The 56,773-nt window shown below is 69.4% G+C and carries 53 protein-coding genes, 3 tRNA genes and 1 other RNA gene (2 of these 57 running past the window's edge); 19 read left to right on the top strand and 38 right to left on the bottom strand.

Annotated features, from left to right (window positions below):
• The 6 genes from BLR68_RS12205 to BLR68_RS12180 all read right to left on the bottom strand — a co-directional run.
• Positions 1-195: the 5' portion of a hypothetical protein gene (locus BLR68_RS12205; RefSeq protein WP_256335387.1), read on the bottom strand. 33 nt of this gene lie to the left of the window's left edge; 195 of the gene's 228 nt are visible here — the first part of the coding sequence; the start codon lies at positions 193-195; the stop codon falls past the left edge of the window.
• A gap of 333 nt (positions 196-528) precedes the next feature.
• Entirely contained in the window at positions 529-795 is a 267-nt protein-coding gene (locus BLR68_RS12200; protein WP_018186664.1) for a hypothetical protein, read from the bottom strand.
• A gap of 49 nt (positions 796-844) precedes the next feature.
• Positions 845-1,753, bottom strand: a complete 909-nt coding sequence (locus BLR68_RS12195) for a DUF808 domain-containing protein (protein ID WP_018186663.1) — start codon at positions 1,751-1,753, stop codon at positions 845-847.
• A gap of 27 nt (positions 1,754-1,780) precedes the next feature.
• Complete coding sequence (locus BLR68_RS12190) at positions 1,781-4,759, bottom strand: bifunctional [glutamine synthetase] adenylyltransferase/[glutamine synthetase]-adenylyl-L-tyrosine phosphorylase (protein WP_018186662.1); 2,979 nt, start codon at positions 4,757-4,759, stop codon at positions 1,781-1,783.
• A gap of 4 nt (positions 4,760-4,763) precedes the next feature.
• Complete coding sequence (gene glnA / locus BLR68_RS12185) at positions 4,764-6,101, bottom strand: type I glutamate--ammonia ligase (protein ID WP_018186661.1); 1,338 nt, start codon at positions 6,099-6,101, stop codon at positions 4,764-4,766.
• A gap of 78 nt (positions 6,102-6,179) precedes the next feature.
• The gene (locus BLR68_RS12180; RefSeq protein ID WP_018186660.1) at positions 6,180-6,362 is read right to left on the bottom strand and encodes a hypothetical protein; all 183 of its coding nucleotides are present in this window, start codon (positions 6,360-6,362) and stop codon (positions 6,180-6,182) included.
• Positions 6,363-6,454: 92 nt separating this feature from the next.
• On the opposite strand from BLR68_RS12180, the gene ppgK reads away from it, so the two are divergent.
• Both ppgK and BLR68_RS12170 read left to right on the top strand, forming a co-directional pair.
• The gene (ppgK, locus tag BLR68_RS12175; RefSeq protein WP_018186659.1) at positions 6,455-7,276 is read left to right on the top strand and encodes a polyphosphate--glucose phosphotransferase; all 822 of its coding nucleotides are present in this window, start codon (positions 6,455-6,457) and stop codon (positions 7,274-7,276) included.
• 2 nt (positions 7,277-7,278) lie between these two features.
• A complete protein-coding gene (locus tag BLR68_RS12170; protein ID WP_018186658.1) occupies positions 7,279-7,539 on the top strand; it encodes a hypothetical protein in 261 nt (86 codons plus the stop codon).
• Between the two features lie 21 nt (positions 7,540-7,560).
• Here the strand turns inward: BLR68_RS12170 and rnpB are convergent.
• From rnpB to BLR68_RS12155, 3 genes are all read right to left on the bottom strand, one after another.
• Positions 7,561-7,921, bottom strand: an RNA gene (gene rnpB / locus BLR68_RS12165) — RNase P RNA component class A.
• Positions 7,922-7,952: 31 nt separating this feature from the next.
• Positions 7,953-9,716, bottom strand: a complete 1,764-nt coding sequence (locus BLR68_RS12160) for a bifunctional 3'-5' exonuclease/DNA polymerase (RefSeq protein ID WP_018186657.1) — start codon at positions 9,714-9,716, stop codon at positions 7,953-7,955.
• Positions 9,674-10,405 carry a zinc ribbon domain-containing protein gene (locus BLR68_RS12155; RefSeq protein ID WP_018186656.1) on the bottom strand — a complete coding sequence of 244 codons (732 nt, stop codon included), beginning with the start codon at positions 10,403-10,405 and terminating at the stop codon, positions 9,674-9,676. Before BLR68_RS12155 ends, BLR68_RS12160 begins: the two co-directional genes overlap by 43 nt.
• A gap of 107 nt (positions 10,406-10,512) precedes the next feature.
• Between BLR68_RS12155 and BLR68_RS12150 the strand changes: the two genes are divergently transcribed.
• On the top strand, positions 10,513-12,012 hold the full coding sequence (locus BLR68_RS12150; RefSeq protein WP_018186655.1) for an amino acid permease: 1,500 nt from the start codon (positions 10,513-10,515) through the stop codon (positions 12,010-12,012).
• Between the two features lie 20 nt (positions 12,013-12,032).
• On the opposite strand, the gene BLR68_RS12145 is transcribed toward BLR68_RS12150, so the two are convergent.
• Positions 12,033-12,108, bottom strand: a tRNA-Val gene (locus BLR68_RS12145).
• 149 nt (positions 12,109-12,257) lie between these two features.
• Here BLR68_RS12145 and aceE point away from each other — a divergent pair.
• The 6 genes from aceE (at position 12,258) to BLR68_RS12115 (ending at position 19,804) form a co-directional block, all read left to right on the top strand.
• On the top strand, positions 12,258-14,984 hold the full coding sequence (aceE, locus tag BLR68_RS12140) for a pyruvate dehydrogenase (acetyl-transferring), homodimeric type (RefSeq protein WP_018186654.1): 2,727 nt from the start codon (positions 12,258-12,260) through the stop codon (positions 14,982-14,984).
• Between the two features lie 8 nt (positions 14,985-14,992).
• Positions 14,993-16,195: a PucR family transcriptional regulator gene (locus tag BLR68_RS12135; RefSeq protein ID WP_018186653.1), complete on the top strand. Its 1,203-nt coding sequence runs from the start codon at positions 14,993-14,995 to the stop codon at positions 16,193-16,195.
• 86 nt (positions 16,196-16,281) lie between these two features.
• Positions 16,282-17,199 (top strand): ACP S-malonyltransferase, encoded by a 918-nt coding sequence (locus BLR68_RS12130; protein WP_026302848.1) that lies wholly within the window; start codon positions 16,282-16,284, stop codon positions 17,197-17,199.
• The gene (locus BLR68_RS12125; RefSeq protein ID WP_018186651.1) at positions 17,196-18,197 is read left to right on the top strand and encodes a beta-ketoacyl-ACP synthase III; all 1,002 of its coding nucleotides are present in this window, start codon (positions 17,196-17,198) and stop codon (positions 18,195-18,197) included. The genes BLR68_RS12130 and BLR68_RS12125 overlap by 4 nt, the downstream gene beginning before the upstream one ends.
• A gap of 69 nt (positions 18,198-18,266) precedes the next feature.
• A complete protein-coding gene (locus tag BLR68_RS12120) occupies positions 18,267-18,515 on the top strand; it encodes an acyl carrier protein (protein ID WP_018186650.1) in 249 nt (82 codons plus the stop codon).
• 50 nt (positions 18,516-18,565) lie between these two features.
• Complete coding sequence (locus BLR68_RS12115) at positions 18,566-19,804, top strand: beta-ketoacyl-[acyl-carrier-protein] synthase family protein (protein WP_018186649.1); 1,239 nt, start codon at positions 18,566-18,568, stop codon at positions 19,802-19,804.
• A 170-nt stretch (positions 19,805-19,974) separates the two neighbouring features.
• Here the strand turns inward: BLR68_RS12115 and BLR68_RS12110 are convergent, their stop codons facing one another.
• Positions 19,975-20,478, bottom strand: coding sequence for a DUF3145 domain-containing protein (locus tag BLR68_RS12110; RefSeq protein WP_026302847.1), 504 nt, complete (start codon positions 20,476-20,478; stop codon positions 19,975-19,977).
• Between the two features lie 200 nt (positions 20,479-20,678).
• Between BLR68_RS12110 and BLR68_RS18000 the strand changes: the two genes are divergently transcribed.
• Positions 20,679-20,825 carry a hypothetical protein gene (locus BLR68_RS18000; protein WP_018186647.1) on the top strand — a complete coding sequence of 49 codons (147 nt, stop codon included), beginning with the start codon at positions 20,679-20,681 and terminating at the stop codon, positions 20,823-20,825.
• A 327-nt stretch (positions 20,826-21,152) separates the two neighbouring features.
• Here BLR68_RS18000 and BLR68_RS12105 read toward each other — a convergent pair.
• Positions 21,153-21,226, bottom strand: a tRNA-Ile gene (locus BLR68_RS12105).
• 14 nt (positions 21,227-21,240) lie between these two features.
• Positions 21,241-22,320 (bottom strand): DMT family transporter, encoded by a 1,080-nt coding sequence (locus BLR68_RS12100; protein WP_018186645.1) that lies wholly within the window; start codon positions 22,318-22,320, stop codon positions 21,241-21,243.
• Between the two features lie 41 nt (positions 22,321-22,361).
• On the opposite strand from BLR68_RS12100, the gene def reads away from it, so the two are divergent.
• Complete coding sequence (gene def / locus BLR68_RS12095) at positions 22,362-22,928, top strand: peptide deformylase (RefSeq protein WP_018186644.1); 567 nt, start codon at positions 22,362-22,364, stop codon at positions 22,926-22,928.
• A gap of 10 nt (positions 22,929-22,938) precedes the next feature.
• Positions 22,939-23,328: an ester cyclase gene (locus tag BLR68_RS12090; protein WP_018186643.1), complete on the top strand. Its 390-nt coding sequence runs from the start codon at positions 22,939-22,941 to the stop codon at positions 23,326-23,328.
• A gap of 3 nt (positions 23,329-23,331) precedes the next feature.
• Here BLR68_RS12090 and BLR68_RS12085 read toward each other — a convergent pair whose 3' ends face one another.
• The 7 genes from BLR68_RS12085 to dusB form a co-directional block, all read right to left on the bottom strand.
• A complete protein-coding gene (locus BLR68_RS12085; protein WP_018186642.1) occupies positions 23,332-24,117 on the bottom strand; it encodes a DUF4328 domain-containing protein in 786 nt (261 codons plus the stop codon).
• Positions 24,118-24,200: 83 nt separating this feature from the next.
• A complete protein-coding gene (locus BLR68_RS12080; protein WP_018186641.1) occupies positions 24,201-24,455 on the bottom strand; it encodes a hypothetical protein in 255 nt (84 codons plus the stop codon).
• Between the two features lie 103 nt (positions 24,456-24,558).
• Positions 24,559-24,634, bottom strand: a tRNA-Asn gene (locus tag BLR68_RS12075).
• Between the two features lie 61 nt (positions 24,635-24,695).
• A complete protein-coding gene (locus tag BLR68_RS12070) occupies positions 24,696-25,463 on the bottom strand; it encodes an ATP-binding cassette domain-containing protein (protein ID WP_026302846.1) in 768 nt (255 codons plus the stop codon).
• Positions 25,464-25,534: 71 nt separating this feature from the next.
• Positions 25,535-27,385, bottom strand: coding sequence for a DNA primase (gene dnaG / locus BLR68_RS12065; RefSeq protein ID WP_018186639.1), 1,851 nt, complete (start codon positions 27,383-27,385; stop codon positions 25,535-25,537).
• The gene (locus BLR68_RS12060; RefSeq protein WP_231370896.1) at positions 27,385-28,782 is read right to left on the bottom strand and encodes a deoxyguanosinetriphosphate triphosphohydrolase; all 1,398 of its coding nucleotides are present in this window, start codon (positions 28,780-28,782) and stop codon (positions 27,385-27,387) included. Before BLR68_RS12060 ends, dnaG begins: the two co-directional genes overlap by 1 nt.
• Positions 28,754-29,914: a tRNA dihydrouridine synthase DusB gene (gene dusB / locus BLR68_RS12055; RefSeq protein WP_026302844.1), complete on the bottom strand. Its 1,161-nt coding sequence runs from the start codon at positions 29,912-29,914 to the stop codon at positions 28,754-28,756. The genes BLR68_RS12060 and dusB overlap by 29 nt, the downstream gene beginning before the upstream one ends.
• Positions 29,915-29,977: 63 nt before the next feature.
• Between dusB and BLR68_RS12050 the strand changes: the two genes are divergently transcribed.
• Complete coding sequence (locus BLR68_RS12050; protein ID WP_018186636.1) at positions 29,978-30,472, top strand: glutathione peroxidase; 495 nt, start codon at positions 29,978-29,980, stop codon at positions 30,470-30,472.
• 67 nt (positions 30,473-30,539) lie between these two features.
• Here the strand turns inward: BLR68_RS12050 and BLR68_RS12045 are convergent, their stop codons facing one another.
• On the bottom strand, positions 30,540-31,217 hold the full coding sequence (locus tag BLR68_RS12045; protein WP_018186635.1) for a DsbA family oxidoreductase: 678 nt from the start codon (positions 31,215-31,217) through the stop codon (positions 30,540-30,542).
• 60 nt (positions 31,218-31,277) lie between these two features.
• On the opposite strand from BLR68_RS12045, the gene BLR68_RS12040 reads away from it, so the two are divergent.
• The gene (locus tag BLR68_RS12040; protein ID WP_018186634.1) at positions 31,278-31,841 is read left to right on the top strand and encodes a P-loop NTPase family protein; all 564 of its coding nucleotides are present in this window, start codon (positions 31,278-31,280) and stop codon (positions 31,839-31,841) included.
• 3 nt (positions 31,842-31,844) lie between these two features.
• On the opposite strand, the gene BLR68_RS12035 is transcribed toward BLR68_RS12040, so the two are convergent.
• Entirely contained in the window at positions 31,845-32,651 is an 807-nt protein-coding gene (locus BLR68_RS12035; protein ID WP_018186633.1) for an isoprenyl transferase, read from the bottom strand.
• The gene (recO, locus tag BLR68_RS12030; RefSeq protein WP_018186632.1) at positions 32,648-33,376 is read right to left on the bottom strand and encodes a DNA repair protein RecO; all 729 of its coding nucleotides are present in this window, start codon (positions 33,374-33,376) and stop codon (positions 32,648-32,650) included. The genes BLR68_RS12035 and recO overlap by 4 nt, the downstream gene beginning before the upstream one ends.
• A 35-nt stretch (positions 33,377-33,411) precedes the next feature.
• Here recO and BLR68_RS12025 point away from each other — a divergent pair, with 35 nt between their 5' ends.
• The gene (locus BLR68_RS12025; protein ID WP_018186631.1) at positions 33,412-34,098 is read left to right on the top strand and encodes a trimeric intracellular cation channel family protein; all 687 of its coding nucleotides are present in this window, start codon (positions 33,412-33,414) and stop codon (positions 34,096-34,098) included.
• A gap of 34 nt (positions 34,099-34,132) precedes the next feature.
• Here BLR68_RS12025 and leuA read toward each other — a convergent pair whose 3' ends face one another.
• Complete coding sequence (gene leuA / locus BLR68_RS12020; protein ID WP_018186630.1) at positions 34,133-35,893, bottom strand: 2-isopropylmalate synthase; 1,761 nt, start codon at positions 35,891-35,893, stop codon at positions 34,133-34,135.
• Between the two features lie 185 nt (positions 35,894-36,078).
• Between leuA and BLR68_RS12015 the strand changes: the two genes are divergently transcribed.
• Positions 36,079-36,705, top strand: coding sequence for a hypothetical protein (locus tag BLR68_RS12015; RefSeq protein ID WP_018186629.1), 627 nt, complete (start codon positions 36,079-36,081; stop codon positions 36,703-36,705).
• Between the two features lie 12 nt (positions 36,706-36,717).
• Here BLR68_RS12015 and BLR68_RS12010 read toward each other — a convergent pair whose 3' ends face one another.
• The 12 genes from BLR68_RS12010 to lepA all read right to left on the bottom strand — a co-directional run bounded on the left by BLR68_RS12010 (position 36,718) and on the right by lepA (position 48,542).
• Positions 36,718-37,647, bottom strand: a complete 930-nt coding sequence (locus BLR68_RS12010) for a quinone oxidoreductase family protein (protein ID WP_018186628.1) — start codon at positions 37,645-37,647, stop codon at positions 36,718-36,720.
• A 35-nt stretch (positions 37,648-37,682) separates the two neighbouring features.
• Complete coding sequence (era, locus tag BLR68_RS12005; RefSeq protein WP_018186627.1) at positions 37,683-38,579, bottom strand: GTPase Era; 897 nt, start codon at positions 38,577-38,579, stop codon at positions 37,683-37,685.
• On the bottom strand, positions 38,576-39,892 hold the full coding sequence (locus tag BLR68_RS12000; protein WP_018186626.1) for a hemolysin family protein: 1,317 nt from the start codon (positions 39,890-39,892) through the stop codon (positions 38,576-38,578). Before BLR68_RS12000 ends, era begins: the two co-directional genes overlap by 4 nt.
• Positions 39,889-40,356 carry an rRNA maturation RNase YbeY gene (gene ybeY / locus BLR68_RS11995; protein WP_018186625.1) on the bottom strand — a complete coding sequence of 156 codons (468 nt, stop codon included), beginning with the start codon at positions 40,354-40,356 and terminating at the stop codon, positions 39,889-39,891. The genes BLR68_RS12000 and ybeY overlap by 4 nt, the downstream gene beginning before the upstream one ends.
• The gene (locus BLR68_RS11990) at positions 40,353-41,477 is read right to left on the bottom strand and encodes a PhoH family protein (RefSeq protein WP_371130041.1); all 1,125 of its coding nucleotides are present in this window, start codon (positions 41,475-41,477) and stop codon (positions 40,353-40,355) included. The genes ybeY and BLR68_RS11990 overlap by 4 nt, the downstream gene beginning before the upstream one ends.
• Positions 41,428-41,775, bottom strand: coding sequence for a histidine triad nucleotide-binding protein (locus BLR68_RS11985; protein ID WP_026302843.1), 348 nt, complete (start codon positions 41,773-41,775; stop codon positions 41,428-41,430). Before BLR68_RS11985 ends, BLR68_RS11990 begins: the two co-directional genes overlap by 50 nt.
• 44 nt (positions 41,776-41,819) lie before the next feature.
• The gene (locus BLR68_RS11980) at positions 41,820-42,557 is read right to left on the bottom strand and encodes a 16S rRNA (uracil(1498)-N(3))-methyltransferase (RefSeq protein ID WP_018186622.1); all 738 of its coding nucleotides are present in this window, start codon (positions 42,555-42,557) and stop codon (positions 41,820-41,822) included.
• Between the two features lie 2 nt (positions 42,558-42,559).
• The gene (dnaJ, locus tag BLR68_RS11975) at positions 42,560-43,678 is read right to left on the bottom strand and encodes a molecular chaperone DnaJ (protein WP_018186621.1); all 1,119 of its coding nucleotides are present in this window, start codon (positions 43,676-43,678) and stop codon (positions 42,560-42,562) included.
• Between the two features lie 31 nt (positions 43,679-43,709).
• A complete protein-coding gene (gene hrcA, locus BLR68_RS11970; protein ID WP_018186620.1) occupies positions 43,710-44,744 on the bottom strand; it encodes a heat-inducible transcriptional repressor HrcA in 1,035 nt (344 codons plus the stop codon).
• A gap of 70 nt (positions 44,745-44,814) precedes the next feature.
• Positions 44,815-46,032 (bottom strand): radical SAM family heme chaperone HemW, encoded by a 1,218-nt coding sequence (gene hemW / locus BLR68_RS11965; protein ID WP_018186619.1) that lies wholly within the window; start codon positions 46,030-46,032, stop codon positions 44,815-44,817.
• Positions 46,032-46,682 (bottom strand): DUF1990 family protein, encoded by a 651-nt coding sequence (locus BLR68_RS11960; protein ID WP_018186618.1) that lies wholly within the window; start codon positions 46,680-46,682, stop codon positions 46,032-46,034. Before BLR68_RS11960 ends, hemW begins: the two co-directional genes overlap by 1 nt.
• A 9-nt stretch (positions 46,683-46,691) precedes the next feature.
• On the bottom strand, positions 46,692-48,542 hold the full coding sequence (gene lepA, locus BLR68_RS11955; RefSeq protein WP_018186617.1) for a translation elongation factor 4: 1,851 nt from the start codon (positions 48,540-48,542) through the stop codon (positions 46,692-46,694).
• A 235-nt stretch (positions 48,543-48,777) separates the two neighbouring features.
• On the opposite strand from lepA, the gene BLR68_RS11950 reads away from it, so the two are divergent.
• From BLR68_RS11950 to rpsT, 3 genes are all read left to right on the top strand, one after another.
• Positions 48,778-53,481: an ExeM/NucH family extracellular endonuclease gene (locus tag BLR68_RS11950; RefSeq protein ID WP_018186616.1), complete on the top strand. Its 4,704-nt coding sequence runs from the start codon at positions 48,778-48,780 to the stop codon at positions 53,479-53,481.
• A gap of 84 nt (positions 53,482-53,565) precedes the next feature.
• Positions 53,566-54,300 carry an alpha/beta fold hydrolase gene (locus tag BLR68_RS11945; RefSeq protein ID WP_018186615.1) on the top strand — a complete coding sequence of 245 codons (735 nt, stop codon included), beginning with the start codon at positions 53,566-53,568 and terminating at the stop codon, positions 54,298-54,300.
• A gap of 126 nt (positions 54,301-54,426) precedes the next feature.
• A complete protein-coding gene (gene rpsT, locus BLR68_RS11940; RefSeq protein WP_018186614.1) occupies positions 54,427-54,687 on the top strand; it encodes a 30S ribosomal protein S20 in 261 nt (86 codons plus the stop codon).
• A gap of 73 nt (positions 54,688-54,760) precedes the next feature.
• Here rpsT and holA read toward each other — a convergent pair whose 3' ends face one another.
• Both holA and BLR68_RS11930 read right to left on the bottom strand, forming a co-directional pair.
• A complete protein-coding gene (gene holA, locus BLR68_RS11935; RefSeq protein WP_018186613.1) occupies positions 54,761-55,795 on the bottom strand; it encodes a DNA polymerase III subunit delta in 1,035 nt (344 codons plus the stop codon).
• A gap of 166 nt (positions 55,796-55,961) precedes the next feature.
• On the bottom strand, positions 55,962-56,773 hold the end of the coding sequence (locus tag BLR68_RS11930) for a ComEC/Rec2 family competence protein (RefSeq protein WP_018186612.1). It continues 1,492 nt past the right edge of the window; 812 of the gene's 2,304 nt are visible here — the last part of the coding sequence; its start codon lies off the right edge, out of view — the gene reads right to left on this strand; it ends in the stop codon at positions 55,962-55,964.

Genomic DNA, 56,773 nt, shown 5'->3' with positions numbered 1-56,773 from the left:
TCGCTGAAGCTCATCACCGGTGGGCCGCAGGGAGGTTCCCCATGACTGGACCACCGGGGCATCCGTCTCTCCCGACAATGTGCACAGGTACCCGTCCTCCGTCTCGGCGGGCACGTAGACGAACCATTCCGGCGTCACGGTGCGCCGCACGACGAGCGCGCTGTCCTCATCTACGGTGAGGGGCTGATCCGGCATGCTCGCGCTGACGCATTCCGAGACCAGCTCGCCCCATTCGGTCGAGTCGAGGACCACAGGCTCAGCGCCGGCGGATACGGACGGCGAGGGCGACGGAGCGGGTGCAGCCGATGACGCACCGGCTGAGGACGGCGGCACGGCCGAATCGCTGGGTGCGGGTGCCCCGCCGCTCGTCCCTGTAGGGGCGCATCCGCTGGCAGCCAGCGCCCCGAGGAGAGCGATCGATGCCGCCGCCGTACGTCTTCCGATCTGCGGTCGAACCGCTCTCTGAGGTGTCATTCCCCGAACGTATAGGTGAATGATGCACCGTCACCGAACGATCGGATAACGACGTCAGAAGCCCGGCAGGTTGATGTCTTTCGGATCCACCTCGATGTCGCCGACGTCGTCGGGGCCACCCGTGCCCGGTGCGACCTGGACCTGCGACGCGTCGATGTCGCCGTCGACGTCGTCGGAGACATGTTCGCCCTGCTTCTGCTGCGTCTCGGTCTCACTGCCGGGGCTGTAGGCGGTGTCCCGGTCGACCCCATCGACCTGGGACTGGGGTGAATCCGTCGCGGGTGTGGGTTCGCCGGAGGGGGAATCGTGGTGGTTCGTCATCCTCGGACGCTACGCTCCCCCACACCGGGACCACGCCCCCTTGACAGCCTCAGTGGGCTGCCGGCGTCTCGGTCTTCGTGTGTCCCCGGTCCTTGCCGCGCAGGCGTCCGATCAGCAGGATGACTCCGACGATGACGAGCCCGAGGAGCAGACCGGCGACGGCGGACACGAGTGTCTCGCCGATCCACACGATGACGGGCCCGGCGGCCTCGAGCAGATGCTCCACACCGTGCAGCAGGTCCGTCGTCCAGTGCCAACCGACCTTGCCCACGTTCTCGAGCACGAGGTGTCCACCGACCCACAGCATGGCGACGGTGCCGAGGATGCTGATGGCACGGAACACCGCAGGCATGGAGCGTACGATCCGGGCGCCGTTGTGGCGCACGCGCTTGATCGAGCTCTTCGCCATCTTCAATCCGATGTCGTCGATCTTCACCAGCAGTGCGACGGCGCCGTAGACGAGGAGGGTCATCATGAGGGCGATGACCGCCAGGATGGCGAGGGTCTGCCATACCCCGAGGTCCTCCTCGAGGCTGTCAAGCGCAATGAGCATGATCTCGCTCGACAGGATGAGGTCGGTGCGGACGGCGCCGAGGACCAGCTTCTTCTCGTCGCGCTCCTCCTCCTCTTCGGCGTGCATGTGGAACCCGAACCACTCGAGCACCTTCTCAGCGCCTTCGAAGCAGAGGAACGCTCCTCCCAGGATGAGCAGAAAAGGGAGCACCTGCGGGGCGAACGCCGTCAGGACGAGCGCGATCGGGATGATGATGAGGAACTTGTTGACGAGCGAGCCGAGCGCGATCTTCGCCACGATCGGGAGCTCCCGAGCCGGCGTGACCCCCTGGACGTACTGGGGCGTCACGGCAGCATCGTCGATGACGACACCGGCTGTCTTGGAAGAGGCCTTCAGGGCGGCGCTCAGGATGTCGTCGACGACGGCCAGCAGTCCAACGGACATGGGGGTGCCTTTCGGTGTGATCGGCACTCAGCCGTAGAAGAGATTCTCGAAGGCGCGACGTGCCCGACGCGCGGTACGCAGCCAATCCTCCTCCACCTGCGTGGCGGAGCGCGGCTCATACTCCAAGAGTCTGCCGATGCCGTCGAGTTTGCCACGATCGCTCGGCAGCACGTCGCTGGTCTGGCCGGAGAGGAGCGTGTTGGCCGACCGGAGCCGGCTGGCGAGCCACCATGCCTCGGCAAGACGTTCGGCCGCGTCATCCGGAACCAAACCGGCGCCGCGGGCGGCTTCGAGCGCGGCGGTGGTCGACGTGGTCCGGAGACCTTCGACGTCGGCGGCATGCTGCAGCTGGAGGAGCTGCACGAGCCATTCCACGTCGCTGAGTCCGCCCGGCCCGAGCTTGAGGTGCCGCGACCGATCGACCCCCTGCGGCAGTCGCTCGTTCTCGACCCGCGCCTTGATCCGTTTGATCTCGCGCAGACCCTGCGGATCGGGATGGAGCGGATACCGGAGGTCGTCCGCCAGCGCCATGAAGCGGCCGATCAGCGTGACGCTTCCGGCGACGCCTCGGGCACGCAACAGCGCCTGCGCTTCCCAGGACAGCGACCACCGGCGGTAGTACTCCGCGTAGGAGTCGAGCGATCGCACCATCGGGCCGTTCCGCCCCTCCGGGCGAAGACCCGCGTCGAGATCGAACGGCGCGCGCTGATCCTCCGAATGGGTGCGCAGCCCCTGGACGATCTTGAGCGCGAGCTCCTGCGCCCGCTGCGCCGGCACGCCGTTGGCGTCGTAGACGTAGATGACGTCGGCATCAGAGCCGAAGCCGAGCTCGGCTCCCCCGAAGCGCCCCATCGCGATCACCGCGAAGTCCAGCGCGTCGTCCTCGGGCGGGACGACCTCGCGCCACACCGCGCGGAGGGTCGCCTGGATCGTCACCTCGCTGATCGACGTCAGACCCTGCGAGAGCTCGGCGATCGTCAGCTCGCCCAGCAGTCCCCCGAGGGCGAGGCGAAGGAGCTCGCGGCGACGCAGCGCGCGCACCGAGCGCATCGCGTCGCCTATCGATTCGTGGCGCGCCTGGATCGCGCGCGCCTCCTGCTGCAGGGCGAACCCCGACCTTGGTCGCAGCTGCTCCGAGGAGTCGAGCCAGGCAGCCGCCTCAGGGATCCACTCCATGAGATCGGCGGCATACCGTGAGCCCGACAGCACGTGGGTCAGACGCTCCGCCGCACCAGAGGAGTCGCGGAGCATCCGCAGGAACCAGGGGGTGTCGCCCAGGCGTTCACTGATCCGCCGGAACGAGACCATGCCGTAGTCCGGATCGACCCCGTCGGCGAACCAGCGGATCATGACAGGCATGAGGTGGCGCTGGATGGTGGCCTTCCGGCTCAGTCCGCTCGTGAGCGCTCCGATGTGGCGAAGCGTCCCCGCCGGGTCTCGGAATCCGATCGCCGCGAGCCGGTCATGCGCTTGAGCTGACGACAGGGCGCCTTGTTCGTCCGCGGGCAGCGCCGCCACCGCCGACAGGAGCGGGCGGTAGAACAGCCGGATGTGGATCTCCCGCACCTGGAGCTTGATGCGCTCCCACACGGCTCCGATCCCAGCGGCATCCGTCGCCAGCCCGGTCGCTCGGGCCAGGACGCGCAGCTCGTCGTCGGTGGTCGGCATGAGGTGGGTACGCTGCAGTCGCCGCAGCTGCAGGCGGTGCTCCATGACGCGGAGGGTGCGGTAGTGCTGGCCGAAGGCCGCGGCATCCGTTCTCCCGATGTATCCCTCCCCGACGAGGGCGACCAGGGCACCCAGGGTGCTCTGCTGACGGATGCCCTCGTCCGACAGGCCGTGGACCAGCTGCAGCAGCTGGACGGTGAACTCGATGTCGCGGATGCCGCCGGGCCCGAGCTTCAGCTGCCGGGCGACCTCGTCTGAGGGGATGTGATCCGTCACGCGCTCGCGCATCCGCTGGACGCTGTCGACGAAGTTCTCCCGGGCGCTGCTCGTCCAGACGAGCGGTTGCACCGCGGCGCAGTACCGCTCCCCCAGTTCCAGATCCCCCGCGAGGGCACGCGCCTTCAGAAGCGCCTGGAACTCCCAACTCTTCGCCCACCGCGCGTAGTACGACAGGTGCGAGTCGAGGGTGCGGACGAGGGCTCCCTGCTTGCCTTCGGGCCGGAGGTTGGGGTCGACCTCCCACAGGGGCGGTTCGATCTCGACATCCGAGATGCCGCGCATCGTCAGCGCCGCGAGACGGGTCGCGATGTCGACCGCGCGGCCCTCGGCGAGTTCCGCTCCTTCGGCCACCCCGGCGACGAAGATGACGTCGACGTCGCTGACGTAGTTCAGTTCGCGCGCGCCGGTCTTCCCCATGCCGATGACCGCGAGGCGCGTCACTGCGACCTCGTCACGCGGGAACATCGTCGCCGCGCGAGCGCGAGCGGCGCACAGCGAGGCGTCGAGGGCCGCGCCCGCGGCATCCGCCAGCGCCGCCGCGACCTCCGGCAGCACATCGGCGGCATCGTCGGAGGCGAGGTCGTAGGCGGCGACGAGCGCCACGAGCCGGCGGTAACGGACACGCAGGGCGATCCACGCAGACTCATCGGATGCCGCGGCGAACCCGTCCGCGTCCGCCCCGACGGATTCGAGCAGGCTCTCCCGCATGGTGCGCCCCGAGGGCAGCATCCGTCCCGCACCGATCAGGTGCACGAGCTCCTCGGGATGACGCAGGAAGAAATCGGCGTAGCCCGAGGAAGCCCCGAGGAGGGACCACGCGACGTCGCCGGCCTCGGCGAGCACATGCGTCAGGGCGTCGGGGGCACGCCGACCGATCCGCACGCAGGCCTGCACCGCACCGTCGGGGTCCGCCGCCCGCTGCGCAGCCGCGACGAGATCGGTACGCGCGATGCCGCTCAGCTCGCTCAGCTCGTCCAACGCGTCGGAGGACGATGCGAGGTCCGAGAACCCCGCACGGGCAAGATCGGTGAGCGCAGCCCGTCGCTCGATCGAGGCCATGGCCTCAGAGCATCTCGAGGTTCTTCTGCAGTTCGAAGGGCGTGACCTGCGACCGGTACTCCTGCCACTCGCGACGCTTGTTCAGCAGCACGTAGTTGAAGACCTGCTCGCCGAGGGTCTCCGCCACGAGCTCGGACTCCTCCATGTACTCGAGGGCGTGGTCCAGGCTCGACGGCAGCGGACCGTAGCCGAGGGCTCGGCGCTCGGCATCCGTCAACGACCAGACGTTGTCCTCGGCCTCGGGGGGAAGCTCGTACTCCTCCTCGATGCCCTTGAGGCCGGCCGCGAGCATCAGCGCGTACGCGAGGTAGGGGTTCGCCGCCGAGTCCAGCGCGCGGTACTCGACCCGCGTGGACTGTCCCTTGTTCGGCTTGTACATCGGCACGCGCACGAGCGCGGAGCGATTGTTGTGGCCCCAGCAGACGAAGCTCGGGGCCTCGTCGCCGCCCCAGAGGCGCTTGTACGAGTTCACGAACTGGTTCGTGACGGCCGAGATCTCGTTCGCGTGACGAAGAAGGCCCGCGATGAACTGTCGACCGGTCTTGGAGAGCTGGTACTGCGCACCCTCTTCGTAGAAGGCGTTCATGTCACCTTCGAAGAGGGACATGTGCGTGTGCATCCCGCTGCCGGGCTTGCCGCTGAGGGGCTTCGGCATGAACGTGGCGTAGACGCCCTGCTCGATCGCGACCTCCTTCACGACGGTGCGGAAGGTCATGATGTTGTCCGCGGTCGCGAGAGCGTCCGCGTAGCGGAGGTCGATCTCGTTCTGACCGGGCCCACCCTCGTGGTGGCTGAACTCGACCGAGATGCCGAGGTCCTCGAGCATCCGCACCGAACGACGACGGAAGTCGTGCGCGGTGCCGCCGGGGACGTTGTCGAAGTAGCCTGCCGAGTCGACCGGCTCGGGGCCTTCCGGACCGAACGACGACGACTTGAGCAGGTAGAACTCGATCTCGGGGTGCGTGTAGAACGTGAAGCCCGCGTCGCCGGCCTTGGCCAGTGCGCGCTTGAGCACGTTGCGCGGGTCGGCAACGGCCGGCTGCCCGTCGGGCGTCGTGATGTCGCAGAACATGCGCGCCGTGGGATCGATCTCGCCGCGCCACGGCAGGGTCTGGAACGTGGCGGGGTCCGGATGAGCCAGCAGGTCGGACTCGTAGGAACGCGTCAGCCCCTCGATCGCGGAACCGTCGAACCCGAGGCCCTCGGCGAACGCGCCCTCCACCTCGGCGGGGGCGATGGCGACCGACTTGAGGGTCCCCGTCACATCGGTGAACCACAGCCGGATGAACTTGACCCCCCGCTCCTCGATCGTCCTCAGAACGAAGTCACGCTGCTTGTCCATCGCATCCTTCCCGGTGCCGAGCCGACTGCCAGACTAGCGGTCCGAAGCCGCGACGCCGTCACGCGACGCGGCGCCCGCTCACTCGTCTTCGGCGGCATCCTCTGCGGCCCACCTGCGCGAGCGCTCCCGCATGATCTCCGGGGCACGAGCCGCTTCCTCGGCGGTGTCGAACGGACCGGCGCGATCGACTGCCGGAGACTCGAAGCCCTGCTGGACCTCACCCGTCTTCAGGTTGTACCAGTACTTGTCGGCGTCGCTCATGGGGTCCTCCTCGGCCTCGTGCGGTTCATCCTACGGACGGGTCCGCCAGAGGCCTACGTCCGGGCTGCCGCGGTCGGACTAGGCTCGAGTGCATGACTGGGACCGCCACCACCGCCGTCGGCATCGACATCGGAGGGACGGGCATCAAGGGTGCCCTCGTCGACCTCTCGCAGGGAAAGCTCCTCACCGACCGCATCAAGGTCCCGACACCGAAGGGCGCCGAGCCCGATGATGTCCTGAAGGCCGTGACCGAGGTTCTGGAGAAGCTCGAGGTGACGGATGACGACATCCCCCTCGGTGTGGCGTTCCCCGCGATCGTGAAGAACGGCCGCACACTGTCTGCCGCGAACGTCGCACACACCTGGATCGACTTCGAGGCCGAGGCGTTCTTCGAGAAGGGTCTCGGCCGCCAGATCCACTTCGCCAACGACGCCGACGTCGCCGGCGTGGCCGAGATGCGGTACGGCGCTGCGAAGGACCGCGACGGGGTCGTGCTGCTCACGACCCTCGGGACCGGCATCGGCACCGCGATGATCTACAAGGGCGTCCTCGTCCCGAACACGGAACTCGGCCACCTGCACCGCCCGGGCCACAAGAAGGACTTCGAGCACTTCGCCGCGTACTCGGCAATGGAGCGCGAAGAGCTCGAATGGGATGCCTGGGCCGAGCGCCTGCAGCAGTACTACAGCCACCTCGAGTTCCTCTTCACCCCCGACCTGTTCGTCGTCGGTGGCGGCGTCTCCAAGCACGCCGACAAATTCCTGCCCCTGCTGGATCTGAAGACCGAGATCGTCCCTGCCGTGCACCGCAACAACGCGGGCATCATCGGAGCCGCCGCACTGGCGCTCGCCGGCGACGACTCCGGCGCGTCGGTCGACGAGGGCGAAGACCTGGCGGGCACGACCTCGCGCTGACCATGAAGGTGCAACAGGTCGATGAGCGCGATGCGCGCTCCGAGGACTACGCGGTCGGTTACCGCGTGATGCTTGTTGGCCCCGGGCTTCGCATCGCGGCCTTCGACGTCGACGACGCAACACCTCGAGACGTCATGGAGTGGGCGGAGTCGGCCGCCGCCACTCGTGAGGCGAACTTCTCGATCGCCGCGAGGACGCGTAGCGACGACGGCGGAGTGGACCTCATCTGGCTGACTCCACCCCCGGAAACCTTCATGGGCTAGGACGCCTCGACGTACGAGGGGCGAATGGGCCGGCCTGTACGCCGGGTTCTGTCCGGGGGTCGAAACCCCGTGGACGGTCATCTCTCTCGGCGACACGTTGCCGTGCCGCTCCAGCGGTCTACCCGGGGACTCGGCGGGCCGCGTCGGCATCCCCTGTCTGACCTTGCTCCGGGCGAGGTTTACCGTGCGGGCCGTGTCACCACGACCCCGGTGGTCTCTTACACCACCCTTTCACCCTTACCCCGGTCGGAACCGGGGCGGTCTGCTCTCTGTGGCACTGTCTCGCGGATCACTCCGGGTGGGTGTTACCCACCGCCCTGCCCTGTGGAGCCCGGACGTTCCTCGGTGCGCTCTCGCGCCACGCGACCGTCCAGCCGACCCATTCGCGGGGTCGAGTCTAGTCGTCGGGGCGGTCAGTCCTTCGCCGCGTCGACCCGCACCTGCAGGTCGAGGCGGAAGTCGAGGGGGATGTCGCCGAAGAGGAGCCGGGTCGCCGCGTCCGCGGCCTGGCGCACCGCCTCCGCCGCCTGCTCCGCATGCGCGGCGGGTGCGTGGACGATGACCTCGTCGTGGAGGAAGAACGCGAGATGCGCCTGCCGCGAGTGGAGCGCGCCCGACCGGGGTGCGGCATCCTCGTCACCGACGAACGGCAGCAGCGCGAGCCTCGCCCGCAGATCGCCGAGCCACGCGAGGGCCCATTCGGCCGCGGTTCCCTGCACGACGAAGTTCCGCGTGAACCGGCCCCGGTCGCGCGCGATGCGCCGGGCCTGGGTGCGGTCCGTCTCGGTCGCGTCGGGATCGCCCGCTCGACTCTGCACCGCGCGCCATCCGGGCGACGGAGGTGGACTGGACCGCCCGAGCCAGGTCGAGACGACGCCGCCCTCCTCGCCCACACGGGCTGCGTCGTCCACGAGTCCCATCGCCCGCGGATACGCCCGTCGGAGCGCCGGGACGAGGCGGCCGCTGTCCCCCGTCGTCGCGCCGTACATCGCGCCCAGCAGGGCGAATTTCGCCTCGGAGCGGGTACTGACAACGCCTCGCGAGACGATGCCCTCGTAAAGGTCGGTATCGCGCGCACTGTCTGCGAGGGCGGCATCCCGCGACATCGCCGCCAGCACCCGAGGCTCGAGCTGCGCGACGTCGGCGACCACCAGCGTCCATCCCGGGTCAGCGCGGACGGCGGGGCGAAGCTGCCGCGGCAGCTGCAGCGCCCCGCCGCCCGACGACGCCCACCGGCCGGTCACGACGCCGCCGGGGACGTACACGGGACGGAATCGGCCCTCCGGCGCCCACTCGTCCCGCCACGCCCACCCGTTCGCCGTGTACATCCGCATGAGCCGCTTGTACTCCAGGAGCGGTGCGACGACCGGGTGGTCGTACTCCTTCAGCTCCCACTTGCTCGTCGACGTCGCGGCGACGCCGACGCGATGGAGCGCCCGCAGGAGCTTCGGCTGCGAATCGAGACTCGCGCCGGGATCCCCGAGAAGACCGCGAATCTCGCCCGCCAGGGCGACGATGCGCGCAGGTGGCCGGCCGCCGGAGTCCCGCTCGCCGAGCATCGCGGTCAGGATCTCGTCGTGGACCCGCCCGTCCCACGGCACGCCCGCCGCGTGCATCTCGGCCGCGACGAGGGCACCGACGGACTCGGCCGCGACGAGCAGCCGCAAGCTGGGAGCACTGGCGCCGATCACCCGCCGTTGCCGCTCGAACTCGGCGACCGCGGCATCGATGTCGTGAGGCGCCTCGCGGGAGCCGGGGTCGAGATCGAAGAGGGCGCTCGGACCGTCGTCCGAGACGGATGCCGCGGCATCCCACTCCGTCGCCCGTCGGAGCGCGTCGGTGTCGACTGCGAGGGCGCTGTCACGCAGGATCGCGTGGACGAGGCGAAGGTCGTGGCAGCGGGTGACGCGGACTCCCGCTGCGATCAGCGACGGATACCAGTGCGAGGTGTCGCTCCACACCCACCGCGTCGTATCACCCGCCCGACGGACGTGCTCGCGGAGGGACGACGCATCGACGAGCACACGGTCGACCGCCCGCCCGTCGACATTGAGCGAGACGAGGGCGATCCGCCCCTCGGAGGCGCCCACGACGATCCACGGGACGGGACCGTCCGAGGGAGCGCCCGGATCGGTCAGAGCCCGGAGTCCTCGTCGCGAACGAGGATGCAGCCGCACTCCGGGCACGTGACGACGTCCTCCTCCGCCGCGGCACGCACGACGTTGAGGTCGGTGCCCGACAGGACCATGTGGCAGCCACCGCACGTGCGACGCTGCAGGTGACCTGCACCGTTCCCGCGAGCGGCGAGGCTGTCGTACATGCCGACGAGGTCGGCGGGAAGCGACGCGGCGATCGCGGCACGGTCGCGGGTCGCAGCCTCGAGACGCGTGGTCGCCTCGGCGACGGTCGCCTTGGCCTCGGCGCTTAGCCGCGCCCCCTCTTCATTGACCGACGCTATGAGGGCCTCCTGCTCCGCCACAGCGGCTTCGGCGGCCTCGAGACGCTCCATGACCTCGAGCTCGGCGTCCTCCAGGTCGCTCTTGCGCCGGGCGAGCGAAGCGATCTCGTGCTCCAGCCCCTGGGCGTCCTTGACGCTCGACGTCGCGGCGAGCAGGTCGTTGTCGCGCGCGGTCCGGGCGTCGACGACAGCGACGTCGGACTGGATGCGGGCGAGTTCGGCCTTCGCATCGTCGCGCTCACCGAGCCGACGCGTCAGCTCGGCCGAGTGGGTCGCGCGCTCCGCCAGCAGCTCCTTCACGCGTGCGGCCTGCGCGGGGTTCTGTCGCGCGTGATCCGCACGGCGCACGGCGATGTCGGCGTCGGCGAGATCGAGGAGGCGGCGCTGGTCGGTAAAGCTGGCTTTCACGTCCTCCAACCTACCCCGCGGGCGACCGGCCGTCGGGGCGACGGCTTCAGACAGGATGCCGCGACGCACTAACATTGCGTGCCGGAATCGCGCGGGAGGAGAACAGCATGAGCGTGCTGCGCACCAAGACGGTCGAACAGTCGATCGCCGACACCGAAGAGCCCGAGTTCAAACTCAAGAAATCGCTCTCGGCCCTCGACCTCACGGTCTTCGGCGTCGGCGTCGTCATCGGCGCCGGGATCTTCACCCTGACCGGACGCGCCGCCCATGAGGTCGCCGGCCCCGCGATCGTCATCAGCTTCGTCGTGGCCGCCATCGCGTGCGGGCTCGCAGCCATGTGTTACGCCGAGTTCGCGTCCACGGTTCCCGTGTCGGGTTCGGCCTACACCTTCTCCTACGCATCGCTCGGCGAGCTCTTCGCCTGGATCATCGGATGGGATCTGATCCTCGAGATGTTCCTGGGGGCGAGCGTCGTCGCGCAGGGGTGGAGCGCCTACCTCGGATCGCTCATGGAGCAGCTCGGCGCCCCGATCCCCGCCGCGATCGGATACGGCGGGTCTATCGACCTGATGGCCGTCCTCCTGGTGGTGGTCCTCGGCGTGCTGATCACCGTCGGCATCCGGGAGTCCCTTCGGGTGAACCTCGTGCTCGTCGCGGTGAAGCTGTTCATCGTCCTGTTCGTGATCGTCGCGGGACTGATGTTCGTCAACCCAGCGAACTACTCCCCCTTCGTGCCGGACGCAGCTCCCCGCGAGACCGCCTCGGGACTCACCCAGCCGCTCCTGCAGTTCTTCTCGGGCATCGAGCCGACCGCGTTCGGCGTCGGCGGCATCTTCGCGGGCGCCGCCCTCGTGTTCTTCGCGTACATCGGGTTCGACGTCGTCGCGACGACGGCGGAGGAGACCAAGCGCCCGCAGCGCGACCTGCCGATCGGCATCATCGCCTCGCTCATCATCTGCACGGTGCTCTACGGCGCCGTCGCTCTCGTCGTCACCGGCATGGTGCCCTACGACAAGCTCGACCCCGCCGCGGCGCTCGCCAACGCGTTCGCGTTCCACGGCCAGACCTGGATGGCGACCGTCATCTCGGCGGGCGCCGTGGCCGGCCTCACGACGGTCGTGCTGACCCTCATGATCGGTGCGACGCGCATCATCTTCGCGATGTCGCGCGACGCCCTCCTGCCGCGCGGGCTCGCGAAGGTACACCCCCGGTTCCGCACCCCGTGGGTCATCTCGGCGATCGTGACGGTCATCGTCGCCCTCGTCGCCGGCCTCACGCCGGTCGGCGTGCTCGAGGAGATGGTCAACATCGGCACGCTGTCGGCGTTCGTGCTCGTCTCGGTCGGCGTCATCGTCCTCCGCCGTCGGCGTCCGGATCTGGAGCGCGGCTTCCGCGTCCCGCTGAATCCGTGGCTGCCGGCACTGTCGGTGATCGTCTGCGTCTATCTGATGCTCAACCTGACCGTCGAGACGTGGCTGCGCTTCCTCATCTGGCTCGCCATCGGCTTCGTGATCTACTTCGCGTACTCACGTCGGCACTCGCGTCTCGGCAAGGGCGGCGACCTGTACATCGACCCCGCGACACCGAAGGTCGCCGGTCGGGACTGAGGGGAGCGGCGGGATGCCGGTGGTGGGCCCTGCCGGGATCGAACCGACGACATCCACGGTGTAAACGTGGCGCTCTACCAGCTGAGCTAAAGGCCCTGACGTACCGAGTCTAGGGCGCCCGCGCGGCGTCCAGCACCGGGCCGTATGGGTAGGCTGAGGACAAGCGAGTTGTGCGCGGCGAACAAGCGCGCCCTCGCTCGATCCCTCCTTCCTGGCACGATCTGCCAGGCGACGAAAGGCCTCTTGTGACTGTCAACGATCAGGATCCGTACTCGCAGGGCCCGCAGGACAGCGACCCGGAAGAGACGTCGGAGTGGCAGGATTCCCTGCGCCAACTCGTCGACGCCCGCGGAGCGAGCCGCGGCCGCGAGATCATGCTGAGCCTGCTGCAGAGCTCGCGTGAACTGCACCTCAACGTCCCGCAGGTCCCCACGACGGACTACATCAACACGATCCCCGTCGACAGCGAGCCGGAGTTCCCGGGCGACGAAGAGGTGGAGCGCCGCTACCGCAGCTGGATCCGCTGGAACGCCGCCCTCACGGTGCACCGTGCGCAGCGCCCCGGCATCGGTGTCGGCGGCCACATCTCCACGTACGCGTCGTCGGCGGCACTGTACGAGGTCGGCTTCAACCACTTCTTCCGCGGTCCGGACCACGAGAGCGGTGGCGACCAGGTCTTCTTCCAGGGGCACGCCTCCCCCGGCATGTACGCCCGCTCGTTCCTCGAGGGCGGCCTGACGACGCAGCAGCTCGACGGGTTCCGCCAGGAGGCATCCGCTGCCCCTCACGGCCTGCCGTCGTACCCGCACCCGCGCCTCATGCCGGACTACTGGCAGTTCCCGACCGTCTCGATGGGCCTCGGTCCCATCAACGCCATCTACCAGGCGATGACGAACAAGTACCTCACCAACCGCGGCGTCAAGGATCTCTCCGACGCCCACGTGTGGGCCTTCCTCGGCGACGGCGAGATGGACGAGGTCGAGAGCCGCGGCCAGCTGCAGGTCGCCGCCAACGAGGGCCTCGACAACCTGACCTTCGTCGTCAACTGCAACCTGCAGCGCCTCGACGGCCCCGTTCGCGGCAACGGCAAGATCGTCCAGGAGCTCGAGAGCTTCTTCCGCGGTGCCGGCTGGAACGTCATCAAGGTCGTCTGGGGTCGCGAGTGGGACGACCTGCTCTCCCGCGACCAGGACGGCGCGCTGCTCAACCTCATGAACAGCACCCCCGACGGCGACTTCCAGACGTATAAGGCCGAGAACGGCGCGTACGTCCGTGAGCACTTCTTCGGCCGCGACGAGCGCGCCGCAGCCCTTGTCAAGGACTACTCCGACGAGCAGATCTGGAACCTCAAGCGCGGTGGCCACGACTACCGCAAGGTCTTCGCGGCGTACAAGGCGGCCATGGAGCACAAGGGCCAGCCGACCGTCATCCTGGCGAAGACCGTCAAGGGCTACGGGCTCGGCCCGCACTTCGAGGGGCGCAACGCGACGCACCAGATGAAAAAGATGACCCTCGACGACCTCAAGCTGTTCCGCGACCAGATGCACATCCCGCTGACGGACGCCCAGCTCGAAGAGAACCCCTACGAGCCGCCGTACTACCACCCGGGCGCCGAGGACGAGACCATCAAGTACATGGTCGAGCGGCGTCGCGCACTGGGCGGCACGCTCCCGCAGCGTCGCAGCACGCACACCTCGCTGAGCCTCCCCGACGACAGCGTGTACGCGCTGCCGAAGAAGGGGTCGGGCACGCAGGAGGTCGCCACCACGATGGCGTTCGTGCGGCTGCTCAAGGATCTGCTGCGCTCGAAGGACTTCGGCCACCGCATCGTGCCGATCATCCCAGACGAGGCACGCACGTTCGGTATGGACGCGTACTTCCCGACGGCGAAGATCTACAACCCCAACGGGCAGAACTACACGTCCGTCGACCGCGAGCTGCTCCTGGCCTACAAGGAGAGCCCGCAGGGTCAGATCATGCACGTGGGCATCAACGAGGCCGGCGCCCTCGCCGCCTTCACCGGTGTCGGCACGTCCTACGCGACCCACGGCGAGCCGCTCATCCCGGTCTACGTCTTCTACTCGATGTTCGGCTTCCAGCGCACGGGCGACGCTCAGTGGGCCGCCGGCGACCAGATGGCGCGCGGGTTCATCATCGGCGCCACGGCGGGCCGCACCACCCTCACGGGTGAGGGCCTGCAGCACGCCGACGGCCACTCGCACCTGCTCGCCTCGACCAACCCGGCGACCGTCTCGTACGACCCGGCCTACGGCTACGAGATCGCGCACATCGTGCAGTCCGGTCTCGAGCGCATGTACGGCGGGGAGCACGAGGACCCGAACGTCATGTACTACATCACGGTCTACAACGAGCCGATCGTCCAGCCCAAGGAGCCGGAGGATGTCGACGTCGACGGCATCGTCCGCGGCATCCACCGCGTCTCGACCGGTGAGGGCGAGGGGCACCGCGCCCAGATCCTCGCGTCGGGCGTCGGGCTGGCGTGGGCCCACGAGGCGCAGAAGCTCCTCAAGGACGACTGGGGCGTCGTGGCCGACGTCTGGTCGGTGACCAGCTGGACCGAGCTCCGCCGCGACGGCCTCGCCGCAGACGAGCACAACTTCCTGCACCCGACCGACGAGCCCAAGACGGCCTACATCACCGAGAAGCTCCGCGACTCGGAGGGGCCCGTCGTCGCCGTCAGCGACTTCATGCACGCCGTCCAGGACCAGATCCGCCAGTGGGTCCCGCGCCGTTACGCGACGCTCGGTGCCGACGGCTTCGGCTTCTCGGACACGCGTGCCGCGGCTCGTCGTCAGTTCAAGATCGACGGCCCGTCGATCGTCGTGCGGACCCTGCAGGCCCTGGCCGAGGACGGCGTCGTCGACCGCGGCCTGTCGGCACAGGCGATCGAGAAGTACCGCCTGCACGACGTCAACGCCGGCACCTCCGGCAACGCGGGCGGCGAAGCCTGACCCGCGCGATGACCGAACGGCCGACCGCCCAGGAGAAGGCGGAGACACTCGCGTGGCTCCGCCGGATCTCGGGAGATCTCGCGACCACCACGCTCCGGAGGCTCGAGGAGTACCTGCCCTGGTACGCCGAGATGCCTCCGGGGCGCCGGTCGGCCGTCGGTCTCGTCGCCCAGTCGGGCATCTCGTCCTTCGTCGACTGGTACGACGACCCGAACTCGACGCCGTGGATCGCGGCCGACGTCTTCGCGTCGGCGCCGCGCGAGCTGCTGCGGAGCATCAGCCTCACCCAGACGCTCCAGCTCATCAAGGTGACGGTCGAGACCACCGAGGAACGCGTCGCCGGACGGGGCAACGGACTGCGCGAGAGCATCCTGCTCTACTCGCGCGAGGTCGCCTTCGCCGCGGCGGACGTCTACGCCCGGGCTGCGGAAGCACGCGGCTTGTGGGATGCCCGCCTCGAAGCGCTCGTCGTCGACTCGATCCTCACGGGTGAGGCCGATGAGGAGCTCCCGAGCCGCATCGCCGCCCTCGGCTGGCACGGCCACGGCGAGGTCGCGGTCCTCGTGGGCACGACTCCCCCGCAGCTCGACGTCGACCAGGTGCGCCGCACGGCGCGGAAGCTCGGCGTCGACGTGCTCATCGGAGTGCAGGGCTCCCGCCTGGTTCTCGTCATCGGTCGGGCCGACCAGAGCGGCCGCGAGGATGCCGAAGAGCTGCCCTTCGCCGAGATCGCGACGCGCCTCGAGCCGGGGTTCGGAAGCGGTCACCTCGTGCTGGGGCCCACGGCATCCGCCCTGCTCGACGCAGGACTGAGCGCCCGGGCGGCCCTGGCCGGATTCGCGGTCGCCAAGTCGTGGCGGAACGCCCCGCGCCCCGTGGACGCCGACGACCTGCTTCCCGAGCGCGCTCTCGCAGGCGATCCGCTCGCGAAGGCCACGCTCATCGAACGGATCTACCGCCCGCTGCAGGCGCACTCGACGGATCTCGTCACGACGCTCTGGAGCTACCTCGACAACGGTCGCTCGCTCGAGGCGACGGCCCGCGAACTGTTCGTACATCCCAACACGGTCCGCTACCGACTCAAGCGGGTCTCCGACGTCATCGGATGGGATGCCACAGGTCCCCGTGAGGCTCTGATCCTGCAGACGGCGCTCATCCTCGGCTCGATCGGCGGCGACGTGACCCGCCGTCGCCCCGTGCGCCGAACCTGATCTCTGTACGACTCGAACAAACGGATCGCACTTTCTTGTGCGCTCACCGACAGCAACGACGACTCGAACTTGCAAGGATGGAAACCGTGATCATCGCCGTCTTCCCGGGTCAGGGCTCTCAGACCCCCGGGTTCCTCACTCCGTGGCTGGAGACCGAGGGCACCCGTGAGCTCCTCGAGCAGTACTCCGCCTACGCCGAGGTCGACCTGGTCGCGGCGGGCACCGAGTGGGATGCCGACCGCATCCGCGACACCAAGGTCGCCCAGCCGCTCATCGTCGCCGCCAGCCTGCTGTCGTGGCGCGCGCTGGTCGACGCCGGTCATCGCCCCCACGGCGTCGCCGGACACTCCGTCGGCGAGATCGCCGCGCTGGTCGCCGCCGGCGTCCTCTCGGAAGAAAACGGCATGCGCCTGGTCGGCATCCGCGGCCGCGCCATGGCCGAGGCCGCCGCTCTCGAGCAGACCGGCATGAGCGCGGTCGTGGGCGGCGACGAGGCCACGGTCCTCGCCCGCCTGGAAGAGCTCGACCTGACGCCGGCCAACTACAACGGCGGCGGACAGATCGTCGCAGCCGGGGCGCTTCCGGCTCTCGCCGAGCTCGGCTCCGACGCGCCGCGCGGCAGCCGGGTCATCCCGCTGCAGGTCGCGGGCGCATTCCACACGCGGTACATGGCACCGGCCGTCGAGACCCTCCGCACGGCTGCGGCCGCGGTGGAGGCATCCGAACCCGCTCTGACGCTCTGGAGCAACCGCGACGGCGGGACCGTCTCGGACGGCCGCGCCGCACTCGACCTCCTCGTGGCGCAGGTTGCGAACCCCGTCCGATGGGACCTCTGCATGGCCTCGTTCGCCGACAACGAGGTCGCCGGCATCGTCGAGCTCGCTCCCGCGGGCACCCTCGTCGGACTCGCCAAGCGCGGGTTGCGCGGCGTACCGTCTGTTGCGGTGAAGACGCCCGAGGACCTCGCCGCCGCGAACGCCCTCCTGACCGGAGAGAACGCATGACCCCCCAGCTGATCCAGCCCACCGGCGCGGCGCACACCCGCATCTACGCGTACGGCGCCGCCCGCGGTGAGAACGCGGTCCCCAACGAGGACCTGATCGAGCCGATCAACTCGAGCGACGAATGGATCCGTCAGCGCACCGGCATCATCACGCGAGTACGAGCGGATGCCGGTACCACGGCGATCGACCTCGCGTCGGACGCCGCGGCCGAAGCGATCGAGCGCTCCGGCGTCCCGGCCGACAAGATCGACGCCGTCATCGTGGCGACGATCTCGAACCCCAAGCAGACCCCGTCCGTGTCGGCGATCGTGGCCGACCGCGTCGGCGCGAATCCGGCCGCCGCCTACGACCTGAACGCCGCGTGCGCCGGATTCGCCTACGGCGTCGCGCAGGCGGACGCCCTCATCCGTGCGGGTGCCGCGCACTACGCGGTCGTCATCGGCACCGAGAAGCTCAGCGACGTCGTCGACCCGACCGACCGCTCGATTTCGTTCCTGCTCGGGGACGGTGCCGGCGCGGTCGTCATCGGCCCCAGCGACACGCCCGGCATCGGCCCGACCATTTGGGGATCGGACGGCTCGAAAGCGGATGCCGTGGGCATGAACCACACGCTGACCGAGTTCCGCGACGGTGTCGCCCCCTGGCCGACGCTCCGTCAGGAAGGGCCCACCGTGTTCCGCTGGGCCGTCTGGGAGATGGTCAAGGTCGCCCGGCAGGCGATCGAGGCCGCGGGGATCACGCCCGACGACCTCGCGGCCTTCGTGCCCCACCAGGCCAACATGCGCATCATCGACGAGTTCGCCAAGCAGCTGAAGCTGCCCGACACCGTCGTGATCGGTCGCGATATCGAGACGACGGGCAACACCTCGGCGGCATCCATCCCGCTGGCCACCCACCGTCTTCTCGACGAGCACCCCGAGCTCAGCGGCGGCCTCGCCCTGCAGATCGGTTTCGGCGCCGGGCTCGTGTTCGGCGCACAGGTCGTCGTCCTCCCGTGACGACGGCCGTCCCCCACCTAAACTGACTACCGGCCCGGCTGGGCCGACCCCCACAGAAGGAGAAATCCCATGGCATTCACCAACGACGAGGTCCTCGCCGGCCTGGCTGAGCTCATCACCGACGAGACCGGTATCTCGTCCGACGAGGTCGCCCTCGAGAAGTCGTTCACGGACGACCTCGACATCGACTCGATCTCGATGATGACGATCGTCGTCAACGCCGAGGAGAAGTTCGGCGTCACCATCCCCGACGACGAGGTCAAGAACCTCAAGACCGTCGGCGACGCCGTCACCTACATCACGTCCAACCAGGCCTGATCCGCGCGTCCGGTGGGGGTCCGCCCCCACCGGAGCAGCACGAGGGAATCATGAGCAACACGCGAATCTTCGTCACCGGCATCGGTGCGACCTCCCCCATCGGCGGCACCGCCAGCGAGAGCTGGGAGGCGCTCCTCGCCGGAGCGTCCGGTACCCGCACGCTCGAGCACGACTGGGTGGAGCAGTACCAGCTGCCCGTCACGTTCGCCGCCGAGGCGAAGGTGCGACCCGAGACGGTCCTCGACCGTCCCGTCGCCAAGCGCCTCGACCCGTCCTCGCAGCTCGCGATGGTGGCGGCGAAGGAGGCCTGGAAGGATGCCGGCGCGCCCGAGGTCGACCCCGAGCGCCTCGGCGTCGAGTTCGCCACCGGCATCGGCGGGGTATGGACGCTCCTCGACGCATGGGACACCCTGCGCGAGAAGGGCCCGCGGCGCGTCATGCCCATGACCGTGCCGATGCTCATGCCCAACGCTGCAGCGGGCAACCTCTCGCTGCACTTCGGCGCTCGCGCCTACGCTCGCACGTTCGCGAGCGCGTGCGCATCGAGCACCGAGTCGATCGTCAACGCGATCGAGCACATGCGGGCCGGCCTCGCCGACATCGTCATCGCGGGCGGCACCGAGTCGGCGATCCACCCCATCACGATCGCGTCGTTCGCCTCGATGCAGGCGCTGTCGCGTCGCAACGACTCCCCCGAGACGGCATCCCGTCCGGGCAGCATCGACCGTGACGGATTCGTCATGGGAGAGGGCGCCGCGGTCCTCATCCTCGAGACCGAGGAGCACGCGAAGGCCCGCGGCGCGAAGATCTACGCCGAGCTCGTGGGCGGCGGCGTCACCGCCGACTCGTACCACATCACCGCCAACGACCCCGAGGGCACCGGTGCGGCGCGAGCCGTCCGCCTCGCGCTCGAGATGGCGGATGCCTCGCCCGACGACGTCACCCACGTCAACGCGCATGCGACGTCGACCCCCGTCGGCGACCCGAACGAGTACGTCGCCCTGAAGTCCGTCTTCGGCGACCGGGTCGACGAGATGCCGGTGTCGGCCACGAAGGCGTCCACCGGTCACCTCCTCGGCGGCACGGGAGCGCTGGAGGCGATGTTCACGGTGCTGGCGCTCCGCGACCGCATCGCTCCCCCGACCATCAACATCACCGAGCCCGACCCGGCCGTTCCCTTCCGTCTGTCCGGCGACACCGTCCCGCTCGGCGACGGCGACCAGTTGGCCATCAGCAACTCGTTCGGCTTCGGCGGTCACAACGCCGTCGTGGCGTTCCGCTCGGTTTGACCCCGAACACGACGAACGCCCCCGGGAAGCCACCGGGGGCGTTCGTCGTTCAGTTCAGGCGGGGCGGTAGCCGCCCCGGTCTCCGGGAAGCCGTCCGAAGCCGGTCGAGGCCTACTCACCCCGCCTGAAAACCTGTCCGTCCATGGAGTGTCCGCTCCAGCGGAGTCGTCTCAGCCGACCTTGTGCAGCCACACGACCGGAGCGTCGTCGCTTGCGTGGCGGAAGGGTTCGAGCTCCTCGTCCCACGAGGCGCCGAGCGCCACGTCGAGCTCCCGCTGCAGCTCGCTCATGTCGCCGGCGGCGATCTCCATGGCGTAGCGGATGCGGTCCTCTCCGACGACGACGTTGCCCGAGGCATCCGTCTGCGCGTAGTGGATGCCGAGGCTCGGCGTGTGGAGCCAGCGACCGCCGTCGGTGCGGGGCGTCGGATCCTCCGTCACCTCGTACCGCAGGTGCTCCCAGCCGCGCATGGCGGAGGCAAGAGCGGCCCCGCTTCCGGCGGGTCCCTCCCAGTAGAACTCCGCGCGGCGGCTGCCCGGTTGGACGGGCTGGTCCGCCCAGTCGAAGCTGACGGCATGCCCGAGGGCACGACCAGCAGCCCACTCGAGGTGGGGGCACAGCGCGCGTGGCGCGGAATGGATGAAGATCACTCCGCGCGCGTGAGGTGTGGCCATCGATCTCTCCGTTTCGTTCAGGTACGTCTTCCCCTACGACCTGATGGAGAGTGCTGGCCGGATATCCGGTTGTGCCGCCATTATCGCCCATATCCTCGGCGAATCACAACCGTGTAACACGAGGTTCGTCGGACGTTCGTCAACCCCATGGCCCGCGGGACACGATGGGCGCAAGCTGACCGCTCGACGAAAGGACCATCATGAGCGACAACACTCCCCACACGCGCGACGCCGATGACGCTCACGCCGATGACGCACTCCCGACCGACGCCGTCAGCGACGAGGTGAAGGAAGACGCAGCGCGCGCCGGCAGCGAGGTCACCGCCGAGGACCACGACGATCGCTGACGCATCCGCCTCATTCGGCCTACTCGGCCACGCGATCCAACGGAACCGATAGCGAGGATGCTCTGTCAAGCCCCTGCGGGTCGAACGCGGCGAGGGCGTTCGATGTGCGTGTCGAAAGGAGACATGATGAGCGATTCCATCCCCGACAAGCCGAGCCAGGCCGAAGGCGACATCGGCGACGATGACATCACGGCCGCCGAGCAAGACACCGACGAACGGGAGTCCGACACGCAGGACGACTGAACCTACGCGATACGACGAAGCCCTCGCATTCTGCAAAGGAGCGGGGGCTTCCTCGTGCGACGCCGTAGAAGTTCAGAGGTTGAGTAGGGCGGGTGGGACTTGAACCCACGATCGTCGGGTTATGAGCCCGCTGCCTTGACCAGCTTGGCCACCGCCCCCTGTGGAGTCGAGCTTATCGCCCGGGCCGGTCCTCGTCTTTCACGGGCGGCTCCGGCCACACCTTCGAAACGGCCTCGGTGAGACGGATCGACCCCGTCGAAGGACGCTTGCCTTCGGCGGCATCCGCACTCCCCCGCGTGATCGGGATCTCCTGGCTCTCGCTCACCACCTGCGGGTGGTAGCGGGCCAGCTGGAACACCCCGGTGACGGCCAGGACGCCCGCGATCGCGAAACCGATGTATGCGCCGAGCGGTGCGCCCTGCGCTTCGTTGAGGACCGCGAGACCGATCACGATGGCGACGATCGGGTCGATGACCGTGAGACCGGCGATGACGAGGTCCGGCGGACCCGACGAGTAGGCCGTCTGGACGAAGTAGGCGCCCATCGCCGTGCCCGCGAGCAGGGCGACGATGCACAGGACGGTGAGCCATTCGAAGTCGCCGTTGGCGATGCGGTTGATGACCACCTTGGCGAGGGTCGCGACGAAGCCGTAGACCACGCCGGCCGCCACGATGTAGAACAGGGCACGCATCCGCTTGCGCAGCGTCCCCCAGAGGACGCCGAGGACCACCACGACGCCCAGCAGGATGCCGAGGACGGTCAGGAGCTGCCCGTCGCTGATGGGGCGCTCGGTCGCGTACAGTGCGGCCACCGTGACGAAGATGAAGATGCCGCCGACGCACAGCGCGATGGAGGTGATCGAGCGCCTCGTCGGCTTGTGGCCGCTTATCCGGGCGTTCAGGAGCGTCGTGATGACCAGCGAGATCGCGCCGATCGGCTGGACGAGGATCAGCGGCGCGAACGACAGCGCCGCCAGCTGGCACACGATCGCGAGGCCGAGCATCACGGTCCCGAGAACCCAGGACGGACGCGTCAGCAGACGGAGCAGCTGACTGCCGGTCAGACCGGAGACACCCGCCTGAGCCGTCAGCCGCTCGACCTTCTGCACACCGCGGTGCTGATACTGCGCGCCGAAGGACATGAAGACCGCGCCGACGACGGCGAGCGGGATGCCGATCAGGATCGCCGGGTTCCCGAACACGCCCACCAGTTCATCGGTGAGGTCGTTGATCGGTGTTCCGGCATGAATCACGCCTCGACGATACCCGGCTCAGGCCTCGTTAGGCTTCTGACGTGGCCGTACTTCCGATTCGCATCATGGGCGATCCCGTCCTTCACTCCGTCGCCGCTCCCGTCGCCGAGGTGACGGATGAGATCCGCACCCTCGTCGCGGACATGTTCGAGACGATGGACACCGCTCCCGGCGTGGGACTCGCAGCCCCCCAGGTGGGCGTCGGCCTGCGCATCTACACCTACTCCTATCAGGACGACGACGGCGCCCCGTGGCGCGGCGTGATCATCAACCCCGAACTCTGGATGTCGCCGCCGGAGCCGGGCTCCCCCGACCCCGATGACGAGTCGGAGGGATGCCTGTCGTTCCCCGGTGAGCGCTTCCCGCTCCGCCGCGGCGACGAGGTGCTCGTCACCGGCACCGACCTCGACGGCGGCCACGTCCGCATCCGTGTCGACGGCTGGCGTGCCCGCATCATGCAGCACGAGTTCGACCACCTCAACGGCATCCTCTACATCGACCGGCTGTCCGACTCCGATTGGAAGACGACGCAGAAGATCGCGCGCAAGCGCGGCTGGGGAAAGCCGGGCCAGAGCTGGATGCCGGGCGTCGACGACCTCGACGCCTGAGGCACTTCGCGTGGAACCGTGGGAGCTGCACGGGTGGTTCGAGGAGTATCTCGACGCGTGCAACCGACATGATCTGACGGAGGTCCGCGGGTTCCTCGACCCCGCGGTCCGCCGCGCACACCTGCCGGCAGGAGCAGACGCCTGGATCGACGATCTCGCCGACCTGTTCCACGGCTTCCCGGACTGGCGGTGGAAGACGATCCAACTCGTCGCCGAGGACGACCGCATCGCTGCTCACCTCCGCGGCAGCGGGACGCATACCGGACCGTGGCGCGGCATCCCTGCCACCCGTCGCCACGTCAACGCGGCGGAGTTCCGGTTCCTCCGGCTCGACAAAGGCCGGATCGTCGCCTCGAGCGGCTCCGACGACACGGACGTGGAGGCTCAGCTCACCGCGTGAGCGTCAGCGCCCTGCCGGGTCCATGGCGTCGGTCGCGCGGGTGAGGATCACGATGGCAAGCGGAACGGCGGCAATGGAGAGGAGCTCCCCCAACAGCGACGTGGACATCACGGCAGGGTAGTCTGCGAGGGTCTCGGCGTTCCACGACAGCCTGCCGGAAAGTGACACGAACGCCGTCGAAGCGATCCAGAGGCCCCACCAGGTGCCCAGGATCGCTCGAGTCAGGCTCGCACGCGAAGCCACCACGAGGTCCTTCACGTTCTGGAACGGGAACCACCACGCGATCACGGGGATGAGCCAGGACACGACGTGCCACACCGGTGTGCGACGAGTGGCGGTCGGGGTGATCGCGCGGACGCGCACCGCGGCACGGTACTGCCAGACGACCCAGCAGATTCCCGTCGCCAGCATCAGCCCCGCCGACGCCAAGGAGATCGGCGCGGACAGCGTGTCGTAGAGCTCCAGGTCCGACAGCGGCGCGGCTCCTCGGGTGAAGCCGTCGACGGCGACGAGTCCCCAGGCCTCGACGAGGACGGTGAGGAACGAGACGACCGCCCCGACGATGAGGAGGATGCGGGTGGCTCCGGCGATGCCGCGGAGGGGGCGGATGACCTGCGGTGCGGACACCGGGTAGCCGGCCGGCTGCCCCGGGGCGGCCCCCCCGGGCGCCGGCCACGCCGCAACAGCCGGCGGCGGCGCCGTCCACTCCGTGCCGTCCCAGTAGCGCAGCTCGTTGCCCGCATGCGGCGCCGGGTACCATCCGGCAGGCGCGCTCGTACGATCCGTCATCGTGATCCCCCCACGTGTTCTGAAATCCGCTCTGCACACTATCGGGTCCGCGCTCGTGCCGTGCGTCCGAGCACCCCCGATGCTCACCGAGGCGGCGTGGCAGCCGATCCTTCGTCGCGAGCCTGGCGGCGGTAGCGCGCCTCGCGCGCCGCGACGTGGATGCCGAGGCCCGAAACTCCGAGCGCGAGGGCGAGTGCGAGCCCGAAGAAGGCGACGTCGTTGCCCGCGCCGTACTGGACCGCCGCCCAGAACAGCAGGATGACCGCGGCGAAGCCGACCAGCGCTCCCACACGTTCACCCCAGGTCCAGGCCGACCAGCCTGCGTTCCCCGTGTCCATGCGATCAGCATGGGGCCACAAGGGCGCCGCGGCAAGAGAAATCCGTTGCTCGCAAAGTTCGGGAATGACGAAACCCCCGGGTATCCGGGGGTTTCGGTCAGAGTGGCTCCCCGGCTTGGACTCGAACCAAGAACCTATCGGTTAACAGCCGATTGCTCTGCCAATTGAGCTACCGAGGATCAGTCACCCGGAACCGGGCAACCACACAATCGTAGCAAAGCCCGAGGGGTGTTCGTGACATCAGCCGCCGATGCGTGTCGCCTCGTCGGGGGTCCACAGCACGTCGTCGAGGTGCCGGCCGACACCGACCGGGTGACCTGCTCGCAGGACGAGCACCTGCGCTGCGAGGTCGGTCACGAGCTCGCGCTCGTTGGTGACCACGAGCAGCGCCATGCCGTCCTCGATCCTGCGCAGGAGTGCGTCGCGCACCGCGGGACGGACATCCACGTCGAGGTTGGCATAGGGCTCGTCGGCGATGAGGACCTGCGGATCGAGGACGAGGCTCCGCGCGATCGCCACCCGCTGACGCATACCCGAGCTGAGCTCGTACGGGTACTTCTCCGATGCGCCGATGGGCAGCTGCAACTCGTCGAGCAGCGCGGCGACGCGGAGCGCGAGCGCGCGCTCGTTGACCTTCCGATCGCGCCCCGTGATCGGCTCGGCGACGATCTCGGAGATGGTGAGGCGGGAGGGAAGCGACGAGTTGACGCCCTGCGCGAGATGGCCGGTGCGGTACCCGCGGATGCGGCGGGCACGACCCCGCGCACGCAGCGAGATCCCGGCGACCTCGCCGGTGCCCCCCACGATGCGAAGATCGCGCTGATCGGCCCCCGCCAGACAGGACGCCAGACTCGACTTCCCGGAGCCCGTTGCTCCCATGACAGCGAGGGTCTCACCTGGCATCAACCGGATCGACACGCCGTCGACGACGCGTGTGTCGGCTGACGCACGAGCGATCGACAGGTCCGAACAGAAGATCGCGGCATCCGGATCGTTCACTCGAGGCATGCGATCCATCCTCACCTCTCCGAGCCGGGGATGCCAGTCGTCGAGGTCGATGCGCTGATCATCGGCGCCGATCAGATCGAGTCGGCCAGGGTCCGTCGTCGCTGATCGAGGTCCCGCAGCGCGACGCGGACCGCGCGACCTTCCTCGGACTCGGCCGACACCCGCTGAACCGCCCCGAGGAGTTCGGCCTTCTCGCGATCCATCGCGCGCAGCCGCAACCGCTGGCACATGGCTCGTGCGGACGCCTTCGCCTCGATCTCCGTGAGCGCGGGAAACGACGACGTCAGGAGCTCAGCAGCGAGCCCGCGGTACGGCTCCCGTGTCGCGTCGACCGCCGCCGTCGACCAGCCGACGCGCGACCGATCCGGCTGAGCGGTGACCGCCTGGCGCACCGCTTCGAGAGCGGGGTGCTCCATCGGGATCTGAAGCGCGGCATCCACCTCGGCGGCATCCAGGACGTGCCCGTACTGCAGCACCCCCATGAGCGCGTCTCGCTCGAGAGTCACGCTCGCGGTCCGCGGCAACGTCGCCATCGTCACCCGCACCGGCGCGGAACCCTCCTCCGGTGACTGGGCAGCCGCTGGGCCGCGCTCGCGCGGTGCGTGATTGCCCCGCGCGGCCCGCTCGACCGCCGGCGTCACCTCGCCCAGATCCATCCCCAGCTTGCGGGCGAGGACCCGGGTGTACCCCGGCCTCAGCGACGAGTCGCGGATCTCGGCAACGATCGGTGCCGCCGCACGCAGAGCACCCACACGACCCTCGACACTCCGCAGGTCGAAGCCCGCCAACTTCTGATCGATGACGAACTCGAACATGGGGGCCTTGGCGTCCATGAGCGCACGCACGGCGCCATCGCCGCGATTCAGCCGCAGGTCGCAGGGATCGAGACCATCGGGCGCGACGGCCACGTACGTCTGGGCGGAGAACCTCTTCTCATCGGCGAAGGCGCGCAGTGCCGCCTTCTGACCTGCCGCATCGGGGTCGAAGGTGAAGATCACCTCGCCCGCCGCGCTGTCGTCGCCCATCACGCGACGGAGGACGGTGATGTGGTCGGATCCGAACGCCGTTCCGCAGGTGGCGATCGCCGTCGTGATGCCGGCGAGATGGCATGCCATGACGTCCGTGTATCCCTCGACGACGACGACGCGGTGAGACCGCGACACGTCCTTCTTCGCGAGGTCGAGGCCGTACAGGACCTGCGCCTTCTTGTAGATCGGCGTCTCGGGGGTGTTCAGGTACTTCGGTCCCTGGTCGTCGTCGTAGAGCTTGCGCGCACCGAAGCCGATCGTCTGGCCGGTGAGGTCACGGATGGGCCAGACCACGCGTCCGCGGAAGCGGTCGTAGACACCGCGCTGCCCCTGCGAGACGAGGCCCGCCGTGGTGAGCTCTTCATCCGTGAACCCCTGTGCGCGCAGTGCGTCGCGCATGTTGTTCCAGCCCTTCGGCGCGTACCCGACCCCGAAGTGCGCCGCAGCACCGGCGTCGAAGCCGCGCTCGCCGAGGAATCGACGCCCGGCATCCGCTTCGGCCGTCGCCAACTGTCCACGGAAGTACTCCGCGGCGGCGGTGTTCGCTTGGTAGAGCCGCGTGCGACCGCTCGTCTCGGGGGCGGCGCCGCCGTCCTCGTAGTGCAGCTGGTAGCCGATCCGCCCCGCGAGGCGTTCGACCGCCTCGGTGAACGACAGGTGGTCCATCGCCCGCAGGAACGAGTACACATCGCCCGACTCGCCGCATCCGAAGCAGTGGTAGTACCCCGCCTGCGGACGGACGTTGAAGCTCGGGCTCCGCTCGTCATGGAACGGGCAGAGCCCCTTCATCGACCCGACACCGGCGGACTTCAGGGCGACCCGCTCGCCGACGATGTCGACGATGTTGGTGCGGGCCTTCACCTCGTCGACGTCGGCTTGACGGATGCGGGCCATCAGAGGCCCTCGATCGGTTCGGGGAGCGCGAAGCCGGGGTTCGCGACCGCCCGCGATCCCGCCGGCCACAGTCCGAGCTCCCGCAGGTCGACGGGCCCCACGAGGGCGGAATGCCATTCGATCGCGAAGCGGTCCGTCAAGGTCGCGACCTGGTCGACCACGACGCGCTTGCGCTCGGCATCCGTCTGCGCCGCGGCGAAGTCGACGGCGTGCACGCGGTCGAGGTGCTCGGGGCGCTCGAGGAGCGCCGACGCGAGCCGCTTCAGCACGCGACGCTGCTCCTTGTAGAGACCCTTCCGACCGTCGATCGACACGACGAAGGCGCCGATCGTCCCCTTGAGGACCGCCATCTCGGCCTCGATGACGCGCGGCACGATCATGCGCCCCCGGTACCGCGTCAACGCCGGGGTGTCGTAGTGCTCACGCGTCGCGGCGGTCGCCGCGCGCGCGAAGCGTCCGATGAAGTCCGACGTCAGGTTCTTCAGCCGCGCGACCGAGGCGCGCGTCCCGTCGAACTCCGTCATCCACTCGGGCAGCCGCACCAGCCGGTACATCGCGTCCGCCAACTCGTCCCGGCTGAAGCCGAGGCCCACCCACGACTGGATCGCCGTGAGGAGCGATTCGCGCTCGCGACTGTCCGCGAGGCGCCGGGGGTCGAGGTAACCGTTGAGCACCGCGTCCTCGAAATCGTGGACCGAGTAGGCGATGTCGTCGGAGAGGTCCATGACCTCGGCCTCGATGCACCGCACCCGGCCGGGGGCACCCTGCCGCATCCAGTGGAAGATGGCCTCGTCCTCGGCGTACACGCCGAACTTCTGCCGCCCACCCGGGTCGGGGATCGCGTGATCGGCCGTCCACGGGTACTTGCACGTCGCGTCGAGACTCGCCCGCGTCAAGTTGAGCCCGAAGCTCTCACCGTCGTCGTCGACGACCTTCGGCTCGAGCCGGGCGAGGATGCGCAGCGACTGCGCGTTGCCCTCGAAACCGCCGATGTCCTCGGCCCACTCGTTGAGCGCACGCTCACCGTTGTGGCCGAAGGGCGGATGCCCGAGGTCGTGGCTCAGGCAGGCCGTGTCGACCACGTCGGGCGAGAGCTCGAGCGCGATCGCGAGCTCTCGACCGACCTGCGCCACCTCCAGCGAGTGCGTCAGCCTGTTGCGGGCGAAGTCGTCGGGACTCGCGGGGCTCAGCACCTGGGTCTTGGCTGCCAGGCGACGGAACCCCGCGGAGTGCAGCACCCGCGCCCGGTCACGCGCGAACCCGTCGCGGAGGGAACGGTGCTTCTCGGGATGGAACCGCTCGGCGTCGTGGTCGTCGTAGCCCGTGGGACGTCCGGCGGCGATGCCCACGCTCGCGCCGGTCACCGCCTCAGCCGCCACTGGTGTCGAGCTCCGCATCGGCGAGGGCGGTGGATGCCGCGTGGCCGATCTCGCGCGAGTCCAGCCAGCCGTCGGGCAGAGCGGGCCGCTTGGGCGTTCCCGCACGCCCGCGCTGCCCCTCGGCGGCCGCGCCGGGGTACGGCGCCTCGAGGTCGAGGGTCGCGAGCAGTTCGTCGATCTCCTCGAGGCTCGAGACCGTCGCGAGCTTGGCGCGGAGGTCACCGCCCACCGGGTACCCCTTGAAGTACCAAGCGACGTGCTTGCGGATGTCGCGGCAGCCGCGGTCCTCGCTCTCGAAGAACTCCACCAGGAGTTCCGCGTGGCGTCGGAACGCGGCCGCGACGAACCCGAGCGTCGCGTCGACCGGATCGGCGGCGTGGCCGGTGCCGAGTTCGCGCGCGAGGTCACCGAAGAGCCAGGGGCGGCCGAGGCATCCGCGTCCGACGACGACGCCGTCGCAGCCGGTCTCGGCCATCATGCGGCGGGCGTCCTCCGCCGACCAGATGTCGCCGTTGCCGAGGACGGGGACACTCGTCACCGTCTCCTTCAGCTTCGTGATCGCGGACCAGTCGGCGTGCCCCGAGTAGAACTCGGACGCCGTCCGTGCGTGCAACGCGACGGCGGCGACACCGGCGCCCTCGGCGATCCGGCCGGCCTCGAGGTAGGTGAGGTGGTCGGAGTCGATGCCCTTGCGCATCTTCACCGTCAGCGGGACCGAACCCGCGGCCTTGGCGGCGCGCTCGACGATCTCGCGGAACAGCTCCGTCTTCCAGGGCAGGGCCGCGCCTCCGCCCTTGCGAGTGACCTTCGGGACCGGGCACCCGAAGTTCAGGTCGACGTGATCGGCGTGATCCTCTTCGACGATGATCCGGACGGCCGCCTCGACGGTGGCCGGGTCGACGCCGTAGAGCTGGATCGACCGCGGGGTCTCGGACTCGTGGTGGCGGATCAGGCGCATGGTCGTGGCGTTCCGCTCGACGAGCGCGCGAGTGGTGATCATCTCGCTCACGTAGAGGCCGGCACCGTACTCGCGGCACAGACGTCGGAAGGCGGTGTTGGTGATGCCCGCCATGGGCGCCAGCACGACGGGCGCGTCGAGGGTGATGGGCCCGATGCGCAGTGGCGCGGGCGGAGCGAGGGTCGTGGACATATCCTTCACATTCTCCCAGACGGCGAGCGCATCGGGCATCTGCGCGAGTCCTATCGTGGAGACATGACCGAAACCTCCTCGCTGCGAGAGATCCCGTTCACCACCGCAGACGGGAAGGAGGCGACACTCGGCGACTTCGGCGACAAGGCGTTCCTCATCGTGAACGTCGCATCCAAGTGCGGACTGGCTCCCCAGTACGAGCAGCTCGAGGAGCTGCAGAAGCAGTACGGCGACCAGGGCCTGCAGGTCATCGGCTTCCCCTGCAACCAGTTCATGGGCCAGGAGCCCGGGTCGATGGACGAGATCCTCGACTACTGCGCCGTCAACTGGGGCATCACGTTCCCCATCATGGACAAGGTGCGCGTCAACGGATCGCACGCCGCCCCGCTCTATAAGGCGCTGAAGAAGTCCCCGAACGCCGAGCGCGCCAAGGGACCAGTCATGTGGAACTTCGAGAAGTTCCTCGTGACACGCGACGGTGAGCTGCACCGCTTCCGCCCGCAAACCAAGCCCAACGAGCCCGAGGTGATCTCGGCGATCGAGAAGGCCCTCGCCTGAGACCTCGCACGAACGATGAAGGCCGCAGCCCCGATCCGGGATGCGGCCTTCATCGTGGGAGAAGAGCTCAGCTCGCGGCGGGCTCCTCGGCGCGCTCAGCCCACACCTGGCGGGCGATCTGCGCGAACGCTGCGGCGGGCTGGGCGCCGCTCACGCCGTACTTGCCGTCGATGACGAAGAACGGAACGCCCTGGATGCCGTAGGCCTGGGCCTGAGCCTGGTCGGCGCGCACCGCCTCGAGATACCGCCCCGACTCGAGCGCGTCGCGCGTCTGGTCGGTGTCGAGGCCCACGTCACCGGCGAGCGCGACGAGGTCGTCGATGTTGCCGACGTGACGGCCCTCGGTGAAGTAGGCCGACATGAGACGCTCGGTCGCCTCCTTCTGGAGGCCCTGCTCTTTCGCGAAGTGCAGCAGCTCGTGGGCCTTCACGGTGTTGGTGTGCTTGAGGATGTCGAACCGATAGCCGAGTCCGGCGTCGGCGGCGACACCGGTCACGCGGTCGAGCATCTGCTGCACCTGATCAGCCGGCATCCCCTTGTACTCCGAGAGGAAGTCGATCTCGGTTCCGTCGAAATCGACGGGGGTGTCCGGGGACAGCTCGTACGAGTGGAAGGTCACCTCTACGCGGGGGGCGTCGGCGTCCGTCGCCGTCTCCGCCAGCCCGGTCTCGAGGTTCCGCTTACCGATGTAGCACCACGGGCAGGCGATATCGCTCCACACGTCGATCTTGATGGGTTCCGTCACATCCCGTGCAACGCCACCTGGCCCTCGCGGTATTCCCTCCGCCGCTCCTAGGCTGGCGGGATGCTGTCGGCCGACACCCCGCTCCCGTTCCGCCCGCAGCGCGTCGTGATCGCCGGCACCACCGGCGTCGGGAAGTCGACTCTGGCACGGCAGCTGGCCGAGCTGTGGGGCCTCGAGTACACCGAGCTGGACGCGCTCTTCCACGGACCGGGGTGGACGACGCGACCCGAGTTCCTGAGCGACGTCCGCCGCGTCGCCGACGGCGACCGGTGGGTGTCGGAGTGGAACTACTTCGGGTCCGGCGGCGGACAGATCCTCGGCGAGCGCGCCGACCTCGCCGTGTGGCTCGACCTGCCGCGTCGGGTCGCCCGCGCGCGGCTGCTCCGCCGCACGTTGCGCCGCCGCATCCGTCGCGAGCGACTCTGGAACGGCAACGTCGAGCCGCCGCTGTGGACGGTCTTCCGCGACCCCGGTCACATCCTCCGGTGGGAGATGCGCACGCACCGCACATGGAAGACGCGGATGCCGGTGGTCGCCGCCGAGTACGACCTGCCCGTCGTGCGTCTCACGCACCCCCGCGACGTGGATCGTTGGCTCGCGGGGCCCGCTGCCGACGTCCGCTGACCGTCAGGACGCGGTCGGCGCGTCCTTCGCCCCGCCGAACCGGCGGTCGCGGGAGAGGTACAGCTCGATCGCTCCCCACAGGTCCGTGCGGGAGAAGTCCGGCCACAGCGTGTCGAGGAACACCATCTCGGCGTAGGCCGCCTCCCACAGCAGGAAGTTCGACGTCCGCTGCTCCCCGCTGGAACGTACGAACAGGTCGACGTCAGGCATGTCGGGGACGTACAGGTGCCGGCGGAGCGTCTTCTCGGTGATCGCCGACGGCTTCAGCTTCCCCCGGGCGATCTCCTCCCCCATGGCGCGCATCGCATCGACGATCTCGTGACGTCCGCCGTAGTTCACGCACATCGTGAGGGTCAGTCCCGTGTTGCCGGACGTGAGCTGTTCGGCGTACTGGAGCTCCTTGATGACCGACCCCCACAGCCGGGGCTTCCGGCCCGCCCAGCGGATGCGGACGTTCCACTCGTTGAGCTGGTCGCGACGACGGTGCAGCACATCGCGGTTGTACCCCATGAGGAAACGCACCTCCTCGGGTGAGCGCGCCCAGTTCTCGGTCGAGAAGGCGTACACACTCAGGTGCTTCACCCCGGCCTGGACCGCACCGGCCACGACGTCGAGGAGGACCTCCTCCCCCGCGCGGTGCCCCTCGATCCGCGTGAGACCGCGGCGGTTGGCCCAGCGGCCGTTGCCGTCCATGACGATCGCGACGTGAGCCGGGACCGAGCCCTTCGGGAACTCCGGCGGGTACACGCCGGTCCAGTCGAGCGGGCGGTAGGGCACCGCGTCGCGATGCGTGTACGGCTTGGGACTCACCGAGGCGCCTCCAGGTGGGACAGGGAACGGATGCCTCGTTCAGTGTGCCACTGCGCATACGCCGCGATGAGACCGGAGGATGCCGCGGTGGCGCCGCCCGATGCGGCATCCACCACATCCCACTCCCCCGCCAGGAGCGCACGCAGGAGGTCGGAGGTCTCCGCGCTCACCCGAGGCGACCCCGCCGGCGCGCACGCGGAGCAGACGATGCCGCCCAGCTGCGCGACGAACCAGTCGTGCGGTCCGGGCGCACCGCACCGCGCGCATTCCTGCAGCGACGGCGCCCAGCCGGAGAGGGACATGACGCGGAGGAGGTAGGAATCGAGGACCGATCTCGGTGCGTGATCGCCTCGCGCCAGAGCGCGGAGCCCCCCGACGAGCAGCAGGTACTGCTGCGGCGTCGTCTCGGCCTCGTTGAGCCGGTCGGCCGTCTCGGACATCGCCGACGCCGCCGTGTACCGGTCGTAGTCGGTCGCGATGTCGGCACCGTAGGCGCCCAGGGACTCCGCCTGCTGCACGATGTCGAGCGAGCGGCCCTTGTACATCTGGACGTCGGCCACCATGAACGGCTCGAGCCGCGCGCCGAACTTCGAAGACGTGCGGCGGACGCCCTTCGCCACCGCGCGGACCTTGCCATGACGACGGCTGAGCATCGTCAGGATGCGGTCGGCCTCACCCAGCTTGTGGGTGCGCAGGATCACGACCTCGTCACGGTAGGTGGGCACCCATCGATTATCCCGTGACCAGGCACAATGAAGGCGTGACCGAGCCGCAGTTCCTCATCCCCCTCTGGGCAGACCTCACCGCCGTCGGCCTCGGCGGCGTGCAGGGAGCCCTGTTCGCCTCGGGGTTCCAGGGGCAGCGTCGTCTCGATCTGCTCGGGGTCGCCATCATCGGCGTCGTCATGGGTCTGGGCGGCGGCATGATCCGCGACCTGCTGCTCAGCACCACACCCGTCGCCCTCCAGAGCGACGGCTACCTGATCACCGTCACCGCGGCGGCGCTGATCGGGATGCTGCTCGCCAACGTGTTCCAGCGCCTCAACGCGGTCATCGTGGGCCTCGACGCCGTCGCGATCGGGATGTTCGGCGCCCTGGGGACGACGAAGGCGCTCGCCCTCGGCCTCCCTCCGATCCCGTCGATCTTCGTGGGCGCCTGTGCCGCCGTCGGCGGAGGACTCCTCCGCGACGTGTTCATGGGACTCCCCGTCGCCATGATGCACGTCGGGTCGCTCTACGCCGTCGCCGCCGCGGTCGGATGCGCCGTCCTCGCCGTCCTCGACACCCTCGGGGTCTCGGCGGTGCCCGCCGCGATCACGTGCATCGCCGTGACCGCCGTCATCCGCGTGCTCGCCGTGGTCTTCGACATCTCGCTGCCCGAGCAACGGGCCCTCTACCGCAGGAAGGTCGCCGTCGAGACCTCGACGATCCCGATCATCAAGCCGTGACCGGGCGCCCCTCGGCGGCGACCTCCTGCAAGAGTCAGACGCCCGCCAGTTCGCCCTCGTGGGTGCGGCTGCGGATCGCCCGGTTCACGGCCGACACGATCGCCTTCAGGCTCGCGGTCGAGATGTCGCCGTCGATGCCGACGCCCCACAGGCGCTGATCCTCCACCTGCAGCTCGACGTACGCGGCCGCGTGAGCGTCGCCGCCGGCACCGAGCGTGTGCTCGACGTAGTCGTAGAGCGAGATCTCGAAACCGCGCTCGCCGAGGACCTTCAGGAACGCCGCGATCGGACCGTTCCCCGCCCCGGCCGCCGCGACATGCTCGTCGCCGTCGCGGAGGGTGACGTCGAGCGTGACATCACCGGACATGTCGCTCTGGGTGCGCGTGGACAGGAGCTCGAAGCGGCCCCACTTGTCGTCGGCCGCGCGGGCGGGCAGGTACTCGTCCGAGAAGATCGACCAGATCTGACCGCTGGAGACCTCGCCGCCCTCGGCATCCGTCTTCGCCTGGACGACGCCGGAGAACTCGATCTGGAGCTTGCGCGGCAGGTCGAGGGAGTGGTCCGTCTTCAGCAGGTAGGCGACGCCGCCCTTGCCGGACTGCGAGTTGACGCGGATGACGGCCTCGTAGGACCGTCCCAGGTCCTTCGGGTCGATGGGCAGGTACGGGACCGCCCACTCGATCTCGTCGACCGAAACGCCCGCGGCCTTCGCACGGGCCTCCATCGCCTCGAAGCCCTTCTTGATGGCGTCCTGGTGCGACCCGCTGAAGGCGGTGAAGACCAGATCGCCGGCCCAGGGGCTGCGCTCGGGGACGGGCAGCTGGTTGCAGTACTCCGCGGTCCGCTTGACGTGGTCGATGTCGCTGAAGTCGATCTGAGGGTCGATCCCCTGCGTCAGCAGGTTGATCCCCAGGGCGACCAGGTCGACGTTGCCGGTGCGCTCGCCGTTGCCGAACAGGCAGCCCTCGATGCGGTCCGCGCCGGCCATGTAGCCGAGCTCCGCCGCGGCGATCGCGGTGCCGCGGTCGTTGTGCGGGTGCAGCGACAGGATGACGTTCTCGCGGTGCGCCAGGTGACGGCTCATCCACTCGATCGAGTCGGCGTACACGTTCGGCGTCGCCATCTCGACCGTCGCCGGCAGGTTGATGATGACCTTGCGGTCGGGGGTGGGCTCGAACACCTCGATCACCTGGTTGCAGACGTCGACGGCGAACTCGAGCTCGGTGCCCGTGTAGCTCTCGGGCGAGTACTCGTAGTAGACGGCCGTCTCGGGGATCGTCTTCTCGTACTGGCGGCACAGGCGCGCACCCTCGAGAGCGATGTCGATGATGCCCTGCTGGTCGGTGCGGAACACGACCTCGCGCTGCAGAACGCTCGTGGAGTTATAGAGGTGCACGATGGCCTGCTTGGCGCCGGCGATCGACTCGTACGTGCGCTTGATGAGGTGCTCGCGGGCCTGCGTCAGCACCTGGATCGTGACGTCCTCGGGGATGACGTCGTCCTCGATGAGCTGGCGGACGAAGTCGAAGTCCGTCTGGCTCGCGGAGGGGAAGCCGACCTCGATCTCCTTGTAGCCCATCTTCACGAGCAGTTCGAACATGACGCGCTTGCGCTCGGGGCTCATCGGGTCGATGAGGGCCTGGTTGCCGTCGCGCAGGTCGACCGCGCACCAGCGGGGCGCGACCTCGATGCGGTTGCCGGGCCACGTGCGGTCGGGCAGGTCTACACGGATCTGCTCGTGGTACGGGCGGTACTTGTGGATCGGGGCGCCCGAGGGCTTCTGGTGGTTTCGCATGATGGGGCTTCTTCTCTCGTCACTGGTGCGGACCCACGACAACCTCCGCGACGAGTTGGTCCTAGATCGAGGACTCGTCGCGGCGACGAAGAAGGAGGCCGCAGAAGCGCATACCGACACGTTACACCCCGCTCGCGCCGCTCGACATTCTGAGACGGATGCCGCGGACCCGACACTCTCCGGGCATGATGCACCGTCGCTCCTTCGCCGCCCTCGTCGCCGGCGCCGCCCTCCTGCTCACCTCCTGCGCCGCCGCGGCCGATGCGGGTGGCTCGGCAGCACCCCCGGGATCGGCGCTCGCCGCGCTCACACCGGAAAACCCCACCGGCGAGGTGTGGGGTCAAGGAACGATCCTCGACGACGGCTCGGCGGTCGAGCTGTGTCTCGGGGCGGTTGCGGAATCCGCACCGCCGCAGTGCAGCGGCATCCCCGTCGCCGGATGGTCCTGGGACGGCAAGCTGGATGCGACATCGACGGGCGGGTCGACGTGGGGGGCTTACGCAGTCTGGGGCTCGTACGACGGCACGACGTTCACCCTGACACGAACGCCGGTGCCGCTCGCCCTGTTCGATGCGATGCCGGCGCCCGATCCCACCGAGGGGAAGACCGGATCAGCCACCGCGGAGGACATCGCAACGATCGAAGAGATCGTCCCCGATGCGATCGGCAACGACATGCTGGGGATGCACGACCAGGACGGCTGGGTGTACGTCGACGTGATCTGGGACGACGGCACGTGGCAGAAGGCGGCCGACCAGGACTTCGGGACCGGCAAGGTGATCATCCGCTCCGCGCTCAGATCCGTCGGCTGAGCGACGCTCCCGCTACGGCAGCAGTGCGAGCTTGCCGCCGGGGTGCCCCTCCATGAGGAAGCGCGCCGCCTGGACCGCGTCGGCGAACGGGAAGGTGCGGGCGACGGGCACCTCGAGCAGTCCGCGCCGCGCGAGATCGACGAGCTCGCCGCGGACGGCGTCGCGGAACGCAGCGCTCGCGGGCAGCATCCCGCCGATCGCCACGATGCCCTCCGACTCGAGGTCACGACGGACGATCGTGATGATGCGCGTCCTGTCCTCGACGAGCGCGAGCGAGGCCTCGATCGCCTCGTCGGTCCCCACGCCGTCGAGCGATGCGACGAAGGACGCGCCCGCCGCGGCATCCTTCGCCCTGTCGACGAGGCCAGGTCCGTAGGTGATCGGGATGCCGCCGTAGCGCCGGACGACATCGGCGTTCCGCTCTCCGGCGGTCCCGACGACGCGGACGCCCCGGACGGCTGCCTGCTGCAGGAAGCTCACTCCGACCGCGCCGGAGGCGGCGTGGAACAGAACCGTGTCGCCGCTCCGCGCACCGCTTAGCTCGAGCAGCTCGGCGGCGGTCGCACCGGCCAGGAACAGGTTCGCTGCTTCGGGATGGGCGAGGGTCGACGGCTTGGCGAAGACCTTCTCGGCGGGAACGGTCAGCTCGGTGGCATACCCGCCGCTCAGGCGGAACGCGAGCACCTCGTCGCCGACCGTCGCCGCGCCCGAGCCGATCTGCGTTCCGGCACCGAGCGCGGTGATCTCACCGGACACCTCGTACCCGATCGGGAAGGGGAACGTCGCATCGGGACGCGTGGGGTACTTCACATCAGCCGGGTTCATCCCGATCGCACGCACCCGGATCGTCACCTCTCCGGGGCCGGGCGCCGGGACGTCGACCTCTCGCAGCTCCCAGTCCGAGAGTCCTTCCGGACCGGTCGCGAACCATGCCTGTGCCATGCGTGTGCCCTTCCGTGATGACCCGGCGTCGCGGGTCAGAATCCGAGGCGCCCGAGCTGCTTCGGGTCGCGCTGCCATTCCTTCGCCACGCGTACCCGGAGCGACAGGAACACGCGTCCGCCGACCAGCGGCTCGATGCCGGCGCGTGAGCGCGCACCGACGTCCTTCAGCCGCGAGCCGCCGCGACCGATGATGATCGCCTTCTGGCTGTCGCGCTCGACCACGATGTTCGCGTAGACGTCGGTGAGGTCGCTGTCCTCGCGGGCAGCGATGTCCTCGACGGTCACGGCGATCGAGTGCGGCAGTTCGTCGCGCACACCGTCGAGCGCCGCCTCGCGGATGATCTCGGCGATCCGGTCCTCGAGGCTCTCGTCGGTGACCATCCCCTCCGGATAGAGCGGCGGTCCCTTCGGCATGAGCTTCAGGAGTTCGTCGGCGAGGACGTCGAGCTGGTCGTCCGTCACCGCGGACAGCGGGATGACGGCGTCCCAGTCCTCGCGGAGCGCGTCGACCTCCATGAGCCGCTCGGTGATCTCCTCGCGCGACGCGATGTCGACCTTCGTGACGATCGCGACCTTCTTCGCCCGGCCGTAGCCGTCGAGGGATGCCGCGATACGCCGGTCGCCCGGGCCGACCTTCTCGGTGGCCGGCACGAGGAACCCGATCGCGTCGACGTCGCCGAGCACCTGCTCGACGAGGTCGTTGAGTCGCTGCCCGAGAAGAGTCCGCGGCTTGTGGATGCCGGGGGTGTCGACGATCACGAGCTGACCGCCCGGGCGGTTGAGGATGCCGCGGATCGCCTTGCGCGTGGTCTGCGGCTTGTCGCTGGTGATCGCGACCTTCTCGCCGACGAGGGCGTTGGTCAGGGTCGACTTGCCGACATTGGGACGTCCGACGAACGTCACGAAACCGGAACGGCTGCTCACGGTCACTCCGATCCCCGCGCGACGCGGATCTCTGCGGTGGAAGGGGATACGGGTTCGGCGGCCGGTGGGTCGGCGCGCTCGACGAAGACGGTCGCGAGGCCGCGGCCCCGGCCGAGGGATGTGCCGCCGGTGAGGACGAGCCCGCTGTGCTCGACGCGGACGCCGGGGACGGGGACGCTGCCGAGCGCCTTGCCGAAAAGGCCGCCGATCGAGTCGACGTCGTCGTCCTCGAGTTCGATCCCGAACAGGTCGCCGACCTCGTCGAGGGCCAGGCGGGTGCTCACGCGGAATCGACCGCCGCCGAGGTCCGAGACCTCGCTCGTGCGCAGGTCGTACTCGTCGGCGATCTCGCCCACCAGCTCCTCGATGAGGTCCTCGAGCGTCACGAGTCCCGACACTCCGCCGTACTCGTCGACGACGAGGCAGACGTGCACGGCTTCGCGCTTCATCTGCTGCAGCAGACTCTCGGCACGCATCGACTCCGGCACGAAGACGGCGGGCCGGGCGATCTGCGCGACCGGGACGCCCCGCCACGCGGTCTCGTCGCGGTAGGCGAACTGGACGAGGTCCTTGAGGTACACGACGCCCGTGATGTCGTCGGCCTCGCCGTCGGCGATCGGGATGCGGGAGACGCCCTTGTCGAGGAAGAGCGTCATCGCCTCCTGTGTCGTGGCCGCGGCATCCATGGTCACCATGTCGGTGCGGGGCACCATGACGGCGCGCACGAAACGGTCGGTGAAGTCGAAGACGGAGTGGATGAGGTCGCGGTCGTCGGCCTCGATGAGGTCCTGCGACGCGGCCTCATCGACCATGCTCAGCAGCTGCTCCTCCGACGCGAAGGACGCCCCACGGTGGATGCCGGGGGTCAGGCGGTCGCCGAGGAGGACCAGCAGGTGCGCCAACGGGCCGAGGACGATGCGCGCCCCGCGGATGAGCCCGGCGCACGCCTTCAAGAACCCCTTCGAATGCTGACGCCCCACGGCCCGCGGCGATGCGCCCACGAGGACGAACGAGGCGATGGTCATCACGACGACTGCGGCGAGCATCGCCCACCAGATGTTGTCGAAGACGAGGGTGAACGCCACTGTGACGATGACGGCGGCAGCGGTCTCGATGAGGATGCGGATGAAGACGACGGCCGTCCGGTGCGCGTCCGGGTCTGCGGCGATCCGGCGAAGACCTGCGCCGGATCGTGCCTCATCGGCGAGGTCGGCGAGGTCCGCGCGGGACGTCACATCGAGCGCCGCTTCGAGGGAGGCCATCAGCCCGCCGAGCGCGACGAGCAGCACAGCTCCGAGGAGCAGGAGGATCTCGGTCATGCGCGCCGGTGGCGCTCGCTCGAGTGGAACGCGCCGATGAGCTCCTTCTGAAGTCCGAACATCTCGCGCTCCTCCTCGGGCTCGGCGTGGTCGAACCCCAGCAGGTGGAGCAGGCCGTGCGTCGTGAGGAGGATGAGCTCGTCCATCGTGGTGTGCTTGGCCGCCTGGGCCTGGGTCTCGGCGACCTGGGGGCACAGCACGATGTCGCCGAGGAGTCCGGGAGGCGTCGGGGACTCCTCGGTTCCCGGGCGCAGCTCGTCCATCGGGAAGCTCAGGACATCGGTGGGGCCGGGCTCGTCCATCCACTGGACGTGCAGCGCCTCCATCGCCCCCTCGTCGACGAGGAGGATCGCCAGGTCGGCGTCGGGGCTGACGTGCAGCTCGGCGAAGTTGTTCTCGGTGAGGCGCAGCAGCACGGTCTCATCGACCTCGACGCCGGACTCGTTGGTGATCTCGATGGTCATGAACGTCCTCGCTTGGGCTGTCGGTCTCGGGGGCCGGCAGGGCGGAGCCCCGTCCGGCGCTCGGCGCGGTTCGCGAGTTCGCTCGCCTCGTCGCGCTCGCGTCGCGCCACGAGCTTCTCCTCGTCGTACGCGGTGTAGGCGTCGACGATCCGACCGACGAGCGTGTGGCGCACGACGTCGTCGCTCGTCAGACGCGAGAAGTGGATGTCATCGATGTCCTTGAGGACGCGGGTGACGAGTCGCAGCCCCGAGGCGCCCTGCGGCAGGTCGACCTGGGTGATGTCGCCGGTGACGACCATGCGCGTGCCGAACCCGAGGCGCGTGAGGAACATCTTCATCTGCTCGGGCGTCGTGTTCTGGGCCTCGTCGAGGACGACGAACGAGTCGTTGAGCGTGCGCCCGCGCATGTACGCGAGAGGCGCGACCTCGATCGTGCCCGACGCCATGAGCTTGGGAACGAGCTCGGGGTCCATCATCTCGTTCAGGGCGTCGTACAACGGGCGGAGGTAGGGGTCGATCTTGTCGGTCAGCGTGCCGGGGAGGAACCCGAGCCGCTCCCCCGCCTCGACGGCGGGACGGGTCAGGATGATGCGGCTGACCTCCTTGCGCTGCAGCGCCTGGACGGCCTTCGCCATCGCGAGGTAGGTCTTTCCGGTGCCGGCGGGACCGATGCCGAAGACGATCGTGTTCTCCTCGATCGCGTCGACGTACTCCTTCTGGCCGCGCGTCTTGGGTCGGATGACCTTGCCGCGAGACGAGAGGATCGCTTCGCCGAGCACCTCGGACGGACGCATCCCGCTGTTCTCGCGGAGGATGCGGTTCGACTGCGTCACGTCGCTCGGGTCGAGGCCCTGGCCCGATCTCGCCATGCCGATCAGCTCGTCCACGAGCTCGTGGGCGCGCGCGACGGCGCCCTCGTCACCGGTCAGGGTGATCTCGTTGCCGCGGACATGTACCTGCACGTCCGGGTGTTCGCGTTCCACGGTGCGCAGCAGACGGTCCTGCGGACCGAGCAGCTGCACCATGGCGACACCGTCCGCGTAGATGTGCGCGACGGTGGGTTCGGCGCTGTCAGCCACCGAGGCTCCCTTCCGTGAGCCCGCCGCCCAGCACGTGTGCATGGACGTGGAACACGGTCTGTCCGGCGTCGGGGCCGGTGTTGAACACGAGTCTGAAGTCGCCGCCGGCGTGTTCGGCGGCGACACTGTTCGCGAGGCCGACCAGCTCGGCCAGGAGGGCGGGGTCGCCCGCCGCGAGCTCGACCACGTCGCGGTAATCCTCGGTCTTGGGGATCACGAGGAGATGGACGGGCGCCTGCGGGGCGATGTCGCGGATCGCGAACGCGTTGTCGGTCTCAGCGACGATCTCGGAGGGGATCTCACCCCGGAGGATGCGGGTGAACACCGATGGCTCGCTCATCCTCCCAGTCTACTCAGCGCCTTCCCGCGTCGGTCGGGTCCGGTTCACCAGCGGCCGAGGGCCGCATTGACGACGGCGAGGGCCGCCGGCCCCGCCGTCGAGGTGCGCAGCACAGTGTCGCCGAGCCGCACGAGCGTCGCACCCGCCGACTGCAGCAGGTCGAGTTCCTCGGGGGAGATGCCCCCTTCGGGTCCCACGACGAGGATCACGTCGCTCGCGTCGGCCGCGTCGATCTCGATGCGCGACAGCGCGACGGATGCCGTCGGCTCGAGCACCAGCATCCGTGCGTTCTGGGCGAGTGCCGCCAGTTGCCGCGTGGAGACCGGCTGGTGGAGTTCTGCCAGCCACGGCCGATGCGCCTGCTTCGCCGCCTCACGGGCGATCGTCTCCCAGCGTGCGACGCCCTTGGCGACCTTCGGACCCTCCCACCGCGAGACAGAGCGGGCCGCCTGCCACGGCATGATCGCGTCGACCCCGAGCTCCGTCGCCGCCTGGACGGCGAGCTCGTCGCGATCGCCCTTCGCGAGGGCCTGGACGAGGACGGTGCGCGGCGACGCCGCGGGGACCTCGGCGCGGGTGGAGACCTCGACCGAGACCTCTTTGGGCGCGGCGGCCGAGACCGTGCCGGTCAGCCACACGCCGCGGCCGTCACCCACCGTGACGTCCTCCCCCACCCGGATGCGACGGACGGCCGCGGCGTGGTGCGCCTCGGCCCCCGTCAGCCGGACGACATCGCCCGGGCCGGCGGCCCCGGCATCCTCGATCAGGAAGTGGAGGGCCACGATCAGCGCTTGAACTTGCCGCGGAGCTTGGAGAACAGACCCGGGTGGAACTCCGCCAGGTGAGGCGGGGCCGGACGCATCCGCTTCGCGAGCTCCTGCACGAGCGCCCGCGACTTCGGGTCGAGGTGCGAAGGCGTGACGACCTGCACGCCGACCCGGAGGTCGCCGCGCTGGTCGCCTCGGAGAGGCGTGATCCCCCGACCGCGGATGGTGAGCTCGTCGCCCGCCTGGACCCCGGAGCGGATGTCGAGGTCGACGGATCCGTCGAGGGACTCGATGGTCACACTCGTTCCCAGGATGGCATCGACCATCGAGACCTCGAGGGTCGCGAGCAGGTCGTCGCCGTCGCGGCTGAAGACGTCGTGCGGGGCGACGGTGACCTCGAGGTACAGGTCGCCGTTCGGGCCGCCGGCGGGACCGACCTCGCCGGACCCGGGGAGCTGGAGTCGAAGACCGGTCTCGACGCCGGCCGGGATGTCGATCGACACGGTGCGACGTGCACGCACACGGCCCTGGCCCTGACAGGTGGAGCAGGGGTACGGGATGGTCGTGCCGTAGCCCTGGCACGTGGTGCAGGGCTGCGAGGTGACGACGTTGCCGAGGAGGCTCCGGACCGTCCGCTGGATCTGGCCCGATCCGTGGCAGATGTCGCAGGTGACCGGCTGCGTGCCCGGCTGGCAGCACGAGCCCTGGCAGGTCTCGCAGAGGACCGCGGTGTCGACCTCGATGTCGCGGTGGACGCCGAAGACGACGTCGCCGAGGTCGAGGTCGACGCGTACGAGCGCATCCTGGCCCCGCTCGCGGCGTGACCGCGGACGGCCGGCGCGGGTTCCGCCACCACCGCCGAAGAAGCTCTCGAAGATGTCGCTGAAACCGCCGAAGCCGGCACCTGCACCGGCTCCGCCGAAGCCGCCTCCGTCGCCGCCCATGTCGTAACGCTGGCGCTGGTCGGGGTCGCTCAACACGTCGTAGGCGTGCGTCACGAGCTTGAACTGCTCGGAGGCATCCTCCCCCGGGTTCACGTCCGGGTGCAGCTGGCGCGCCAGACGCCGGTAAGCCTTCTTGATCTCCTCAGGGCTCGCGTCGCGCGCGACACCCAGGACCTCGTAGTGGTCAGCCACAATCACCTCTCCGGCCCGCGGGCCGATTCGTTCAGCGCGACGTCTCGTCTTCTTCGAGCAACCGCGTCAGATAGTGCGCGACGGCGCGGACCGCCGCGAGATTCGTGGGGTAGTCCATGCGTGTGGGACCCAGCACGCCGACGCGGGCGTGGGACCCGCCGGCGTCGTAGTCGCCCGCGACGATGGATGCCTCGGACAGCCCGAACGGCTCGTTCTCGCGCCCGATGCTGGTCGCCAGCCCGCGGTCGTCGGCGACCATCTCCCCCATGAGCCGCAGCAGCGTCACCTGCTCCTCGATCGCCTCGAGGAGCGGGTAGATGCTGCCGCGGAAGTCGGATTCCCGGCGGGCGAGGGTCGCGGACCCCGCCATGACCATGCGGTCCTGGCGGAACTCGTCGAGCTCCTCGCCGATCGCGCGCAGCACGACGCGGCGGTTCTCCTCGCGCGGGACCGGGGTCTCGTCCTCGAGGATGCGCGCGATCGCCGCCGCGCCGTCTCGGACACTCTTGCCCGTGAGCAGCGACGCCATCGCGAGCTTGAGCTGCGCGGCCTCGTCGGCTGACGGCTCGGACGACAGGAGCACGACGCGCTGCGACACTCGGCCGGTGTCGGTCACGACGATGATGACGATCCGCGGCCCGCCGAGGTGCACGACCTCGACGTGCGAGACGTTCGCCCGCGCGAAGGACGGATACTGCACGATCGCGACCTGACCGGTCAGACGCGTCAGGGAGCGGACCGTCCGGACGAGCAGGTCGTCGAGGTCACCGGTGTCCTCGAGGAAGGCGCCGATCGCGGAGCGCTGCGCAGAGGTGAGGGGGCGGACGTCGGCGAGGTGGTCGACGAAGACGCGGTACCCCTTGTCGGTGGGTACACGGCCCGACGACGTGTGGGGCGCGGTGATCAGCTCTTCGTCTTCGAGGAGCGCCATGTCGTTGCGGATGGTCGCCGCCGAGACGCCGAACTGGTGACGGTCGACGATCGCTTTACTGCCGACCGGCTCGCGCGTGTCGACGTAGTCCTGGACGATCGCACGCAACACCTGAAGACCGCGTTCCGAGACCATCACCCCTCCTCCGCTGGCACTCTCGTTCTGGGAGTGCCAATTCTACCGCGCGAGAAGCGATCTGCTCGGATCACTCGGTGAGTGCGCGGACGACGGCGTCGGCCAGCAGCCGTCCGCGACGCGTCAGCACGATGCGTCCCCGCACGGCCGAGGCGCCGTCGACGAGTCCGTCGGCGATGAGGGATGCCACGTTCCGCCGCCCCGCGACGGTCGCCTCGTCGACCGCGACGCCGTCCACGATGCGCGAGCGCAGCAGGATGACCTCGAGGCGGCGGGCCTCGGCATCCGGTCGCTCCCGTCCCGCCGCCGGGGACTCCCCCAGCGCCAGGCGCTGCGCGTACGCGGCGGGGTGCTTGACGTTCCACCAGCGCAGCCCGCCGACGTGGCTGTGGGCACCGGGGCCGTAGCCCCACCAGTCCTGACCCCGCCAGTACGACAGGTTGTGGCGGGAGCGCTGGGCGGGAGTCGTCGACCAGTTCGAGACCTCGTACCAGCCGTAGCCGGCTGCCGCGAGCAGCTCGTCGGCGAGCTCGTACATGTCGGCCTGCAGATCGTCGTCGGGGGCGGGTACCTCGCCGCGGCGGATCTGACGCTCGAGCTTCGTTCCGTCCTCCACGATGAGCGCGTACGCCGAGATGTGATCAGGTGCGAGCGCGATCGCCGTCTCGAGCGAGGTGCGCCAGTCCTCGAGCGACTCCCCCGGCGCGCCGTAGATGAGATCGAGGCTGACCGCGAGCCCGGCCTTCCGCGCCGCCGCGACGGCTGTCGCGATGTTCGCGGGGTCGTGCGTGCGGTCGAGTGCCGCGAGGACGTGCGGCACGGACGACTGCATCCCGATCGAGAACCGTGTGACGCCGGCAGCGGCAAGGGTCTGCGCGACCTCATCGGTCAGCGTGTCGGGGTTCGCCTCGACCGTGACCTCGGCGCCGTCCGCGAGACCGAAGGTTCCCCGGATGCCGTCGAGCATGCGCGCGAGGTCGCCCGGCGGAAGGAGCGTGGGGGTGCCACCCCCGAAGAACACGGTGCGAGCCGGACGCAGGGGTCCCTGTGCCGCGAGGACCTCGCGGGACAGCGCGATCTCGTGGAGCACCTCGTCGGCGTACGCGTCCTGGCGTGCACCGCGCAGCTCGGTCGCGGTGTACGTGTTGAAGTCGCAGTATCCGCAGCGGACCCGGCAGAACGGCACGTGCAGGTACACGCCGAAGTCGACGTCGGGATCTACCGGCACGTCGTGCGGCAACGCGCCGTCGGCGGGTGCGGGATCGCCGAGGGGAAGCGCAGAGCCCATCAGGAACCGGTGGCGTACATGGGCGACATCGCCTGCAGGTACCCCTGGAACAGCGCACGACGACGACGCTTCACGAGGGGACGCCACAGGCGGTAGAGCACGCCGGTCGGCTTGTCGAAGGCGCGGACCGTGAACCACACCTCGTCGTCGTCCCGCCACTCGAGCAGGAACGACTCCTCGCCGCTGACGACCGAGCCGCCGACGGTGCCGAGCGAGAACCCGACCCGCCGCGGCTCGTCGATCAGCGAGATGACACGAAGCTCGGCATCCGCCCTCATCCCACCGACCCGGCCGTGGACGTGCGCGGTCGTGCCGGCGCCGACGAACGGCGTGCCGTCCGCATCGAAGCGCTGCTCATCGTCCAGCCTGCTCGGCTGGACGGCGTTGCCGTCGGCGTCGAACCCGACACCCGAGTACATGGGTCCGGATGCCGGGCGCACATCTTCGACGCGCAATCCCGCACCTCGCTGGGCACCCCACCCGAGGAGCTGCTCGGTCGAGGTGACGAAGCGGCTCTCGCCGCTGCCGAGACGCCACGACGCCTCCGCCGGGGTCGTACCCTTCGGCGGATAGCCCATGAGGTCGGGGGCCTGCGTGGCCCCGACGGCGGCGTAGTCGACGGTTCCTGCCTGGAAACTCCCGCGGCGCATCGTGTCAGCCTACTTCTTGTCCTTGCCCTCGACATCGCCCGAGAGGGCGGCGATGAACGCCTCCTGGGGGACCTCGACGCGGCCGACCATCTTCATGCGCTTCTTGCCCTCTTTCTGCTTCTCGAGCAGCTTGCGCTTACGACTGATGTCACCGCCGTAGCACTTGGCGAGGACGTCCTTGCGGATCGCGCTGATGTTCTCGCGGGCGATGATCCGGGCACCGATGGCGGCCTGGATCGGCACCTCGAACTGCTGGCGCGGGATGAGCTTGCGCAGACGCTCGGTCATCAGCGTGCCGTAGGCGTAGGCCTTCTCGCGGTGCACGATCGAGCTGAACGCGTCGACCTTCTCACCCTGCAGGAGGATGTCGACCTTCACGAGGTCGGCGGTCTGCGAGCCCGCCGGCTCGTAGTCGAGGCTCGCATATCCCTGCGTCTTCGACTTCAGGTGGTCGAAGAAGTCGAACACGATCTCGCCGAGCGGCATGTTGTAGCGGAGCTCGACGCGGTCCTCGCTGAGGTAGTCCATGCCGAGGAGCGTGCCGCGACGCGACTGGCAGAGCTCCATGACCGTGCCGACGTAGTCCTTCGGCAACAGGATGCCGACCTTGACCACCGGCTCGGAGACCTCGGCGACGCGGCCGTCCGGGTACTCGGACGGGTTCGTCACCGTGACCGTCTCGTTGGTGTCGGTCGTGACCGTGTAGGTCACCGAGGGCGCCGTGGTGATGAGATCGAGGTCGAACTCCCGCGAGAGGCGCTCGGTGATGATCTCGAGGTGCAGCAGTCCGAGGAACCCGCAGCGGAAGCCGAAGCCGAGGGCCACGGAGGTCTCGGGCTCGTACTGCAGCGAGGCGTCCGAGAGCTTCAGCTTGTCGAGTGCCTCGCGGAGCACGGCGTAATCGCTGCCGTCGATCGGGTAGATCCCCGAGAACACCATCGGCTTCGGGTCGGTGTAGCCGGCAAGCGCGTCGGTCGCGGGCTTGCGGTGGTTCGTGATCGTGTCGCCGACCTTGGACTGGCGGACATCCTTCACGCCCGTGATCAGGTAACCGACCTCGCCGACGCCCAATCCCTTGGTGGGGACCGGCTCCGGGCTCGACACACCGATCTCGAGGAGGTCGTGAGCGGCGCGCGTCGACATCATCTGGATCCGCTCCCGCGGCTCGAGCTTGCCGTCGATCATCCGGACGTAGGTGACGACGCCGCGGTAGGCGTCGTAGACCGAGTCGAAGATCATGGCCCGGGCCGGCGCGTCGGCGTCGCCTTTCGGTGCCGGGATGCGCTCGACGATGCGGTCGAGCAGCTCCTCGACACCGATGCCCGTTTTTCCGCTGACCTTGAGCACGTCCGCGGGGTCGCCGCCGATGAGGTTCGCGAGCTCAGCCGCGTACTTCTCCGGGTCGGCAGCGGGCAGGTCGATCTTGTTGAGGACCGGGATGATCTCGAGGTCGTTCTCCAGCGCCAGGTACAGGTTCGCGAGCGTCTGCGCTTCGATGCCCTGCGCCGCGTCGACGAGGAGGATCGCTCCCTCGCACGCGGCGAGCGACCGGCTGACCTCGTACGTGAAGTCGACGTGACCGGGGGTGTCGATCATGTTGAGCGCGAACGTGCCCGCATCGGTGGCCCACGGCATCCGGACCGCCTGGCTCTTGATCGTGATGCCGCGCTCGCGCTCGATGTCCATGCGATCGAGGTATTGGGCGCGCATGTCGCGGTCCGAGACCACGCCGGTGATCTGCAGCATGCGGTCGGCCAGCGTGGACTTGCCGTGGTCGATGTGGGCGATGATGCAGAAGTTGCGAAGCTGCGCGGGCGGCGTGGCCGCGGGCTGCAGGGGCGTGAGTGCGCGGGGTGACATGACCAGGCGAGTCTACCGGCGACCGGCTGCGCAGCGTCCCGGCCGACCGGGCACAATAACCGCTCGTCTCGTCGACACGCCAGCGCACCGACGCATGAGAAAGAGTTAACCGATCTGACCCTTGCGAGGGGCGCACCACCGCCCGAATGCTCAGTGTGGCGGTCGGTTCCTGCGCGATAAGCCCCGCGCCCGCGCCGCCTCGGGAGAACCCACCGTGTCGCACCCACCTGCCCCCGTGCCCGCCGCGCATCCGGTTCTCCGCCGGACCTGCGCCCTGCTGACGGCCGCGACCGTGACGGTCGGAGGGCTCGCCCTCGCTCCGTCGGTCGCCACCGCCGCCGTGTCGGCCGATTCGCCCATCGTGATCTCCGAGGTCTACGGCGGCGGCGGCAACAGCGGCGCCGCGTTCAACCGCGACTTCATCGAACTCGCCAACACCGGTGACGAGACCGTCGATCTGAGCGGCTACAGCGTCCAGTACGCCTCCGCCACCGGCGGCTCGTGGCAGGTGACGAAGCTCGGCGACGTCGACCTGCCCGCCGGCGAGAACCTGCTGATCGGCGAGGCGCCGGGCAGCAACACCTCCCTCCCCGGCTTCGACGCCGATGTCGAGGGCACCATCGCGATGAGCGGCAGCGGAGCCAAGGTCGCCCTCGTCGCGAACGACACCGCGCTCACGGGCAGCACCGGCATCGCCACCCTCGACCAGGTCGTCGACCTCGTCGGGTGGGGAACGACGGCCACGGCCTTCGCCGGTTCGGCGCCCGCACCCGGGACCGCCAACGCCACGAGCGTCTCGCGCGACGACGAGAACTCGAACACCGCCGACAACGCCGCGGACTTCACGGCCGGCGCCCCCACCCCCACCGGTCTCGGCGCCGATGTCGACCCCGAGCCCGAGCCCGAGCCGCAGGCGGCGACGATCGCACAGATCCAGGGCACGACGGATGCCTCGCCCCTGGCCGGCCGCACCGTCACCACGACCGGGGTCGTCACGGCCCACTACCCCACCGGCGGATACAACGGCTACGTCATCCAGACGGCCGGCACCGGCGGCGCGCTGGACCTCGCCGCGCACACGGCCTCCGACGCCGTCTTCGTCTACGCGCCCGGAGCGACCGGCGAGGTCGCCCTCGGCGACACCGTGACGGTCACCGGCGTCGTCTCGGAGTTCAACGGCCTCACCGAACTCACCGTCAAGGCGGGAGCCGCGAAGGTCGTCGCCGATGCCGAGGCGCCGACGCCCGCCACCGTCGAATGGCCGAAGACGGTCGCACAGCGCGAGTCGCTCGAGTCGATGCTGGTCGCGCCCCAGGGCGACTTCACCGTCAGCGACACCTACAGCACCAACCGTTTCGGCGAGGTGGGCCTCGCAGCCGGGTCGGAGCCGCTGCGCCAGCCGACGGACGCGGCGCGTCCCGGTTCGGACGCGGCCGCCGCGGTCGCCGCGGACAACGCGGCTCGCGGCGTGCGTCTCGACGATGGAGCTGGGCTCGACTACACGTCGGCCGCGAACCAGGCGCTGACGCCCGCGTACGTCTCGCTCACCGAGCCGATCACGGTCGGCGCGGGGGTCACCTTCACGGAACCGCTCATCGTCGACTACCGCAATGACTCGTGGAAGCTGAACCCGACTCAGCCGCTCGTCGGCGACGGCACGGGCACGGATGAGGTCGTCTTCGAGAACGTCCGAACCGACGCACCCGCCGAGGTGAGCGGAGACCTCTCGATCGCCTCGTTCAACGTCCTCAACTACTTCACGACGCTCGGGACCGACACCGCGAGCTGCGAGGCCTACACCGACCGTTTCGGCGACGGTGTGACCGTCCGAGACGGCTGCGCCCAGCGCGGAGCGTGGGATGCCGCCGACCTCGCACGCCAGCAGGCGAAGCTCGTCGAGGCCATCACCTCGGTGGACGCCGGCGTCGTCGGCCTCATGGAGATCGAGAACTCGGCCGCGCTCGGCGAGAAGACCGATGAGGCCACGGCGACCCTCGTCGCCGCGCTCAACGCGAAGGCAGGCGCCGGCACGTGGGCGTTCGTGCCCTCCTCGACGGACCTGCCCCCGGCATCCGAGCAGGACGTCATCACGAACGCGATCATCTACCAGCCCGCGCGCGTCTCCCCCGTCGGCGCGTCCCGCGCCCTCGGCGACCAGAGCGCGGACGGCGAGGCCTTCGGCAACGCGCGCGAGCCCATCGCCCAGGTGTTCGAGCCCGCCGCTGGCGGCGACCCGTTCCTGTTCGTCGTGAACCACTTCAAGTCGAAGGGCTCCGCTGGCCCGTGGCCGGGCGACGCCGACACCGGCGACGGGCAGGGTTCGTCGAACGAGTCGCGGGTCCGTCAGGCGACCGCCCTCCGCGACTGGGTCGCGAAGATCCAGGGCGATGTCGACGCCGTCGCCCTCGCAGGCGACTTCAACTCCTACAGCCAGGAGGACCCGCTCGAGGTTCTGTACGACGCCGGCTACGCGGATGCCGAGCAGGCGTTCGACGTCGACTCGTCGTCCTACAGCTTCTCGGGGCTGTCCGGTTCGCTCGACCACATCCTCCTGAACAAGCCGGCTCTCGCCCGCTCCACGGATGCGGACATCTGGAACATCAACTCGGGCGAGTCCATCGCGCTGGAGTACAGCCGGTTCCGCACGCACGGCACGGAGTTCTACTCCGCGGACCCGTACCGCTCGAGCGACCACGACCCCGTGATCGTCGGGATGAAGGCGAAGGCCGCTCCCGTCCAGCTGACCCTCCTCGGCATCAACGACTTCCACGGGCGCATCGACGGCAACACCGTCGCATTCGCGGGAACCGTCGAGGAGCTGCGCAAGGCGGCATCCGGTCCGACCCTGTTCCTGTCCGCAGGTGACAACATCGGTGCGTCGCTGTTCGCCTCATCGGTGGCGAAGGACGAGCCGACCATCGACGTCCTGAACGCCATGGGTCTGCAGGCGAGCGCCGTCGGCAACCACGAGTTCGACCGCGGGTTCGACGACCTGTCGGGCCGCGTGTCCGACGCGTTCGACGCACCGCAGCTCGGGGCCAACGTCTACAAGAAGGGCACGACGACCCCCGCGCTCGACGAGTACACGCTGCTCGAGGCGGACGGCCTCACGGTCGGTGTCGTCGGCGCCGTCACCGAGGAGACCCCGACGCTCGTGACGCCGACCGGCATCGAGTCCGTCGACTTCGGCGATCCGGTCGAGGCGGTCAACCGCGTCGCCGCTCAGCTGAGCGACGGCGACGAGTCCAACGGTGAGGCCGACGTCATCGTCGCGATGTACCACGAGGGGGCCGGCGCGGGCACGCCCGACGGCGCGACCCTCGACGAGGAGGTAGCCGCCGGCGGCGCCTTCGGTGCGATCATCAACGACACGTCCGCCGACGTCGATGCGATCTTCACCGGCCACACGCACAAGGAATACGCCTGGTCGGCGCCGATCCCCGGCACGGACCGCACCCGTCCGGTCGTCCAGACCGGCTCGTACGGCGCCAAGATCGGCGAGATCACGCTGACACTGGATGCCGCCACGGGTGAGGTCTCGACGCACACCGAGCGCAACGTCGCCCGCACGACGACGCCCGCTGCGGACCTCGTCGCCGCGTACCCCCGAGTGGCGGAGGTCGCCCGCATCACGAAGGCGGCCACGGACAACGCCGCTGCCGTCGGCAACACCGAGGTCGGCCAGGTCGCCGGCGACATCACGACGGCCTTCAGCGGCGGATCGTACGTCGACGGCGTCTACACCGGGGGTTCGCGCGACAACCGCGCCGCCGAGTCGACGCTCGGCAACACCGTCGCGAACATGCTGCGCGACAGCCTGGCCGACCTGCCGAACGGCGCTGTGATCGGCGTGACGAACCCGGGCGGCCTCCGCGCGGACCTGTTCGACACGCAGGCCGAGTTCGGTGCCGGCGCCGTGGCGGGTCTCGCGGACGGGTCGATCTCGTTCAGCCAGGCCAACGCGGTGCTGCCGTTCAACAACACGCTGGCCCTCGTCACCCTCACGGGTGAGGAGTTCACCCAGATGCTCGAGCAGCAGTGGCAGCGGGATGCGGCGGGCAACGTCCCGCAGCGGCCGTACCTGCAGCTGGGCCTCTCGGACAACGTGTCGTACACCTACGACCCGGCGCTCCCCGAGGGGCAGCGCATCACCTCGGTGACGGTCGACGGCAAGGCGATCGACCCGGCCGGGACGTACCGCATCGGCACGTTCTCGTTCCTGGCGGCCGGCGGCGACAACTTCCGCGCCTTCACGGAGGGTGACGACTACGTCGACACGGGCCTCCTCGACTACGAGGCATGGGTGGACTACATCGCCGACGGCTCCCCCGTCGCCCCGTCGTTCGCCAAGCACGGCGTGCAGGTGTCGGGCGTTCCCGAGACCGTCGCCGCGGGTGACACGGTGACCTTCCAGGTGGCGGGCATGGACCTGACCAGCAAGGGCGCTCCGGCCAACACCGAGGTGACGGTGCGCCTGGGCGAGCAGGTGCTCGGCACTGCGCCGGTGACCGGTGGCGCGGCATCCGTCAGTGTCACGCTGCCGGCGGGAACCCCCGCGGGCACGGCGCAGCTCACCGTCACGGCGGCGCCCAGCGGCACGGTCGCCCAGGTGCCCGTCACGGTCGAGGAGGCGGCCGAGCCCGCGGCGACGACGCGTACGTCGCTCCTCGCGCTCCCGCCGGTGCACATCAACCGGATCCTGCCGTCGACCCTCGTCGCCATCGTCCTGCAGGACGGTGGGCGCGCGGAGGGCGTCGTGGAGTTCCGGGAAGGCGACCGCGTCATCGCGACCTCGGAGGTCCGCCGAGGTGTCGCGACGACCACCCTCGGACGGCTCTCCAAGGGCGCGCACACGTACACCGCGACGTTCGTGCCCGACGACCCGAAGGTCGCTGCGGGATCGGTGAGCAACCGGGCGACGGTCCGCGTTCTGTTCTGACGCCGCCATCGGCGGAACGGGGGCGGGTCTTCGGATCCGCCCCCGTTCCCCGTTTGCGCGGTCGCTGCTTCGTAGGCTGGAGGCATGACGCCTCAGGTGGTGTTCGTCCACGGCATCCGGACCTCGGCGACGATGTGGCGCGCGCAGGTCGAGCACTTGACCGCGGCGGGCATCGGCGCGCACGCCCTTGACCTGCCCGGGCACGGCACCCGCATGAGCGAGACCTTCACGCTGGACGGGGCATTCGAGACGATCGACGCCGCGGTGACGGATGCCGCGGCTCGCGGCCCCGTGCTCCTGGTCGCCCACTCGATGGGTGGACTCGTCTCCATCGAGTACATGGGCCGCGAGGATCCTCCCCCGGTCGAGGCGTTCATTCCGGCGGGGTGCACGTCGATCCCGCGCGGCGCGGGCCTCACGATGTACCGGACGCTGGCGCGGGGATTCGATCGTCTCCCCCGGCGTGGTCAGCCGCTCACCGACATGGTGTTGGATCGCACGCTCCCGCCCGAGACACGCGCCGACTTCGCGGCGGGCGGGTACGCGTACGACGCGCAGGACACCGCGCTCCGGAGCCTGTCGGTCCTCGATCTCGTGTCCGCGCTGAAACGCATCTCGGTGCCGATGTGGTTCGTCAACGGGCAGTGGGACCAACTTCGTCTGAACGAGCGGCTCTTCACCGCTCTGAAGCCCGAGGCCGAGCTCATCGTCGTGCCCCGGACATCCCATCTGGTCACCGCCATGCGGCCTCGGGTGTTCAATGCGGTCATCGACCTCGCCCTCGCGACGATGGCGCAGGAGCGGCCGACTTCGGGATGAGCCTCCCACCTGATAAGATCTGTTTTTGGCTTGCGTGTGGGTTCCTCCCTCACACGACCGCTGAGTGACAGCCCTCTTCTGTCGCCGGCACATCCACCTGTACCTCGAACGAAAGATACGTCGAACGTGGCGAACATCAAGTCGCAGATCAAGCGCAACAAGACCAACGAGAAGGCCCGCGAGCGGAACAAGGCCGTCAAGAGCGAGCTGCGGACCGTCGTCCGTCAGACCCGCGCGGCCATCACCGCCGGCGACAAGGCCGCTGCCGAGAAGGCTCTGGTGAAGGCGACCAAGAAGCTCGACAAGGCCGTCAGCAAGGGCGTCATCCACGAGAACCAGGCGGCGAACCGCAAGTCCTCGATCGCGAAGCAGGTCGCTGCTCTCTGAGCCGCGAACGCCGAGCTACGACGAAGGCCCGTCCCGAAAGGGATGGGCCTTCGTCGTTTGCGGCTGACGTGCCTCAGGCGCCGTACGGGGCTCGGGTCGCCACGACCGTGACGAGGCGCTCGACCGCGAACACAGCATCGCGGGACGCGCCTTTGACCTCGGCATCCGCTCGGGCGGCAGCCTGGATCGCGATGCCGAGCGAAGACTCGGTCCAGCCGGCGAGGTCGCGGCGGGCACGGTCGACCTGCCAGTCCTTCATGCCGATGCGCGCGGCGAGGGCGCCGGAGGGCTCGCGGGTGCCGGCGACGCGCGCCATGGTGCGGAGCTTCGAGGCGATCGCCGCGACCATGGGCACGGGGTCCGCCCCGGAGGCGAGCGCGTGGCGGAGGGTGACGAGGGCGTCGCCGTAGCGTCCGGCGATGGCGGTGTCGGCGACGGCGAACGCGGTCGTCTCGACGCGGCCGCCGTAGTAACGGGTGACGACCTGCTCGGTGATGTCGCCCTCGACGTCGGAGATGAGCTGCTGGCACGCGGCCGCGAGCTCGGTGAGGTCGTCGGCGAAGGCCGAGACGAGGGCGCGGAGCGCGGGCGGGGCGATGCGGCGTTTGGCGGCCTGGAACTCGCCCGCCGCGAAGTCGAAGCGGTCGGAGTCACGCTTGACCGCGGGGCAGGCGATCTCGATGCCGCCGCCGGCGCCCGAACGGATCGTGTCGAGGAGCTTCTTGCCGCGAACGCTCGCGCCGGTGTGGCGGAGCACGATCGTCGCGCCCTCCTGCGGCGCTTCGAGGTAGCGGATCGCCTCTGTCAGGAACGCGTCGGAGCATTTCTCGACACCCGAGACGCGGACGAGGCGCGGCTCGCCGAACAGCGAGGGTGATGACACCGCGAAGAGGGTGCCCGGCGCGTAGTCGTCGGCGCGGATGTCGGTGACTTCGAGGCTCGGATCCTCGGCGCGCAGGTATTCACGGATGCCGGCGGTCGCCCGCTCGGCGCAGATCTCCTCGGGCCCCGAGACGAGGACGACGGGCGCGGGCTGCGGCGCACGCCAGGAGATCTGCGGGATCGCCGACTTCGCCGTCTTCGCGGCAGGACGACGGGGGCTCGGCATGGGTCCAGCCTACCGAGGGCTACCGACGCTCCGCCGTCGCTCACCGGACCGCCGCCGGGACAGCGCCCACACAGCCGCGACCGCCGCGACCGCCGCGAGGAGCATCGCGCAGAGAGGTGAGGGAAAGGGCCGTGCGGGCGGGAGGCATCCGGTCAGCCTACGAGAATCAGCCGCCCTCCTCACGGGAGCGCCACAGCCGGATCCCGTCCCCGTCGCGCCAGAGCACGACGTCACCCGACGTGTCGGTGCGGGCGATGATCGCCTTTTCCTCGCGGAGGAGCTCGAGGATCTCCTCTCGCGGGTGGCCGTAGGTGTTCTCTCCGACGGTCACGAGGGCGACGGCCGCGTCGAGCTCTTCGTAGAGGCTGTGATCCTGATCGGCGCTGCCGTGGTGCGCGACTTTGACCACCGAATAGGTGCGGTCGATCGCGCCGAGAGCGAGCAGGGATCGTTGCGGCTGCGCTGACAGATCGCCCAGGAAGATCGCGTCGGGGGCGCGGCATCCGGTGATGTCGATCACGACGCTCGCGTCGTTCCCGTACGGATAGACCGGGTCGCGCGGCCTCGGCCACAGCGAGCGCCAGCGGCACTCCCCCAGCGCGCCGCTCTGACCTGCGGAGACCTCCTGTGCTCGCGCACCCGACTCCGTGAAACCGGCGATCATCGCAGCAGCCTCTGCGTCGGGGATCGGACCGTGCAGGACGAGATCCGCGCGACCGACCAGAGTCTCGGCACCGCCGCGGTGGTCCATGTCGAAGTGGGTGAACACAAGGACGTCGATGCGGTCGACCGCGAACCGGTCAAGGCACGCGGCGAGGGGCGCTGGCTCCGGCCCCGTGTCGATCAGCATGATGGCCTCACCGGAGCGCACGAGTACGGCGTCGCCCTGCCCCACCTCGCATGCAGCGATGGCCCAATCGTCCGGCGCCCGCGTCCGGTCGATGAGGGTCCGGAACGGGCCGGCGCTCACCACGACGA

It is taken from the genome of Microbacterium sp. 77mftsu3.1 (assembly GCF_900100525.1).
GTDB lineage: Bacteria > Actinomycetota > Actinomycetes > Actinomycetales > Microbacteriaceae > Microbacterium > Microbacterium aquilitoris.
This window is presented reverse-complemented; position numbering and strand designations above follow the sequence as displayed.

What these genes read in the sequence shown, in the direction of transcription:
- BLR68_RS12200 (WP_018186664.1), bottom strand. Translation starts at nt 795, where the DNA reads ATGACGAACCACCACGATTCCCCCTCCGGCGAACCCACACCCGCGACG.
- BLR68_RS12195 (WP_018186663.1), bottom strand. Translation starts at nt 1,753, where the DNA reads ATGTCCGTTGGACTGCTGGCCGTCGTCGACGACATCCTGAGCGCCGCC.
- BLR68_RS12190 (WP_018186662.1), bottom strand. Translation starts at nt 4,759, where the DNA reads ATGGCCTCGATCGAGCGACGGGCTGCGCTCACCGATCTTGCCCGTGCG.
- glnA (WP_018186661.1), bottom strand. Translation starts at nt 6,101, where the DNA reads ATGGACAAGCAGCGTGACTTCGTTCTGAGGACGATCGAGGAGCGGGGG.
- BLR68_RS12180 (WP_018186660.1), bottom strand. Translation starts at nt 6,362, where the DNA reads ATGAGCGACGCCGACAAGTACTGGTACAACCTGAAGACGGGTGAGGTC.
- ppgK (WP_018186659.1), top strand. Translation starts at nt 6,455, where the DNA reads ATGACTGGGACCGCCACCACCGCCGTCGGCATCGACATCGGAGGGACG.
- BLR68_RS12170 (WP_018186658.1), top strand. Translation starts at nt 7,279, where the DNA reads ATGAAGGTGCAACAGGTCGATGAGCGCGATGCGCGCTCCGAGGACTAC.
- BLR68_RS12150 (WP_018186655.1), top strand. Translation starts at nt 10,513, where the DNA reads ATGAGCGTGCTGCGCACCAAGACGGTCGAACAGTCGATCGCCGACACC.
- BLR68_RS12135 (WP_018186653.1), top strand. Translation starts at nt 14,993, where the DNA reads ATGACCGAACGGCCGACCGCCCAGGAGAAGGCGGAGACACTCGCGTGG.
- BLR68_RS12125 (WP_018186651.1), top strand. Translation starts at nt 17,196, where the DNA reads ATGACCCCCCAGCTGATCCAGCCCACCGGCGCGGCGCACACCCGCATC.
- BLR68_RS12120 (WP_018186650.1), top strand. Translation starts at nt 18,267, where the DNA reads ATGGCATTCACCAACGACGAGGTCCTCGCCGGCCTGGCTGAGCTCATC.
- BLR68_RS12115 (WP_018186649.1), top strand. Translation starts at nt 18,566, where the DNA reads ATGAGCAACACGCGAATCTTCGTCACCGGCATCGGTGCGACCTCCCCC.
- BLR68_RS12110 (WP_026302847.1), bottom strand. Translation starts at nt 20,478, where the DNA reads ATGGCCACACCTCACGCGCGCGGAGTGATCTTCATCCATTCCGCGCCA.
- BLR68_RS18000 (WP_018186647.1), top strand. Translation starts at nt 20,679, where the DNA reads ATGAGCGACAACACTCCCCACACGCGCGACGCCGATGACGCTCACGCC.
- BLR68_RS12085 (WP_018186642.1), bottom strand. Translation starts at nt 24,117, where the DNA reads ATGACGGATCGTACGAGCGCGCCTGCCGGATGGTACCCGGCGCCGCAT.
- BLR68_RS12080 (WP_018186641.1), bottom strand. Translation starts at nt 24,455, where the DNA reads ATGGACACGGGGAACGCAGGCTGGTCGGCCTGGACCTGGGGTGAACGT.
- BLR68_RS12070 (WP_026302846.1), bottom strand. Translation starts at nt 25,463, where the DNA reads ATGCCTCGAGTGAACGATCCGGATGCCGCGATCTTCTGTTCGGACCTG.
- dnaG (WP_018186639.1), bottom strand. Translation starts at nt 27,385, where the DNA reads ATGGCCCGCATCCGTCAAGCCGACGTCGACGAGGTGAAGGCCCGCACC.
- BLR68_RS12060 (WP_231370896.1), bottom strand. Translation starts at nt 28,782, where the DNA reads ATGCGGAGCTCGACACCAGTGGCGGCTGAGGCGGTGACCGGCGCGAGC.
- dusB (WP_026302844.1), bottom strand. Translation starts at nt 29,914, where the DNA reads ATGTCCACGACCCTCGCTCCGCCCGCGCCACTGCGCATCGGGCCCATC.
- BLR68_RS12050 (WP_018186636.1), top strand. Translation starts at nt 29,978, where the DNA reads ATGACCGAAACCTCCTCGCTGCGAGAGATCCCGTTCACCACCGCAGAC.
- BLR68_RS12040 (WP_018186634.1), top strand. Translation starts at nt 31,278, where the DNA reads ATGCTGTCGGCCGACACCCCGCTCCCGTTCCGCCCGCAGCGCGTCGTG.
- leuA (WP_018186630.1), bottom strand. Translation starts at nt 35,893, where the DNA reads ATGCGAAACCACCAGAAGCCCTCGGGCGCCCCGATCCACAAGTACCGC.
- BLR68_RS12015 (WP_018186629.1), top strand. Translation starts at nt 36,079, where the DNA reads ATGATGCACCGTCGCTCCTTCGCCGCCCTCGTCGCCGGCGCCGCCCTC.
- BLR68_RS12010 (WP_018186628.1), bottom strand. Translation starts at nt 37,647, where the DNA reads ATGGCACAGGCATGGTTCGCGACCGGTCCGGAAGGACTCTCGGACTGG.
- BLR68_RS12000 (WP_018186626.1), bottom strand. Translation starts at nt 39,892, where the DNA reads ATGACCGAGATCCTCCTGCTCCTCGGAGCTGTGCTGCTCGTCGCGCTC.
- ybeY (WP_018186625.1), bottom strand. Translation starts at nt 40,356, where the DNA reads ATGACCATCGAGATCACCAACGAGTCCGGCGTCGAGGTCGATGAGACC.
- BLR68_RS11990 (WP_371130041.1), bottom strand. Translation starts at nt 41,477, where the DNA reads ATGCACACGTGCTGGGCGGCGGGCTCACGGAAGGGAGCCTCGGTGGCT.
- BLR68_RS11985 (WP_026302843.1), bottom strand. Translation starts at nt 41,775, where the DNA reads ATGAGCGAGCCATCGGTGTTCACCCGCATCCTCCGGGGTGAGATCCCC.
- hrcA (WP_018186620.1), bottom strand. Translation starts at nt 44,744, where the DNA reads ATGGTCTCGGAACGCGGTCTTCAGGTGTTGCGTGCGATCGTCCAGGAC.
- hemW (WP_018186619.1), bottom strand. Translation starts at nt 46,032, where the DNA reads ATGGGCTCTGCGCTTCCCCTCGGCGATCCCGCACCCGCCGACGGCGCG.
- BLR68_RS11960 (WP_018186618.1), bottom strand. Translation starts at nt 46,682, where the DNA reads ATGCGCCGCGGGAGTTTCCAGGCAGGAACCGTCGACTACGCCGCCGTC.
- lepA (WP_018186617.1), bottom strand. Translation starts at nt 48,542, where the DNA reads ATGTCACCCCGCGCACTCACGCCCCTGCAGCCCGCGGCCACGCCGCCC.
- BLR68_RS11945 (WP_018186615.1), top strand. Translation starts at nt 53,566, where the DNA reads ATGACGCCTCAGGTGGTGTTCGTCCACGGCATCCGGACCTCGGCGACG.
- holA (WP_018186613.1), bottom strand. Translation starts at nt 55,795, where the DNA reads ATGCCGAGCCCCCGTCGTCCTGCCGCGAAGACGGCGAAGTCGGCGATC.